This is a genomic window from Variovorax ureilyticus, assembly GCF_037889935.1.
In the GTDB taxonomy this organism is placed as follows: Bacteria; Pseudomonadota; Gammaproteobacteria; order Burkholderiales; family Burkholderiaceae_C; genus Variovorax; species Variovorax ureilyticus.
This window is the reverse complement of sequence record NZ_JBBKZU010000002.1, coordinates 558,033-613,735: the sequence shown is the minus strand read 5'-3', so window position 1 is coordinate 613,735 and position 55,703 is coordinate 558,033. Positions and strand designations below refer to the sequence as shown.

The 55,703-nt window shown below is 65.7% G+C and carries 54 protein-coding genes (1 of these 54 only partly in view); 27 read left to right on the top strand and 27 right to left on the bottom strand.

The features are described 5' to 3' along the window. Positions 1-157 precede the first annotated feature (157 nt). The gene (locus tag WKW77_RS07290) at positions 158-985 is read left to right on the top strand and encodes a DUF3703 domain-containing protein (protein ID WP_340356175.1); all 828 of its coding nucleotides are present in this window, start codon (positions 158-160) and stop codon (positions 983-985) included. 8 nt (positions 986-993) lie between these two features. Beyond that, positions 994-2,280, top strand: a complete 1,287-nt coding sequence (locus WKW77_RS07285; RefSeq protein WP_340356174.1) for a cytochrome-c peroxidase — start codon at positions 994-996, stop codon at positions 2,278-2,280. Here WKW77_RS07285 and WKW77_RS07280 read toward each other — a convergent pair. The 5 genes from WKW77_RS07280 to WKW77_RS07260 form a co-directional block, all read right to left on the bottom strand. Beyond that, positions 2,268-3,080, bottom strand: a complete 813-nt coding sequence (locus WKW77_RS07280; RefSeq protein ID WP_340356173.1) for a helix-turn-helix domain-containing protein — start codon at positions 3,078-3,080, stop codon at positions 2,268-2,270. The genes WKW77_RS07285 and WKW77_RS07280 overlap by 13 nt on opposite strands. A gap of 439 nt (positions 3,081-3,519) precedes the next feature. Next, entirely contained in the window at positions 3,520-4,833 is a 1,314-nt protein-coding gene (locus WKW77_RS07275) for an adenylate/guanylate cyclase domain-containing protein (RefSeq protein ID WP_340356172.1), read from the bottom strand. Between the two features lie 133 nt (positions 4,834-4,966). Beyond that, a complete protein-coding gene (locus WKW77_RS07270) occupies positions 4,967-6,223 on the bottom strand; it encodes a PEP/pyruvate-binding domain-containing protein (protein ID WP_340356171.1) in 1,257 nt (418 codons plus the stop codon). Then, positions 6,220-7,860 carry a PEP-utilizing enzyme gene (locus WKW77_RS07265; RefSeq protein ID WP_340356170.1) on the bottom strand — a complete coding sequence of 547 codons (1,641 nt, stop codon included), beginning with the start codon at positions 7,858-7,860 and terminating at the stop codon, positions 6,220-6,222. Before WKW77_RS07265 ends, WKW77_RS07270 begins: the two co-directional genes overlap by 4 nt. A 96-nt stretch (positions 7,861-7,956) precedes the next feature. Further along, entirely contained in the window at positions 7,957-8,856 is a 900-nt protein-coding gene (locus WKW77_RS07260) for a LysR family transcriptional regulator (RefSeq protein ID WP_340356206.1), read from the bottom strand. Between the two features lie 110 nt (positions 8,857-8,966). Here WKW77_RS07260 and WKW77_RS07255 point away from each other — a divergent pair, with 110 nt between their 5' ends. Beyond that, entirely contained in the window at positions 8,967-9,977 is a 1,011-nt protein-coding gene (locus tag WKW77_RS07255; RefSeq protein ID WP_340356169.1) for a zinc-dependent alcohol dehydrogenase family protein, read from the top strand. A gap of 66 nt (positions 9,978-10,043) precedes the next feature. After that, positions 10,044-10,685 carry a glutathione S-transferase family protein gene (locus WKW77_RS07250; RefSeq protein ID WP_340356168.1) on the top strand — a complete coding sequence of 214 codons (642 nt, stop codon included), beginning with the start codon at positions 10,044-10,046 and terminating at the stop codon, positions 10,683-10,685. Between the two features lie 78 nt (positions 10,686-10,763). Here WKW77_RS07250 and WKW77_RS07245 read toward each other — a convergent pair whose 3' ends face one another. The 6 genes from WKW77_RS07245 to WKW77_RS07220 form a co-directional block, all read right to left on the bottom strand. After that, on the bottom strand, positions 10,764-11,936 hold the full coding sequence (locus WKW77_RS07245) for a flavin reductase (RefSeq protein WP_340356167.1): 1,173 nt from the start codon (positions 11,934-11,936) through the stop codon (positions 10,764-10,766). Positions 11,937-11,964: 28 nt separating this feature from the next. Further along, a complete protein-coding gene (locus WKW77_RS07240; RefSeq protein WP_340356166.1) occupies positions 11,965-13,137 on the bottom strand; it encodes an LLM class flavin-dependent oxidoreductase in 1,173 nt (390 codons plus the stop codon). 46 nt (positions 13,138-13,183) lie between these two features. Then, entirely contained in the window at positions 13,184-13,774 is a 591-nt protein-coding gene (locus WKW77_RS07235) for an NAD(P)H-dependent oxidoreductase (protein ID WP_340356165.1), read from the bottom strand. A 267-nt stretch (positions 13,775-14,041) separates the two neighbouring features. Further along, complete coding sequence (locus WKW77_RS07230; RefSeq protein WP_340356164.1) at positions 14,042-15,019, bottom strand: D-2-hydroxyacid dehydrogenase family protein; 978 nt, start codon at positions 15,017-15,019, stop codon at positions 14,042-14,044. Positions 15,020-15,030: 11 nt separating this feature from the next. Next, positions 15,031-16,032, bottom strand: a complete 1,002-nt coding sequence (locus WKW77_RS07225; protein ID WP_340356163.1) for a Bug family tripartite tricarboxylate transporter substrate binding protein — start codon at positions 16,030-16,032, stop codon at positions 15,031-15,033. Positions 16,033-16,328: 296 nt separating this feature from the next. Next, a complete protein-coding gene (locus WKW77_RS07220) occupies positions 16,329-16,763 on the bottom strand; it encodes an ester cyclase (protein WP_340356162.1) in 435 nt (144 codons plus the stop codon). A gap of 191 nt (positions 16,764-16,954) precedes the next feature. Here WKW77_RS07220 and WKW77_RS07215 point away from each other — a divergent pair, with 191 nt between their 5' ends. After that, positions 16,955-17,395, top strand: a complete 441-nt coding sequence (locus tag WKW77_RS07215) for a hypothetical protein (RefSeq protein ID WP_340356161.1) — start codon at positions 16,955-16,957, stop codon at positions 17,393-17,395. Between the two features lie 281 nt (positions 17,396-17,676). On the opposite strand, the gene WKW77_RS07210 is transcribed toward WKW77_RS07215, so the two are convergent. From WKW77_RS07210 to WKW77_RS07190, 5 genes are all read right to left on the bottom strand, one after another. Further along, positions 17,677-18,117 (bottom strand): CopD family copper resistance protein, encoded by a 441-nt coding sequence (locus WKW77_RS07210; RefSeq protein ID WP_340356160.1) that lies wholly within the window; start codon positions 18,115-18,117, stop codon positions 17,677-17,679. Beyond that, positions 18,114-18,569 (bottom strand): RrF2 family transcriptional regulator, encoded by a 456-nt coding sequence (locus WKW77_RS07205; protein ID WP_340356159.1) that lies wholly within the window; start codon positions 18,567-18,569, stop codon positions 18,114-18,116. The genes WKW77_RS07210 and WKW77_RS07205 overlap by 4 nt, the downstream gene beginning before the upstream one ends. Positions 18,570-18,582: 13 nt before the next feature. Then, positions 18,583-19,824: an NnrS family protein gene (locus tag WKW77_RS07200; RefSeq protein ID WP_340356158.1), complete on the bottom strand. Its 1,242-nt coding sequence runs from the start codon at positions 19,822-19,824 to the stop codon at positions 18,583-18,585. Next, positions 19,817-20,257 carry a group III truncated hemoglobin gene (locus tag WKW77_RS07195; protein ID WP_422823143.1) on the bottom strand — a complete coding sequence of 147 codons (441 nt, stop codon included), beginning with the start codon at positions 20,255-20,257 and terminating at the stop codon, positions 19,817-19,819. The genes WKW77_RS07200 and WKW77_RS07195 overlap by 8 nt, the downstream gene beginning before the upstream one ends. A 343-nt stretch (positions 20,258-20,600) precedes the next feature. Next, complete coding sequence (locus WKW77_RS07190; RefSeq protein ID WP_340356156.1) at positions 20,601-20,999, bottom strand: VOC family protein; 399 nt, start codon at positions 20,997-20,999, stop codon at positions 20,601-20,603. Between the two features lie 234 nt (positions 21,000-21,233). Here WKW77_RS07190 and WKW77_RS07185 point away from each other — a divergent pair, with 234 nt between their 5' ends. The 3 genes from WKW77_RS07185 (at position 21,234) to WKW77_RS07175 (ending at position 24,908) form a co-directional block, all read left to right on the top strand. Beyond that, entirely contained in the window at positions 21,234-22,076 is an 843-nt protein-coding gene (locus WKW77_RS07185) for an ATP adenylyltransferase family protein (RefSeq protein WP_340356155.1), read from the top strand. Between the two features lie 318 nt (positions 22,077-22,394). Next, positions 22,395-23,876: an MDR family MFS transporter gene (locus WKW77_RS07180; RefSeq protein WP_340356205.1), complete on the top strand. Its 1,482-nt coding sequence runs from the start codon at positions 22,395-22,397 to the stop codon at positions 23,874-23,876. A 624-nt stretch (positions 23,877-24,500) separates the two neighbouring features. Next, entirely contained in the window at positions 24,501-24,908 is a 408-nt protein-coding gene (locus WKW77_RS07175) for a VOC family protein (RefSeq protein WP_340356154.1), read from the top strand. A gap of 96 nt (positions 24,909-25,004) precedes the next feature. On the opposite strand, the gene leuB is transcribed toward WKW77_RS07175, so the two are convergent. Genes leuB through WKW77_RS07155 form a run of 4 tightly spaced genes read right to left on the bottom strand, consistent with a single transcriptional unit; the run spans position 25,005 to position 29,149 of the window. After that, complete coding sequence (gene leuB / locus WKW77_RS07170) at positions 25,005-26,075, bottom strand: 3-isopropylmalate dehydrogenase (RefSeq protein WP_340356153.1); 1,071 nt, start codon at positions 26,073-26,075, stop codon at positions 25,005-25,007. A gap of 33 nt (positions 26,076-26,108) precedes the next feature. Beyond that, the gene (gene leuD, locus WKW77_RS07165) at positions 26,109-26,699 is read right to left on the bottom strand and encodes a 3-isopropylmalate dehydratase small subunit (protein ID WP_340356152.1); all 591 of its coding nucleotides are present in this window, start codon (positions 26,697-26,699) and stop codon (positions 26,109-26,111) included. A gap of 13 nt (positions 26,700-26,712) precedes the next feature. Further along, a complete protein-coding gene (gene leuC / locus WKW77_RS07160; protein ID WP_340356151.1) occupies positions 26,713-28,149 on the bottom strand; it encodes a 3-isopropylmalate dehydratase large subunit in 1,437 nt (478 codons plus the stop codon). 22 nt (positions 28,150-28,171) lie between these two features. Further along, entirely contained in the window at positions 28,172-29,149 is a 978-nt protein-coding gene (locus tag WKW77_RS07155) for a Bug family tripartite tricarboxylate transporter substrate binding protein (protein ID WP_340356150.1), read from the bottom strand. Positions 29,150-29,252: 103 nt separating this feature from the next. Here WKW77_RS07155 and gcvA point away from each other — a divergent pair, with 103 nt between their 5' ends. After that, positions 29,253-30,137 (top strand): transcriptional regulator GcvA, encoded by an 885-nt coding sequence (gene gcvA / locus WKW77_RS07150; protein ID WP_340356149.1) that lies wholly within the window; start codon positions 29,253-29,255, stop codon positions 30,135-30,137. A gap of 172 nt (positions 30,138-30,309) precedes the next feature. Here gcvA and WKW77_RS07145 read toward each other — a convergent pair whose 3' ends face one another. Next, a complete protein-coding gene (locus WKW77_RS07145) occupies positions 30,310-31,233 on the bottom strand; it encodes a LysR family transcriptional regulator (protein WP_340356148.1) in 924 nt (307 codons plus the stop codon). A gap of 70 nt (positions 31,234-31,303) precedes the next feature. Here WKW77_RS07145 and WKW77_RS07140 point away from each other — a divergent pair, with 70 nt between their 5' ends. Continuing rightward, positions 31,304-32,302, top strand: a complete 999-nt coding sequence (locus WKW77_RS07140) for a Bug family tripartite tricarboxylate transporter substrate binding protein (RefSeq protein WP_340356147.1) — start codon at positions 31,304-31,306, stop codon at positions 32,300-32,302. A 39-nt stretch (positions 32,303-32,341) separates the two neighbouring features. Continuing rightward, positions 32,342-33,958, top strand: a complete 1,617-nt coding sequence (locus tag WKW77_RS07135) for an FAD-dependent monooxygenase (protein ID WP_340356146.1) — start codon at positions 32,342-32,344, stop codon at positions 33,956-33,958. A 210-nt stretch (positions 33,959-34,168) separates the two neighbouring features. On the opposite strand, the gene WKW77_RS07130 is transcribed toward WKW77_RS07135, so the two are convergent. Next, positions 34,169-34,645, bottom strand: a complete 477-nt coding sequence (locus WKW77_RS07130; protein WP_340356145.1) for a GNAT family N-acetyltransferase — start codon at positions 34,643-34,645, stop codon at positions 34,169-34,171. Positions 34,646-34,981: 336 nt separating this feature from the next. Here WKW77_RS07130 and WKW77_RS07125 point away from each other — a divergent pair, with 336 nt between their 5' ends. Genes WKW77_RS07125 through WKW77_RS07100 form a run of 6 tightly spaced genes read left to right on the top strand, consistent with a single transcriptional unit; the run spans position 34,982 to position 40,099 of the window. Then, entirely contained in the window at positions 34,982-35,434 is a 453-nt protein-coding gene (locus WKW77_RS07125) for a MaoC family dehydratase (protein ID WP_340356144.1), read from the top strand. A 32-nt stretch (positions 35,435-35,466) separates the two neighbouring features. Continuing rightward, entirely contained in the window at positions 35,467-36,177 is a 711-nt protein-coding gene (locus tag WKW77_RS07120) for a flavin reductase family protein (RefSeq protein ID WP_340356143.1), read from the top strand. Between the two features lie 22 nt (positions 36,178-36,199). Continuing rightward, positions 36,200-37,396, top strand: coding sequence for an alpha/beta fold hydrolase (locus tag WKW77_RS07115; RefSeq protein ID WP_340356142.1), 1,197 nt, complete (start codon positions 36,200-36,202; stop codon positions 37,394-37,396). A 29-nt stretch (positions 37,397-37,425) separates the two neighbouring features. Continuing rightward, positions 37,426-38,319 (top strand): alpha/beta hydrolase, encoded by an 894-nt coding sequence (locus WKW77_RS07110; protein ID WP_340356141.1) that lies wholly within the window; start codon positions 37,426-37,428, stop codon positions 38,317-38,319. A 29-nt stretch (positions 38,320-38,348) separates the two neighbouring features. After that, positions 38,349-39,137 carry an enoyl-CoA hydratase/isomerase family protein gene (locus tag WKW77_RS07105; protein WP_340356140.1) on the top strand — a complete coding sequence of 263 codons (789 nt, stop codon included), beginning with the start codon at positions 38,349-38,351 and terminating at the stop codon, positions 39,135-39,137. A gap of 50 nt (positions 39,138-39,187) precedes the next feature. After that, positions 39,188-40,099 (top strand): LysR family transcriptional regulator, encoded by a 912-nt coding sequence (locus WKW77_RS07100; RefSeq protein ID WP_340356139.1) that lies wholly within the window; start codon positions 39,188-39,190, stop codon positions 40,097-40,099. Positions 40,100-40,102: 3 nt separating this feature from the next. Here the strand turns inward: WKW77_RS07100 and WKW77_RS07095 are convergent, their stop codons facing one another. Next, positions 40,103-40,813, bottom strand: coding sequence for a gamma-glutamylcyclotransferase (locus WKW77_RS07095; RefSeq protein WP_340356138.1), 711 nt, complete (start codon positions 40,811-40,813; stop codon positions 40,103-40,105). Between the two features lie 35 nt (positions 40,814-40,848). Beyond that, positions 40,849-41,142 carry an alpha/beta hydrolase gene (locus tag WKW77_RS07090; protein WP_340356137.1) on the bottom strand — a complete coding sequence of 98 codons (294 nt, stop codon included), beginning with the start codon at positions 41,140-41,142 and terminating at the stop codon, positions 40,849-40,851. Positions 41,143-41,479: 337 nt separating this feature from the next. Between WKW77_RS07090 and WKW77_RS07085 the strand changes: the two genes are divergently transcribed. After that, positions 41,480-42,385, top strand: coding sequence for a hypothetical protein (locus tag WKW77_RS07085; RefSeq protein ID WP_340356136.1), 906 nt, complete (start codon positions 41,480-41,482; stop codon positions 42,383-42,385). A gap of 198 nt (positions 42,386-42,583) precedes the next feature. Here the strand turns inward: WKW77_RS07085 and WKW77_RS07080 are convergent, their stop codons facing one another. Further along, on the bottom strand, positions 42,584-43,444 hold the full coding sequence (locus tag WKW77_RS07080; RefSeq protein ID WP_340356135.1) for an ion transporter: 861 nt from the start codon (positions 43,442-43,444) through the stop codon (positions 42,584-42,586). Positions 43,445-43,562: 118 nt separating this feature from the next. On the opposite strand from WKW77_RS07080, the gene WKW77_RS07075 reads away from it, so the two are divergent. Further along, entirely contained in the window at positions 43,563-45,068 is a 1,506-nt protein-coding gene (locus WKW77_RS07075; RefSeq protein ID WP_340356134.1) for a M48 family metalloprotease, read from the top strand. A 509-nt stretch (positions 45,069-45,577) separates the two neighbouring features. Here the strand turns inward: WKW77_RS07075 and WKW77_RS07070 are convergent. Then, positions 45,578-45,754, bottom strand: coding sequence for a DUF3563 family protein (locus tag WKW77_RS07070; RefSeq protein ID WP_340356133.1), 177 nt, complete (start codon positions 45,752-45,754; stop codon positions 45,578-45,580). Positions 45,755-46,129: 375 nt separating this feature from the next. On the opposite strand from WKW77_RS07070, the gene WKW77_RS07065 reads away from it, so the two are divergent. Both WKW77_RS07065 and ppsA read left to right on the top strand, forming a co-directional pair. Further along, positions 46,130-47,803 (top strand): AMP-binding protein, encoded by a 1,674-nt coding sequence (locus tag WKW77_RS07065; RefSeq protein ID WP_340356132.1) that lies wholly within the window; start codon positions 46,130-46,132, stop codon positions 47,801-47,803. Positions 47,804-47,833: 30 nt separating this feature from the next. Then, a complete protein-coding gene (ppsA, locus tag WKW77_RS07060) occupies positions 47,834-50,263 on the top strand; it encodes a phosphoenolpyruvate synthase (protein ID WP_340356131.1) in 2,430 nt (809 codons plus the stop codon). Between the two features lie 48 nt (positions 50,264-50,311). Here the strand turns inward: ppsA and WKW77_RS07055 are convergent, their stop codons facing one another. After that, positions 50,312-53,155 carry an AMP-binding protein gene (locus WKW77_RS07055; RefSeq protein ID WP_340356130.1) on the bottom strand — a complete coding sequence of 948 codons (2,844 nt, stop codon included), beginning with the start codon at positions 53,153-53,155 and terminating at the stop codon, positions 50,312-50,314. A 184-nt stretch (positions 53,156-53,339) separates the two neighbouring features. Between WKW77_RS07055 and WKW77_RS07050 the strand changes: the two genes are divergently transcribed. The 6 genes from WKW77_RS07050 to lon form a co-directional block, all read left to right on the top strand. Next, positions 53,340-53,642 carry a chemotaxis protein CheB gene (locus tag WKW77_RS07050; RefSeq protein ID WP_340356129.1) on the top strand — a complete coding sequence of 101 codons (303 nt, stop codon included), beginning with the start codon at positions 53,340-53,342 and terminating at the stop codon, positions 53,640-53,642. 10 nt (positions 53,643-53,652) lie between these two features. After that, positions 53,653-53,880 carry a hypothetical protein gene (locus tag WKW77_RS07045; protein WP_340356128.1) on the top strand — a complete coding sequence of 76 codons (228 nt, stop codon included), beginning with the start codon at positions 53,653-53,655 and terminating at the stop codon, positions 53,878-53,880. Between the two features lie 177 nt (positions 53,881-54,057). Beyond that, positions 54,058-54,267, top strand: a complete 210-nt coding sequence (locus WKW77_RS07040; RefSeq protein ID WP_340356127.1) for a hypothetical protein — start codon at positions 54,058-54,060, stop codon at positions 54,265-54,267. A 94-nt stretch (positions 54,268-54,361) separates the two neighbouring features. Further along, positions 54,362-54,589: a hypothetical protein gene (locus tag WKW77_RS07035; protein ID WP_340356126.1), complete on the top strand. Its 228-nt coding sequence runs from the start codon at positions 54,362-54,364 to the stop codon at positions 54,587-54,589. Positions 54,590-54,622: 33 nt separating this feature from the next. Then, on the top strand, positions 54,623-55,090 hold the full coding sequence (locus WKW77_RS07030; protein WP_340356125.1) for a host attachment protein: 468 nt from the start codon (positions 54,623-54,625) through the stop codon (positions 55,088-55,090). Between the two features lie 33 nt (positions 55,091-55,123). Continuing rightward, a protein-coding gene (gene lon, locus WKW77_RS07025; protein ID WP_340356124.1) for an endopeptidase La crosses the window boundary here: on the top strand, positions 55,124-55,703 show its beginning. It continues 1,766 nt past the right edge of the window; the window shows 580 of its 2,346 coding nt (coding positions 1-580); it begins with the start codon at positions 55,124-55,126; its stop codon lies off the right edge, out of view.

The window sequence follows — 55,703 nt, the reverse complement described above, 5'->3', positions numbered from 1 at the left end:
AACACGGGCACGGCTCGTCCACCTGCGCCTTGAAGTTGGCCAGCAAGCCGACGAACCGACTTGAACGAAACGGCTGCGAGTTCAGCCGAAATGTTCAAGGCCAAAACTCGTCGGACTACAAGAATTCGTGTGCATCGGAACTCGCTCGAAGCACACCATGACCACCTTCGCCCTTCACATCAGACCCAGCGTGCAAGCAGAGCTCGACGCCGCGGCGTCGAACGAATCGCTCGGACACTTCCACACGGCCTTCCGGCACCTGGAGCGCGCGCATGTGCTTGCCCAGCCCGCTACCGGCGAACACGTTCGGGTGCACTGGCGCATGTTCCGCTTTGCCGTGCGCAATCGCATGACCGGCGAAGCGTTCGGCCAAACCTGGCGCATCGTTACCGCTGCGATCTTCACTGCATTCGGACTCGTCCCGAAAGGCAACACCGGTGGCGCGAACGTCAACGGGTTCCGCAGGATGCCTGTGCCGCAGGACCTGCGAACGATCATCAAGTCCGCCCGTGTGCAGCGGGAGCGAACGACGGCGCGCCGGAGATGGTCGGCGGCCCTGGGCAGCGTCGCCGTCGCCGCGCTCACCACATTGGGGCTGGCCGGCTGCATGACCGCGCCCAAGGACCTCGACGTCTCGCTCGAGAAGCAGTCCGCAGCCGGTGTCTATCAGGTCGCGCTGGTGCCGCCGGCCCAGATGCCTGCCATCAACCAGATGCACAGCTGGAAAGTGAAGCTGGCCACGCCGGACGGCATCCCGGTGCATGGGGCCAGGTTCGCCGTCGATGGCGGCATGCCGCAGCACGGACATGGCCTCCCCACGCAGCCGCGTGTCACGCGCGAGCTTGCGGACGGCACGTATCAGTTGGACGGCATGAAGTTCAGCATGACCGGCTGGTGGGAAGTGAAGCTCGCCATCGACGGCCCGCAGGGCGCGGACAAGGTGACCTTCAACACGGTCGTCGGAAGCCCCAAGGTGCGGCAGTGAGACGGCATGTGTCGACGGCGAGCACATCCTGGTTCGCGGGGGCCGCAACCCTTTTCTCCGGTTGCTTGTTGACGGTAGTCGCGGCTCAGGCCCTGGACAAGGCGCCGTTGCGCGACAGCTGGACGGCGCAAGAGACGGCAACGCTGGCATCCATGCGGCTGAAGGAAGCCGGTCCCCGGCCGGTCGACCTGTCCAACTCGTATGAGCAGCGGGCGGACGCAGCAGCGCTCGGCCGCGCGCTCTTCAACGACACGCGCCTCAGCAGAAATGGTCAGGTGGCCTGCGCCAGTTGCCATTCCGCAGACAAGCAGTTCCAGGACAGTCGCCAGTTCGGCCAGGGCCTCGGTACTGGCGAGCGCCGCACCATGCCGGTCATGGGTGCTGCGCACTCGCCCTTCTTCTTCTGGGACGGTCGCAAGGACAGCGCCTGGTCGCAAGCCCTCGGCCCGTTCGAGGACGCCGCGGAGCATGGCGCAAACCGAGTGCAACTGGTCAAGCTCGTTCAGGCCCACTACAAGGAGCGGTACCAAGCCGTCTTCGGGCCGATGCCCGACCTGGGGAAGCTCCCGGATGACGCTTCGCCCGCCGGTACGCCGTCGGAGCATGCTGCCTGGGCGGCCATGCCGGAAAGCAGCCGGGACGCAGTGAACCGGGTGTTCGCCAACATGGGCAAGTCCATTGCGGCGTTCGAGCGGAACATCTCGTACGGGGAGTCGCGCTTCGACCGCTACGCCGAAGCAACCGTCGCCGGCGACGGGCGGGGGCAGGAAGCGCTGTCGCGACAGGAGGTGCGAGGCCTGCGCCTCTTCCTCACCAAGGGCCAGTGCGTCACGTGCCACAACGGCCCCCTGCTGACAGACCACGCGTTCCACAACACCGGCATCCCGCCCATCGACCCCGCGAGTCCGGACCGCGGTCGCGCCGATGGGTTGCGCCAACTGCTGAAGGACGAATTCAACTGCCTGAGCCGGTACAGCGACGCCAGACCGGACCAGTGCGGTGAGCTGCAGTTCCTTGCCACGAACGACCCTGGGCAGCTGGCAGCATTCCGCACGCCCAGCCTGCGAAACGTCGCGGAAAGAGCGCCGTACATGCATGCCGGGCAGCTCACCAGCCTCGAGGAGGTGGTGGAGCACTATGCGAGGTCGCCCAAGGCAGTCCTGGGCCACAGCGAGCTGGCGCAGCCCGGCGAGAAGCACGCCGACCGGCCGGCCATTCGTCTTTCCGCCGCCGACATCCAGGACCTGGCCGCATTCCTGGGCGCGCTCACTGGCCCCGTCGTTCAGGCCGATTGATGCTTCTCGCGCGCCCGCGAGCTCAAGGGGCCGCGCATCTGCAATACAGAGGGCGGCAGCCCGAACATCGTTCGGGCCGTCCGCGACAGGTGCGCGGAGTCCGCGAAGCCCGCCGCGTGCGCCGCGGCCGAGAGATTTTCTCCGGCCATGAGCAGTGTCCACACGTGCAGGAGTCGCCGCCACAGGACGTACGTCCGCAGGGGCATGCCCGTTTCCTCGACGAACAGGTGCCGGAAGCGCTCCGGCGAGAGATTCGCCGCCTTGGCCACGTCGGGGAGCGAAACGCTCTCGTCGACCCGCTGCCGGATGTACTCGATGGCAGCGAGGACGCGCGGGTCGGACGGCTCCCTCGGCGCCGCTCCGGACAGGTCCCGGACAAGCTGCATGCACACCGCTTGCACCGCTTCATGGCTCTTCTCGACCCGCCAGGCTCTTTCCAGACGCTTTGCACCGTCCGACACCGTGTCGGTGCCGAGGAGCTCGGCCCCATGTTGCAGGCGAGTGGCGAGTGCCTTTCCCTCAGGCGTCTCCGGCTCGATGAACAGAACCACGCTCATGTCGCAGTCGTTCACGTCGATGGTGTGTACCGCCCGGGACGGAACCAGTGCTGCGGCACACGCCTGCCATTCACCGTGACGGCCGAGTTGCACACGCAGGCCCGCGGGCGCGCCCAGGACCAACTGGATGGCGTAGTGCGAGTGCGGCTCGATGGGGGCGCCGCCACCTTCGCCGATGAATCCGCAGACGCCGGTCCAGGCGACGAAGTCGCCTCGGTAGCGGGTGGCGGGCTGTGCACTCATGGTCGAACGGCTCTGCGGCCAGTCTACTGACCACCGGCCTGCCATGAAAGTCCTGACCGATGGCCCCCAGACCGGTCCGGTTCGGCCGTGGCCCCACGGGATTGAATGAAAAGGCTGCCAATCCAGCCTCTACGTTCAAGTCCCAAACAGTCTTCGCGCGAAGAATTCAAGCCTTACCAACCCTTCTGGAGCCTCCAAATGACTTCTTTCGCCACCTGCCCCCAAGCCGCCGCGTCTTGCTCCGCTGCCGCGCAACCGACCTGCTGCGAGTGCGTCACCTGCCACTGCGGCAGCTGCGACTGTGTCACTTGCAACTGCCCAAGTTGCGACTGCGCTCCCACGGCGCTGCTGGGAACCAATGTCATGGCGGGCATCCGTAGCGGGCTGGCGCGTGCGGAGTGACCGCCGGGGCGGCCTTGCCTGGGATCTCACCGAGGCTTCAGGCCACGACAGGCCCTCGCATCGATTCGATGATCATGTCGATGGTGTCCGCCCAGGCTTTCTCGACCTGCGCTGTGTGCCTCTCATCGAGGATCTCACGTGCCGACTCGAGAAACGCCTGCCGAAAGGCCGGGTAGTACCCGGCCGCGACCCCGTAGCCCTCGTGTCGCCGTCCGAGATCTCGCAGGCCGAGTGCCATGATCTCGGGGCGACTCATCGCGTGCACGAGAAATTGCATCATGTGAGCCAGCATCTGGCCCTGGCTGTCCATGTCGCCACGGAAAAGTCCTTCCGCCGCAGGGGCCAGCTCAAACAGACGTCGATAGAGATCCTGCGTAAAGCGCTTCTGATGTTGCAGGAGAACGCCGATCGTCGACTGGACCAGCAAGACGGAGTCCGGCGCGGCGAAGCCGATGACTTCGACGAGTTGGAACGCGCTGCGCCTGCCCTTCAGTACGGCCTGTGCCTTGCGCACCGTCACGGGCGCCTGCGGAACCTGATTGAACAGCACCTCCGACATCAGGAACCTCGTACCCAGCGTCTTGTTCGCATCCTGGATGCGGCTGGCGATGTTGATCGCATCACCGACGACCGCGAACTGCCTGTGATCCGGATGCCCCATCATGCCGACGATGAGCGGGCCAAAATGCGCCCCGACGCCGATCTGGAGCGTCGTTCCGAATTCGGCGGACAGCTGCGCATTGAGATCGTCCAGCGCAGCGAGCATGCCCAGGCCGGCTCGAATCGTGTCGAGACAACTCTTCTCGGGCGGATCGCCGCCAACACCGAACAGCCCGACGATCTGGTCGCCGACGTACTGATAGATGACCCCGTTGTTGATCAGAATCGCGTCGCCGACCGCCTTGAAGAAGCGATTGAGGATATGCACCACGTCGAAGGCGAGGTGCGCTTCGACCAAAGGCGTGAAGTCGCGGATGTCGCTGAACAGGATGGCGAGCGTTCGCTCCTGCGACGGCGCGACCGACGCTTCTTCCACCTGCAGGCACGACACGTCCGCGTGGCTCCTGATCAGCCGTTCGAGGCTCACGTCCCCGCTGATGCGCGTCTGACACGCCAGGCGCGTGAACCCATCCCAGCGAAGCGCGCTGGCCACCTCGATCTCGCGCGGTGTGCGCGCCGAGACGTTCTGAATCCCGTCACGGATGCGGACGCGGCAAGTCGTGCAGCGCCCGTGCCCCCCGCACGCCCGCACGTGCGGGATCTTGTGCGCGATCGACACGTCGAGGATGGTCATGGCGGAATCGGCGACCGGTATCGCCTTGTCTTCGCCCACGTACACGATGGTCGTCATATGAGGCTGGGCACTCCAACCAAGCCAGGGCGATCACGAGGCCCCTGGGGTCATGATGCTGATCGAGGGCGCGCAGAGCGCCCGACGCGAGTCTAGGCTCGACAGCACGGAAGCGGAAGATGCCTGCCTGGGCTCAGCCCTGTTCGGCCACGCGCAGCCTCTTTGCCAGCGCCTGCAACAGCTTCCAGGCGATGGCTCCGTTGCGTTCGATCAGCGGGCGGAACTCCCAGAAGGTCAGGCCGTAGCACACCAGTTCGGTGGTGGCGACGACGGTGGCCGAGCGCGGCCCGCCGTCGATCAGCGCGATCTCTCCGAAATGATCGCCCGGGCCCAGCGTGTTGATCGCCACGCCCTTGCTCGACACCGCGGCCTCGCCCGAGTCGATGATGAAGAACGCAGCCGCGCCCGAGCCCTCGCGGATGACGGTCTCGCCCTGGGCGAAATGGCGCTGCTTCAGAAGCCGCGCGATCTGCTCGGTCTGGCGCCGGTCCAGGTCGGCGAAGAAGCGCACGCGCTGCAGAGCGGCCACCGGGTCGCGCGGCGGTGGGCCGGGCAATGGAGCCTCGCTGCGCGACTGGCCGGTGGTCACGGCGCGGCATTGCAGCAGGTACAACGTGCCGTCCTGCATTGCCCATTCGATGTCGCGGCGCGGGCCGTAGGCCTTCTCGCACTGCAGCGCGAGGCTGGCGAGCGACGCCAGCCGCGCATCGTCCAGGCACAACTGCGTCACCTGCGCCGCCGGCACCTGTTCTTCGAAGGTCCCGCCGTTGGGGAGCGAACGCACGGCGATGCGCTTGCGTCCGGGCTTGCGTTCCAGCACCTGGCCGGCGCGATCGAGGCGGAAGTGGTCGGGCACCACGAGGCCGGCAACCACCGCTTCGCCCAGGCCCCAGCTGGCCTCGATCAGACGCTCGTCAGCGCCGGTGACCGGGTGCTCGGTGAACATGACCCCGGCCACGTCGGGATTGAGCAGCGTCTGCACCACCACGCCGACACTCGGCTTGGTGAACAGCCCCACCTTCTGGCGGTAGGTGATGGCCGAATCCGAATTGGCCGACCACCACACCTCGCGCACTGCGCCGGGCACGTCGGCGGGCGTGTGCACATTGAGCACCGACAGGTGCTGGCCGGCAAAGCTGGCTGCAGCGCCGTCTTCATCGACGGCCGAGGAGCGCACGGCGAACGGCGCCGGCAGGTCGGCAATTGCCGCTGCAAGCCTCTCGATGGCCTTCTCGTCGCCGCCGGCGACGGCCTCGACCAGGTCGCCCGACAGCGCCACGCCTGCCGGCACCGCCAGGCCGTGATGCACGGCATTGCCGAGGCCCACCGCCTTGGAGCCGAAGAGCGCAGCGTCGCGCGCCTTCGCAAAAGGGACGACGTGCTGCTTCACCCGAGTACCGTGACCTCGCCGGCATCCCCGTCGACGCGCAGGCGCATGCCGTCGCTGATGCGTTCGGTGGCCTCGCGTGTGCCGACCACGCCGGGTATGCCGTATTCGCGCGCGACGATCGCCGCATGCGACAGCAAGCCACCGTTGTCCGTGACGATGCCACCCAGCAGCGGCAGCAGGATGTTGAAGGCCTCGGTCGTCGATTCGGTGACGAGCACGTCGCCCTGCTGGATGCGGCCGAATTCCGACGGGCCCGAGACGCGCCGCGCCGGGCCCTCATAGACCCCCTTGCTGGCGGCCAGACCGTAGAGCATCTTGTCTTCGTTGGTGGCCTGGGAGCTGCCGAACAAATGGTCCAGCGCAATGAAGGTCGCGCGCATCAGGCGAGCCATAGGCGGCGGCAGCGCCGCCAGGTCCGGCGGGGGCGGAGGCGGCGGGCCCAGGAACGGCGGCACGTCCTTGGCGGTGTGCGCCGCGCGGTAGGCGGCGCGCTGTGCCAGCTCCTCGGCCATGGGGCCGCCACTGGCGGCAACCAGCGCGCACATCTCGTCCGTGCCGGCGTCCAGCATGTGCAGAGGGGTGGCGATGCGGCCGCGCGCCGATACTCGCCGGCCGGCCGCCAGCGCCGCGCGCCGCATCAGGCCAGAGGCCCAGATGTCGCTGTAGACACCGCGCTCGTCGCGCAGCCGGTACATCAAGCGGGCCTCGCCCAGCAGTTCATCGAACTGCGCCTGGTGCGCGACGGGCATGCGGGCACGTGCCTCGGCGACGCGCACGTCCAGGTCCGACGCGACCGCGGCTTCGCCCAGCAACGCGATGCGAAGCGAGCGGAGCAGCGCGTCGGGCAGTTCCAATGCCGTGGGCTCGGCGATGTCGAAGCCGTCGATCAGCCGGTGACCGACCAGGTCGAGATAGCCGCGCACCGCCGCGCCGGCTTCGCCGCCGAGCGTGCGCAGACGTTCGAGCAGCTGCACCGGGTCGCCGTCGCTGGCAAGTAGCGTGCGTGCCGCCGTGTCCGTGGCGAAGGCGCCCTTCAGGCGCGCCATCTCGTCGGATCCGCCGGACGAGACCTCGGCCGAACCGCGCATCAGGCCCAGCAACTCCGACGGGGGCAACTCGGTCCAGGCGCCCGCATGGGCGAGGAAGTCGCCCACCGGCAGCACCGCGGCACCGGTGAAGCGCATGTGCTGCGTGATCATCGCCGCGTGATGGTCGCGGCAGCGCCGCAGATAGTCCACCAGTTCGGCGTCGGAGAGCGCGTCCGCGTCGACGAGTTGCAGCTCGCGGTGCATCGCGATTGCCGCGGGCTTGCACTGGTCGTCCCATTCACGCAGCTGCTCGCGCCAGAGCTTCTGCGCATAGACCTGCTCGGCGCGCTGGAAGCGTTCGGGCATCTCGGATTCCGGTGCCGGCACCACCTGGTTGTAGCCGAAGCCCTGCACGTAGGCCATCTGCAGGCCGTCGATGAGCATGCCGTAGTAGCGCGCAAAGGCTTGCGTGCCGGCGCGGAAAGGGCCTGGGTGCATCTCCTGGAAGTAGCGCGTCAGAGGCCGCGGGAAGTGCACGCCGTCCTGTTTCCACGGCCCGGGCCCGGGCGGCTCGATCGGCAGTTTGATGCTCAGGTCGTGCGCTGTCATGGTGCTATCTCCTCGTGAGGATCGGCCCGTGCCTGCGACCAGGCCGCAGACTCGGAAAGGATACTCCCGCAGCGTCGCTTGCGCGCTGCGCGCCGGTCATCCTTCGTGTCCGGCCGGTAGGGGGCCGCTCGACGTTGGACTGGTGCCCTCGCCGAGGCAGTCGATGACCAGGTCCAAGAATGCGCGTAGCCGTGCCAGTCCACGCAGGTCCTGGTGATAGGCGAACCAAACGTCCCTTCCCGGGGGGCGCGGGTGGACGTCGTGTCTCTCGATACCGGGAAATTGGTCTCCCAGCAAAGTTGGCAACACGGCAAAACCTGCCCCCAAGGCACACGTGCGAGCCTGCACGTCGCGATTGTTGCTGCCAATCGCGAAGGTCGCTGCAGGAAACATGTTTTGCAACCAGTGCACATCCGGAAGATCCTCGAATGTCGCATCCAGCGTGATGAGCCTGCTGCCTGCGCCGTCGCCTACCTTCGGCGCGGGCATCCCGGCCGGACCGTACAGCGCATAGGTCATGTGCATCAGCTGACGCTGCACGACCTCAGGGCTCTCCGAGGGCCGAATGCGAAACACCAGGTCCGCCTCCCGTCGGGCAAGGTCGAGAAAGCGCGAATCCGTGATGAGGTCGACGCGCACTGCCGGGTGGAGCGCAACGAATCGGGCGACTACCGGCGACAGGACATGCAGTCCAAACCAGTCGGAAGACGACACCCGAAGAAGGCCCTGGAGCTCGGCGCCTCGTCCGGCAAGTTGTCGCTCGATGGCAAGCGCCTCTTCTTCCATTCGCTCGGCGTGCAATAGCACCGACGCGCCCTCATCGGTGAGTTGAAAGCCCTCGCGCCCGCGTTGGAACAGCCTCTGACCGGTCGAGTCTTCCAGGGCTCGTATGCGACGTCCCATCGTTGGCTGTGACATCCCCAAACGCTGCGCCGCGCCACTCAGCGAGCCCGAGCGGGCTATCGCCAGAAAGATGCGGACATCGCTCCAGTCCATAAATGTATTCAATGTTGAATGGAGGAAGTTCAATTTTGTGAATTTACATGCAATGGTGAATACCACAAACTGAAGTCCTGAGTTCACATTCATCTCCAAAGGACGTTCCCATGCTCACCTCCCGTGTGCCCGCCACGATGCAAGCCGCCGTTGTTCGCGAGATCGACGGTCCGTTCGAAGTCCTCGACCGTCCGATTCCGGCAGTTGCTCCGGGGCATGTTCTTGTGCGTATCGCCGCCAGCGGCGTCAACCCGCTCGACACCAAGATTCGCGCCGGAGTCGCGGCGCATGCACAGCACCCCCTGCCGGCGGTTCTTGGAATGGACATGGCAGGGGTTGTTGTCCAGGTGGGCGAGGGCGCCACTCGTTTCCAGGTCGGCGATGAGGTTTACGGTCTGGTCGGCGGCGTGGGCGGCCTGCAAGGAACCTTGGCCGAGTACGCTGCGGTAGACGCGGACCTCCTCGCGCACAAGCCGAAGAGCTTGTCCATGCGGGAGTCCGCCGCACTCCCGCTGGTCTCCATCACCGCCTGGGAAGGCTTGATCGACCGCGCACGCGCCGGTACGGGTCACAAGGTCCTCGTCCATGGCGGAGCGGGTGGAGTCGGGCACGTGGCGATACAAATTGCTCGCGCATCTGGCGCCGACGTCTACGCGACTGCAAAGCCCTCGCAGTTCGACGTCGTCCGTTCGTATGGCGCGACGCCCATCGATTACGCGGCCTCGACCCCTGCGGACTATGTTCTCGAGCACACTGCGGACGAGGGATTCGATGTCGTGTACGACACCGTGGGCGGCGCCACGCTCGATGCGTCATTCGTTTCTGTACGCCGGTACACCGGCCACGTTGTGAGCGCTCTGGGTTGGGGCACCCACTCGCTGGCGCCGCTGTCTTTCCGCGGGGCCACCTATTCCGGCGTCTTCACGTTGATGCCGATGCTCAGTGGCAAGGGCCGCGCCCACCACGGAGAAATCCTGGCCCAGGTCGCCAAACTGGTCGATGCGGGTCAGCTTCGCCCCCTCATGGACACTCAGAGATTCACGCTCGGTCAGGCCGGTGACGCGCACGCCCGCGTGACCGGCGGTCAGGCATTTGGTAGGGTCGTTGTCGACGTCGCCTGAGTGGCGTGCGCAGGCGCCGCGCCGTCCGAGAAGCTTTGCCTGCCGTACGTGAACAGGACGCTCAAGATGACCATCACCATCACCGCCTTTGAACGGTCGCCCGACGGTGGCCAGGGTCTGGCACGGGACACGCGCGTCCGCTGGGCGCTGGAGGAAGCCGGCCTGCCCTACGAGGTGCGCCTGGTGTCCTTTCAAGCGATGAAGGAGGCCGCACATCTGGCGCTGCATCCCTTCGGCCAGATACCCACCTACGAGGAAGGTGACCTCGTGCTGTTCGAGACCGGCGCCATCGTGCTGCACATCGCCGAGCACCATCCGAGCCTGTTGCCCGCCGATGCCAACGCAAGGGCGCGCGCCGTGACGTGGATGTTCGCAGCGCTCAATACCGTCGAGCCTCCAATCCTCGAACTCGTCACCGCCAGGCTGTTCGAAGGTGACAGGCCGTGGACCGCCGAGCGGCTGCCCCTCGTGGCGGACCGGCTGCGCGCCCGTCTGAACCAACTGGCGGTACGCCTGGGAGATGGTGACTGGCTGGACGGCGGTTTCAGCGCGGGCGACCTGCTGATGGTTTCCGTGCTGCTTCGGCTGAGACCGTCGGGCTTGCTGAACGAGTTTCCCGGGCTGGCCGCCTATGTCGCTCGCGGCGAAGCGCGGCCCGCCTACCAGCGGGCATTCGCCGCGCAACTGGCGATCAACACTGCCCCCTGACGGGCAGGCTGCCGGGGCGCCGCCGCCATCGCAGAGGGCGACTCACGGCGCTGACGCTGCGTTGAGCGACACGTCGCCTCAAGCACGTACCTCGTCGTGCGCATGCACTTCCGCTTGCCCGTCGGCAGTTTGCGAAGCGCGCTTGAGGTGATCGATCAGGCGCTTGCCGGCCGTCTGCAATGACTCATAGGACCGGATCACGATCGCGTGGCGGCGGCGGGCCCATGGCTCGTCGAGGTCGACGATCCTGAGATCCATTGCCGTCGCATAGAGGTTCGCCATCTTCAGCGGCAGCATGCCGATGCCCAGGCCCGCCTGCACCATCGCCGCGAGCGCATCGTAGGTGTGCACCTGCATCCGGCAGCGCCATGCTTTGTCGAGCTCGGCCGCAGCGCGCTGGATCTGCAGGTTGATCTGACTGCCGGTGTGCAGTCCGACATAGTCGTACTCCAGCGTGTCGGCGAACTTCACGGAGGCCTTTGTCGCGAGCGGATGATCCGCCGGCACCGTCAGCACGAGGCGATCCTCGCGGTATGGAATCACTTCCAGTCCGCTGACCTTGGGGCCTTCGACGATCAGCCCGATGTCGCAGGCGTTCTCCTGAACGGCGGTCAGCACCGCAGTGCTCACCTTCTCTTCGAGATGCACATCGATCAGCGGATTCTTCTTCAGGAAGCTTTGCAGGTCGCTCGGCAGGAACTGCGTCAGCGTCGACAGGTTGGACGCAATCCGCACATGGCCGGTGAGCGATTGCGTCGCGCCCAGCTTGCCATCGGCAAAGATGAGCGGGCGAATGCCTTCTTCGACGCGCACGGCGCTCACGCGGCCGATCACGACAGAGTGGGTTCCGAACGGGATGACGCTGTCGATGTCGCAAAAGAGGTTGCTCTGCGCATCCTCCAGGTACGGCATCCCGCCGTCTTCGTTGCGCCATTCGCCGACCTCGAAGCGTGCATCCCCCTTGAGTCGGCCGCTGAAGGCGGACACCAGATCCTCATGCTCCGTGGTGAGCACATTGACGCAGAATCGGCCCCGGCCCAACAAGGCCGGATGGATGCTCGCGCTGTGATTGACGCAAATCAGGAGCGACGGCGGATCCATCGTGAGCGAGTTCACTGCGGTAGCTGTCATGCCGTAGCGGTTGCCGTTGACATCGGCGGTACTGATGATCGTCACGGTGGACGCAAGCCGGCGCATCGCGCGCTTGAACTCCGTCGTCACCTGAGCGCTGTCGGCCAAAGAAGTGGTCATGTCGAACTCCTGATCCCGCAGGACGCTCTCAGGCGAGTGCCGGCTCGCGGGTGGCCGTGGCGGGCGATGCCGCGGGCGCCTTGCGCAGCCCGGCCTGCACCAGCAGCGGCATCACCTTCTCGTTCCAGTAGGGCAGTTCCTGGTTGTAGTCGACCATGGTGATCAGCGAGCCATCGACACCGGTCTTCGACATCTCCAGCATGCGATCGACGATCTGTTCCGGCGTGCCCACCAGCGGGTAGCCGCCCCAGCCGGCAATGAAGTTGCGGCGGAACTTGTCCATGTAGTCGGGCGAGTACGAACCGCTCTCGACGCCGAATACCTTGCAGATGTTGTCCGCGGCTTCCCAGTCCCCCTTCTGGTTGACGTAGTAGTCGTAGTACTCCTTCGCTTCCTTCTCCGTGTCGCGCGCCACCGCGTAGCTGTAGGTGAAGGTGCCGATCTCGCGCTTGTACCGGTCCCAGGCCAGCTTCTTCATTTCCTTGACCCACCCGGTCGCCTTGTCGAGGCCTTCTTCCTCGATGACCGAGAAGTTGATGTCGCAGAACTTGGCGGCGAACTCGCGGCCCTTGCCTGACGATCCGGCACTGATGAGCACCGGGCGCGGGTTCTGGAAGGGCTTGGGGTCCGCGAAGCCCTGCTTCACCGACAGGAACTGCCCTTCGTAGTCGAACCATTGCTCGGTCCAGAGCTTCTCGACGATCTCGACCCACTCGGTGGCGTACTCGTAGCGGGTGTCGTGCTCCATCATCTTGCGGCCGAACATTTCCATCTCGGGCGTGAACCAGCCGCACACCATGTTGATGCCGAAGCGGCCCCTGGAGATGCGGTCGATGGTGGTGCCCATCTTGGCTGCGACGATGGGATAGATGGTGGGCACATGCGATGTGGCAAACAGGAAGATCTTCTTCGTCACCGCGGCCAGCGATGCGGCCCAGGTGTAGGTTTCCATGCAATTGCCGTTGAAGTTGCTCGGCCCGCCGAAGCCGCGCCAACGCGCGATCGGCACCATGCACTCCCATCCTGCCGCTTCGAGGATCCCGGCGATCTCCTTGTTCTTCTCGAAGGTCGGCTCGAAGCTGGTCTCCGCCAGCGTCATCGCGCACGCGTTCGAACAGTTCGAGCCGAAGATGCCCAGCTTGAACTTGTTGTCGTTGAACATCGGGTTGCCGGCTTCGCGGAAGGCGTCGAGGTTGGTCATGGCGTGTCTCCTTGAATGAAAGGTGGAATGAACGAGAGGCTAGAGATCAGCAAGAAGCAGCAATGCGGGCGGGTTGCAGCAGTTGCGCGAGTTCGTCGACCGTGCGGTCGATCCGGGACTGGAAAGCCGGGAGCAGCCGGTCGGGCGATTCGAAGTCGGGCTGCAGCGCGTAGAGGCCGCGCGTTCCCACACAGCAGTCGAAAAACAGGAAGAGGGGCCGCAGGTGATAGTCGATCACCGAGGCGTGGTGAGGGGCGGCACCCGTCGCCGTGACGATCACCGGCTTGCGGGTCAGCGCCGTCATGTCGAACAGATCGAAGAGGTGCTTGAAGAGCCCGGTGTAAGCGCCCTTGTAGACCGCCGTTCCGACCACCAGGGCGTCGGCGTTCTGGATGGCGCCGAGGACGGCTTCGACTTCGGGATGTGCCTTCGCGCGCTCTGTTGTCTGGCCGAACGACGGGCCCGCGTCGATCAGGTCGAAGGTCGTTGTCTGTCCCAGGCCGCGCGCGCTCGCCGTATCGAGCACGGCCTGCACAAGGGTGCGGGTGCGCGACGGCCGCGTGAGATTGCCGCTGAAACCGACGATCCGCAGCGCACGCTGCGCGAAGGGTGCGTTCGCAGACCTGTCGAATTCCATTCGCGTCTCCTGTGAGTGCATCGCAGGGAACGATTCCCCGATGCGGCATGGAGGCGAATGCTATGGACGGTGGCGCGAAGGTTGAAGCTGATTCTGATCAACACGGCCTTGACGAAATTTGTAGGCCGCTGCGCCACCGCCTTTGCCAGGTTCTGCGAGAGCCACCGCTCGCCGCGAGCACTTCGCAGGCGGCGGCCAGGTCCGTGGCTGAATAGTTGGGCTTATTGGGCCGTTGCTCGCCTCCCGCGCGCTTCGCCCGGCCCGCCCTCAGCGGCGCATGGCTGCGATGGCCTGCGGGTTGACGGCCTCGGTCAGCGTGCCTTCGGCAAAGCGGTTGATGTTGTCGAAGGCAATGCCGAAGTAGCGCTCGTAGTTGTCGCGCTCGACATAGCCGATATGCGGGGTGCACAGCGCATTGGGCAAGGCCAGGAGCGGATGCTCGCCGCGCCGCAGGGGCTCTTCCTCGAACACGTCGATGGCCGCGAAGCCCGGACGGCCTCGTTGCAGCGCACGCTCGAGCGCACCGGCCTCGACCAGCTCGGCTCGGCTGGTGTTCACCAGCAGGGCGGTGGGCTTCATGCGAGCGAGGTCCGATTCACGCACGATGCCGGTGGTGTGTTCGTCAAGCCGCACATGCAGGCTGAGCACGTCGCTATCGGCAAAGAAGGCCTCGCGCGTGGGTGCGACCTCGAAGCCGTCGGCGCGCGCGGCCTGCGTCGAGGCCTCTCGGCCCCAGACCCAGACCTGCATGCCGAACACCCGCCCGTAGGCCGCCACCTGCCGGCCGATGCGCCCATAGCTCCACACGCCCAGGCGCTGCCCGCCGAGCTGTTGACCCAGGTGGCCTTGCCAACTGCCTTGCCGCAGGCGGTTGGCTTCCTGCACGAGATGGCGGCGGCTTGCCAGCGTCAGTGCCCAGGTGAGTTCCGCGGTCGACGAGCCTGCGCCGCGGCCTTCGGTCACTACCACGCCGCGAGCGGTACAGGCCTCCAGGTCCACATGCCCTGCGAGCTTGCCGGTCTGGCTGATGAGGCGAAGCCTCGGCAGGCGATCGAGCAGCGCCGCATCGATGCGCGTGCGCTCGCGCGTCAGCACGATCGCCTCGGCATCGGCGAAGCGCGCGGCGAGCGCGTCGGTGCCTTTTACCGTGTCGTTGAAGATGCGGACTTCATGACCTGCGAGGCGGGCGAAGCAGTCCAGCGTTCGCACGCAGTCCTGGTAGTCGTCGGGAATGGCTATGCGCATCGACGGGCTCCTCACTGCATCGGGATGTTCAATTGCTCGACGGTGCGCTTCCACAACGCCAGGTCGTCACGCATCAGTGCCGTGAACTCGGCCGGCGGCATGCCGCCCGGCTCGATGCCCTGGGCCCGGAAGATCTCGCGCACCTCCTGCGTCTCGAGCGCGCGCTTCACTTCTGCATACAGCCGCTGCATCACGGGCGCCGGCGTGCCCGCGCGCAAAAGCAGGCCGTACCAGCCGTGCACGTCGAAGCCCGGGTAGCCCTGTTCGGCCACGGTCGGCACCTCCGGCAAGCCCTCGAAGCGCGCTTTGGGTGCCACAGCGAGCGCGCGCAGCTTGCCGGCCTTGATCTGCCCCAGCGCCGAGCTCATGTCGAGGAACATGAACTGGATCTGGCCGCCCAGTAGGTCCTGCACTGCCGGGCCGGCGCCGCGGTAGGGGACGTGGACAGCGCGGATGCCGGCGCGCTGCACGAACAGCGCGGCGCCCAGGTGCGCCGAGGTGCCGTTGCCTGAGGAGCCATAGGACAGGCTTTCGGGCTTGGCCTTGCCCATCGCCACCAACTCCTGCAGGGTCTTCGCTGGAAAGTCCGGCCGCACCACCACCGCATGCGGGATAAAGCCCACGACGGTGAGCGGCGCGAAGTCGCGCAACGTGTCGAAAGGGTAGTTGGCCATGAGCGCGGGATTGGTGACCGCAAGGATCGACGGGAACACCATCGTGTAGCCGTCGGCAGGACCGCGCGCCACCTCGCTCATGCCGATCACGCCGCCGCCGCCGGGCTTGTTGTCCACGATCACCGGCTGGCCAAGGCTCGCCGCCATGCTCTTGCTGATCGAGCGCGCCATCAGGTCGGTCGGGCCGCCCGGGGCGAAGGGCACGATGATTCGCAGCGGCTTGTCGGGGAAGGCAGCGCGTGCGAAGGGGCTGGCCAGGGCCAACGCCGCGAGAGTGGCGGACGCGGCGAGCCGATGGAAGCCGCGTCGGTCGATGGAAAGACGAGGGGATGCAGGCATGGATGTCTCTTTCTCTTGACTCGGGTTGGAGGCGCAGTCAAAGCTTAGCCCCAAACTCCGGCGGCGCAGTTCTTCAATTCCACTGCTTGGAATTGACGCTTTGCGCTCGAAAGAAGATGTCCGCAGACGGCCAGTCCGTCGAACCGTTCCTGGGACGTGGCATGGAAATCGCCGCGCGCAGGGTGCTCGAGGAGACGCTCGCCGAGCCCCAGTGAATCACCGTCACCAGGCAGGCCATGCCAGGCGCGACATGGATCACTTCGAGCTGGATCGGCAGCCCTCCGCCCCAGTCGGGTTCAGTGGCCAGAGAGTAGCGGGAGCATTCCAACCTGCTGGTACAAGGTCATGAAGTCGAAGCAGTTCCAGCCTTCCTGGATCTGCCCACCTTCGATGGCTCCGATCACCACCCCCTCGATCTCGATTCTCGAACCACTGGCCGGTACGCCCAGATCCGGCCCCTGATGCGTGCCCGTCACGTTGCAGTGATAGACGACAAGGTTTCCTTCGCAAACGATGTGAAATGCGCGGATCTTCAAATCGGGGAACGCCTGGCGGAACTGTCGAACAAATGGCTTGAACGCAGCGGGTCCGACGATGGATCCTCCATCGGGGGAGGGCAGCCCGTGAATCTTCGCAGTCGGTGCCATGAGGCGATCGATCGCCGCTTCCTCCCCGGCACCCCAAACCTTGTCAAAGAACGACACCACGATCTCTCGATTCGAGCTGCTCATGTCTTCCACCGTTCTCGTTCATGAAAGGTACGCCATCTTGTTGACCGGACCAACGGCCATCATCCTCCCATGGGGGGATATTTCCTGGCGGGGAGTTCCCCGCAAGGGCGCAGCCTTTGGATGCGCAGCCTTGGCGTGCGAGCGCAGATGCTTTGCCGATCAGCAAGGCGAGAATGCTGGACGTCCGTCCTATGACTACTTCCCCAATCGCGTCCCGTTGGCTGTTCCTGCCGCTCATACTTGCTGCAGTCTCGTTCCTGGTGGCCGCAGTCGAGATCTTTGATTTCGTGGCGTCATTCGCCCGCGCCAATCGCCGAACGCTCGATATTGCGCTACCAAGCATCACGCTGCTCCTGAGTGCCTTGACCCTCCGCCTCGGGATGCCATGTGTCTGGCCTCTGGGAAAGCTGGGCGTGTTGCCGAAGTGGATGTGCTGGCTGGCCTTGCTCTTTGGTGCAGCCATTGCTCTTCTGGCCGGAGCCGAACTCACTTATGCGCTCATGGACGCAGGAATTGTTGTCCTTCTTGACCTTCCGGTCGTCATGACGTTATTGCTGAGCTTGTCGTGCATCTTGTTGGCGTATCTCAGCCTGCGTGGTCAAGCGCAAGGGACGTCGCGAGATGGGACATGACCGCAACGTCAAGAGGCTCGAAGTTGAATGACAGGTTTCGGGTCCGCTAGACGGCCAAAGCCGAGTCCGATCGCAACGGGCAGACCTGTCGCTGGAGGGGAGGGCGGGGGGCAGTTGACGCCAAGGGATGCGCCGAACTAGGCCGGCCCAGCGGCGACGCGGCCAACGGCCAGGTACGACGATCCTCTGCCGCGCATCGCGCATGACTTATGCGGCTCGCGTGACCAAACGGACAACACCCAAGCGGCATTGTTCACGGCGCGGTGGAGTGGCGCGGACCCTCACCAGTGAAGATAGAACATGGCCTTTGCCAGCAGCACGATGACGAGGACATGGCAGAACACGCTCAGGTGCAGGCGGCGGGAACGTCTTCCGCCCAGCACCCCGCGCCGCCGCCACACCATGGCCGTGATGAAATGCCCGAAAACGCTCAGCGCCAACCCGATCTTGAGCGCCAGCAGCAGCCCGAAACCGCTGGCCAGCGGCTGGGCCAGTGCGGCGCGATGGTGCCAGGCCATGCCGATGCCGGCGGCGTAGAGCGTCATCAGCACCCAGGGCATCACGGCCGTCGCCCGGTTGCCGATCGCGCGCTCGACCTCGCGCATCATCTCCTGTGGCAGGCGTCGGCGCACGCCTTCGAGCATGACCACCTCGAAGAACACGGTGCCGACGAAGGCGATCGCCGCCAGAAGATGGATCGCCAACAGAAGGCCGTAGCTCATGCGCGTATCCGACGTTCGACCTTCATGCGCCGGCCCGCGGCGAGGGATTGATCGGTGCCGGGAAGCAGGTCCGCCAGGGTGAAGCCGTCCAGGTACGCCAGGAAACCCCGCATCGCGCCGTCGAGCACGCCCGCCAGGCGACAGCGGCCTGTCAACGTGCATTGACTGTTCGTGGCGAAGCACTCGACCAGGTCGAAGTCCGGCTCGATGCCACGCACCACCGCGCCCAGGTTGATCTGGGCCGGCGCGTGGGCCAGGCGCATGCCACCGCCCTTGCCGCGCACGGTCTCGATCCATCCCTGCAGCCCGAGCTGGTGCGTCACCTTCATCAGGTGCGCCTCGGAGATCTCGTGGGCTTGCGCGATCTCGGCGATCGTGCACAGCCGATCTTGCCGGCTCGCCACGTACATCAGCAGGCGCAACGCGTAGTCGGTCATCATGGTCAGGCGCATGGGTGGACTCCGGTCATTTCGGCGTGCGCGTCCGCGAGGTCGGCCTGAGAGTGATCTTCGAAGCGGGCTCGTCGATGCGCGGCCGGATCATCATCGGGAAGAAGCGCCACAGGTACAGCGCGAAAGCCAGCACCCAGGCACCGGCCGAGGCATGCAGCGCACTGGCTGCGAGGCTCGTCGGCAGCAGGGCCAGCAAGCGCAGCGCGGCCGCGGCAATCACCAGCAGGTAGGCGGCCACCATGCTGCGGTCCGCGCGCAGGGGCCGGCCCAGGTGACCCAGCGCCGTGCGCGTGACCATGCCGATGATCAGCACCGAAAACCCCGCCACGCCGATCACATGAGCCGGCCATGCGGCGCGCAGCAGCAGGCCGGTCGCGTGAGCCGCCGCGACCAGCAAGCCCGCGCCCAGCCCGGCGTAGCCAAGGTAGAGGATCCACAGCAGCGGGACCCGGCGCACGGCCCACGGCTTCCAGGCCAGCACCTGCACCAGGGCGATGGCTCCGGCCAATGCGAGGAAAGCGGCCACGCCCGGCATCCAGTTCAGAAGGCTGAAGCCGATGGCCAGTGCGCCCGCGCCAAGTTGCCATCGTCCGCTGCCCGTGTGCATCGGGATCGACAGACCGGGCACCGCGCGCATCGCGAAGAATGGGACCACCCGCCGCGCCACAAGGAGCGCGATCACCGCCATGCACAACAATCCGGTGTTGAAGCGCTGCATCAGCAGGCCGTGGTCGCCCTGCCAGACGGCCCGCAGGTAAAGCGCATCGGCCGCGCCGAGTGCAAGCACGAGCAGTGGTACGCCGTAGTTGCGCCGACTGCGTGCTGCATAGATCGCGCGGCCGAGTGCCACGGCGGCCCAGCCGAAGAACAGCAGCTCGCAGGCAGCCGCCATCCAGAAGAACACGGGACGGGGTGTGAGAAAGCCGATCCGTGCCAGCACCCACAGGACGCTCAAGCCTCCCAGGGAGGGGCCGCGCAGAGGGTTGATGCCTGTCCAGTTGCTGCCGGCCGTGAGTAGGAAGCCGACAGCAATGGTTGCGATGAAGCCCCAGAGCATTTCGTGGGCATGCCAGACCACACCGGCCATTTGGCTCGTCAACCATTGCGGTGCGAACACCCACAGCGCCACCGAGACTGCGGCCCAAAGGCAGCCCGCGAGATAGAGCGGGCGGAACCCCATCTCGAGGAAGGCACGCCACTGCGGCGCCGCGGCCGCTGCGCGCCCCGGCTCGTCGATATGAAGCAGCTCAGCCACAGGCGAGCGCCGCGGGGGCGGCGTCCGGGTCGCGGCCGATCTGGTAGCCCATCCACAGGCTTTGCGCGATGCGCTCGGCGGCTGCCTGGGCCTGCTCGCCCATGGTCCTGTTCGGCTGCGCGGCGGTGGTCTCGCGAAACAGGGCAAGCCAACGCCGGAACAGTTCGGCGTTCAGGCCCGGTAACCTCGCGTGCTTGGGCATCGGAGCACCGGTGAAGCGTCCCGTGCGGCGCAAGATGGTCGACCAGAAGTCGACCAACTTGTGCTGATGTTGGTCCCAATCCTCGATGTGCGCGTCGAAGATGGGACCCAGCAGCTCGTCCTGGCGCACGCGTGCGTAGAAAGCACGAACCAGGTTCGAAATCTCTTCCTCGGTGCACAACTCTTTGTCGCTCAATTCACGCTCCTTGACTTGCCTGGGGCAAGTTCTCATAAGATGTAGTGAAAATATATCTTAAAGGGCTTGGCCCGACGCGCGACGGATTTCTTCGCCTTGACCTGCGTCAACAACTTCGAACTGCATGCCAGCGGTAGAGAGGGGCACAGCGGTCGGCAGCAGCACGCTGAAGACGGCCTACCCGCAGTTGATCCGCATGGTTTTTCTGGCGGGCCGGGCGCTGCCCGAGCAAATCTGGGGCAGGACCCGCCGGCGCGTGTCGACAACTGCTTTCAGGTGAACGCGACTACATCGCGCTACCTCGCTCACCCGAAGCTCGATGCCGCAGGCTCGCGCGCACGCCGACTTCACCGAGGGCCAAGTAAAGGGTTAGGCCGGGTTAGGCCGAGCCCTCGACTGCGTGGCCCAGTTCTTGACCATAGGCAACCTCGAGCGTGTGACCGTCCGGATCCCGCATCAGCGCCCAGTAGCCAACCGGAGGGCCCGATTCTTCCGGCTCTCGAGCCAGACATTGATCCTGTCGTGCCAGTTGGCAGAGGCGATCAACTTCTTCCCGAGACCGCACGCCGACGCCAAGGTGCGCCATCGGCAAGAGCGGTTTGATTTCGTTCGAAGTTTCAATGAGAACGACTGCGAACGGCCGCGTGCGGTCACTGATCCAGACCACCCCCGGTCGCGAATGCACAACTTGCATGGCCGCGTACTTCGCATAGAACGCCACGCTGGCTGCGAGCGAGTGCACGGGAAGCGCGATATGTGTCAGGCCGATGTCCGACATGGTGAGCCCTGCGATCGACATGAGCGGCCCAGGCCGGGATGAGCCAGCTGGCTGAAAGGGTGGTCGGGTTTCATCGCGCTGCGGAGATTGCCAATGATGCTCCATCCTACTGCTCCTGGCTCCGTCCAGAGCAGGCGGAACCGCAGGAGCTGCGTTGCGAGCTTTCGTCGACGCCTGAGTCCTTGGCTCCGCGTGGTCGTTCCCAATTGCGCGGAAGGGGTCGAGAATGAGGGCGTGTATTCGCTGTCCATCGTCCAGAATGCAATACGGCGCGCCCTGGCAGACGGTGCACTGCAGCCGATCGAGACTCGAACCGTTCTCCTCGACAGCGGCGGCGTCCGGTTCGTCCTGCGCACCGTGTCGAGCCTTGCGCGGAAGGACGAGGCGCGCCCTGTCGTGGCGGCCAGCGACCCACTCGGCGCCTACGAGCGGTCGCTGTTCGTCGGCGACGTCGCGCCTTCGCACTACATTCTGCTGAACAAGTTCCAGCTGCTCGCCGGCCATATGCTGCTCGTCACGCGCTGCTTCGAGCGCCAGGAGCGCCTCCTTACCGTTGAGGATTTCGCGGCGCTCATCACTTGCCTGAGCGAAGTCGATGGGCTCGCCTTCTACAACGGGGGCGTCGAAGCCGGCGCCAGCCAGCGGCACAAGCACCTGCAGCTTGTGCCGCTCCCGCTCGCACGCGAGAGCGCGGACGAAGTACCCATGGAACGTGTGCTCGGCAACGACTCGCGGCTGCCGTTCAGCCATGCGTTCGCACGTCTGGCGCCCCACACGACGGCTCCCGAGTGGCATGCCCTCTATCGCGAGTTGCTTCATCGATGTGGCATTTCCGCTGTCGCCGCCGCAGACGGCGAAGTTCAGTCGACTCCTTACAACCTGCTGGTTCGCCGAGGCTGGATGCTCGTCGTGCCGCGTTCGCGCGCATGCTTCGAATCCATCTCGGTGAATGCGCTTGGCTTCGCAGGCTCATTGTTCTTGCGTTCGCAAGAGGAGTTGGACCGCGTCCATGCAATCGGGCCAATGCAGGTGCTGCGCACGGTTGCGATGCCGCAGGACGTGCCCCACGACGCATGACCGATATTTCGCGGGGTGGCGGGTCTCTGCCATCAAGCAGTCGGTCGTGCGACTTTGCGCTTGCGCCCGCTATCGCCGCAGTCCCGCGGCATATCCCGTTGCACAGAGGCAGTTTCACCTGTCATTTCTCGTCCGACTGCCCTTTCCCCCGGCCACGTGCGCCTCGCGGAGGCAGCCTTGGAGCCTTTGGGGGCCAAGGGCAGGGGGCGATTAGCCCGCGCCCGACAGGAATGCGCCGGGATCGCTAGCATCGGATGTTTTTCGCGAGTCCTTGCGTCTTCCCTCGGCGCGTGGCCCCAAGTCCTGCGCTTTGCACCGATGTCTGCCATCCCCAGCACTCCCAAAACAACCAATCGGCCGATGGTCATCCTGGCCGTCATGGCCTCGATGGCCATGGTCGCGATCGAGGCGACGATCGTCGCCACCGTGATGCCGCAGATCGCCTCGCAGCTCGGCGGTCTGAGCCTCTATAGCTGGGTCTTCGCTTCGTTCCTGCTAGCGCAGACAGCGATGACGGTCGTCTTCGGCAAGCTGTCGGACATCTACGGCCGCAGGCCCGTGATCCTTGTCGGCATCGCAATTTTTCTGATCGGTTCCCTTGCGGCCGGGTTCGCTTGGTCGATGCCGGCGATGATCGCCTTCCGGCTCATCCAGGGCATCGGCGCCGGCGCGATCCAGCCGGTCTCGTTGACCATCGTCGGCGATCTCTATCCAGTGCAGGAGCGCGGCAAAGTGCAGGGCTACCTGGCGAGCGTGTGGGCAGTGTCGGCGGTGCTCGGCCCGATGCTCGGAGCGCTCATCGTCACCCGCCTGTCGTGGAGCTGGATCTTCTGGATGAACGTACCGATCGGGCTCGCCGCCGCCGGCGGCTTCTGGTTTCATCTGCGCGAGGCGCCAGTGACGCGACGAGCCTCCATTGACCTGCCCGGCGCCCTGCTGTTCACCGCCGGCATCGCCTCGCTGATGATCTGCCTGACGGAAAGCGGCCTCGGCCACACCACGGAAGCTTGGAGCTGGGCTGGCGTCTTCGTCGTTGTCGCGGTGTTGTTCACCTTTCAAGAGCGTCGCGTAGCCGATCCGATGGTTTCGTTCGAGCTCTGGAGCCGACGCATCATCGCCACCGTCAACGGCTCGGCGCTGCTGACCGGCATGGCGCTGATCGGCGTCACAAGTTTCCTGCCGATGTACGTCCAGGTGGTGCTGGGGCACTCGCCGGTGGTCGCTGGCCTGGCGCTCACGATGGTGATGCTCGGTTGGCCGATCGGCGCCACCATCGCGTCGCGCAGTTTCATGCGCGCAGGCCTCAGGCGACTCATGTTGATTGGATCGGTGCTGGTGCCGGCCGGCGCCGCAGTATTCGCGTTTCTGCATTCGGACGGCTCGCCGACTTCTGCCGGCATCGGCTCTTTCCTCATGGGCCTCGGGATGGGCTTGCTGAGCCTGTGCTCGCTGATCCTGATTCAGGAGTCGGTCGCCATGGCGCAGCGCGGTAGCGCCACCGCCTCCAACATCTTCTCCCGCAACCTCGGCAGCGCGCTCGGTGCCACCTTTTTCGGCGCCGTCTTCAACTTCGGACTGGTCCGCCACAACGGCGGTATCTCGGTGCCGGAGGAACAGTTGCGCGACCTGCTGCAGGGCACTGCCGTTTCCGGCGCCGGCGAAGCGGGCTTGCGTCTGGCTGTCGGCTCGTCGCTGCACCTGACCTTCGTGGTCATGCTGGCAATGAGCGGGGTGATTCTGGCGCTGGCACTGCTACTGCCGCGCCAGGGCATGAGCGTGAGGACCATCGAGGCGCGTTGAACCAACGCAGGTTGCGCAGGACTGCGGCGCGCATGGTGCATCTGGAGATACGAGGTGTGTGGCCGGCTCTTGAAAGGTGGTTCGGAAGTGAATCGACTGGTCGTCTTTGTTGCCCTCGTACTGGCCCTCTCCGACGCGACGTCCCAGGCTCCGATGGGGGTGACGGGCGGCGGGTCTCCGATCGCAGTCCCTCCGATCCAAATTGGTCCTCCCTACGACGGCAGCGGCGCAGCCTTTGGCCGGCGCGCACAAGAGCAGGAACAGGCTCGGCAACCTGTCCTGCCAGGACCATCCCCATCCCCAGTGCCGTTGAGCAACTGCAATGGAGGTGGCTGCTGGGACAGCCAGGGCAAGCTATACAACAGCACGGGTGACGGGTCCCGCTTTGTCAGCCCGGAAGGAAAGCTGTGCCAGACCAACGGAAAGTTCATCTACTGCAACTGACTTGTCGGTTCGTCCTATCGAAGGTCCCACGGAGCTCCGAATAGGTCTGGCGAAGCCAATGATCGATGGACGAAATGTTGCGATAGGAGCCGGCGGACCGCGTTGCAGGTCGATCAAAGCGATGCAGCACGCGCTAGGATGGCTCCGAGACAAGACATCCATCCGCTCCAGGGGGTCTCCATGATCCAGATCCGCGACATCGACCACCTCGTCCTGCGCGTCACCGACCTGCCGGGCATGCTGCGCTTCTATTGCGACGGCCTCGGCTGCCAGGTCGAGCGGCAGCGCGACGACATCGGCCTTACGCAGCTGCGGGCGGGACGCGCGATGCTCGATCTCGTTCCGATCGATGGCACTCTGGGGCGCGCCGGCGGTGCGCCGCCGGGCGAAGAGGGCCGCAATCTCGACCATTTCTGCTTCCGCGTCGAGCCCTTCGACGAACATGCGATCCGCGGCCATCTGTCGGCGCTTGGCATCGATGCCGGCCCCGTGGAGTCGCGTTTCGGTGCCGAGGGCGAGGGGCCATCGATCTACCTGCGCGACCCTGAGGGCAACGTCGTCGAGCTCAAGGGCCCGCCCTATCGATGATCTGTTTGGAGGCAGCCGCGACCGTCTCCAGCCTGCCCGCGGAATCGCGGAAAGGGGACTGACGCTGTTGACGGCGTTGTCGAGCCCCGCCGGCTCCTACCGGAGAACTGTCGCGGCGACCGCGTCACCCATCTCTTCCGTGCCCACACGCGTGCAGCCCGGTTGGAAGATGTCGCCGGTGCGAAGGCCATCGGCCAGCACGCGCCGGACGGCATCTTCCACGCGCTGAGCATTCGCAGTCTGTCCGAACGAGTGCCGCAGCATCATCGCCATCGACAGTATCGATGCGAGCGGGTTCGCGAGATTCTTGCCCGCGATGTCCGGCGCAGTGCCGTGCACCGGTTCGTACAGCCCGAAAGTGCCCGCCGCCATCGAGGCTGAAGGCAGCATGCCGATCGAGCCGGTAAGCATCGCTGCGGCATCGGAGAGGATGTCGCCGAAGATGTTGCCGGTCACGATCACGTCGAACTGCCTGGGCGCGCGCATCAGTTGCATCGCGGCCGCGTCGACGAAGAGATGCGTGACCTCCACGTCCGGATACTCCGCGCTCACGCGCGCCACCACTTCGCGCCACAGCTGCATCACTTCCAACACGTTGGCCTTGTCCACCGAGCAGAGCTTGCGGCGGCGTTCACGCGCAGTGCGGAAGGCCACGTGCGCGATGCGTTCGATCTCGGGCTCGCTGTAGCGCATGGTGTTGAAAGCCTCGCGCTGGCCGGCCGCGTTGACGCCGCTTCCGCGTGGCTCGCCGAAGTAGACGTCGCCGGTGAGCTCGCGCAGGATCATGATGTCCAGCCCCTCGATCACCTCCGGCTTGAGCGTCGATGCGCCGATCAGTTCGGGAAAGAGGAAGGCCGGCCGGAAATTCGCGAAGAGTCCGAGCTCCTTGCGCAAGCGCAGCAGACTCGCGCCGGGCCGCATCATGAATGGAATGGCTTCGTCGCCGGGCATGCCGGCAGAGCCGAACAGAATCGCGTCGGCCTTGCGCGCGATGTCCGTGGTGGCGGAGGGAAGGGGGTCGCCCGCCGCATCGATGCCGGCCTGGCCGATCGCGGCTTCGGCCAGCTCCAGCGGCTGCGTCCTTCCGATCACTGCCTTGAGCACCTTGACGGCTTGCGCGGTCACTTCGCGACCAATGCCGTCGCCCGGCATCACTGCAATCTTCATGTTCGTGGACCTCTCTCTTGAACGGTTGAAAAGCTAGCCGCCGTGCGTGCGCTCGAAAGCCTCGATGCGCGCGTGCTGGGCCAGCGTGTAGTCGATCTCGTCGATGCCGTGCAGCAGGCAGTGGCGGGGGAACGGGTCGATGTCGAACGCATGCGTGCGACCTTGCAAATCGGTGACCTGCTGCGTTTCGAGATCGATGCGCAGATGCGTGCCGGGGGCTTCGCTCAACGCGGCGAGCAGTGCGTGCACGGCTTCTTCGGGCAGGCGCACGGGCAGCAATCCGTTCTTCAGCGCATTGGAGAAGAAGATGTCGCCGAAGCTCGGTGCGATCACAGCGCGGAAGCCGCCGTCGTGCAGCGCCCAGACCGCATGCTCGCGCGACGAGCCGCAGCCGAAGTTGCGCCCCGCCACGAGGATGTGCGCTTCCGCGAATGCAGGCTGGTTGAGCACGAAGTCGTCGCGCCGACGCCCCTGTGCGTCGTGCCGCACATCGCGGAACAGATAGTCGCCGAAGTTGTCGGCGCGCGGCTTCTGCAGGTACAGCGCGGGCACGATCTGGTCGGTGTCGACGTTGTTCCTCGCCAGCGGCGCAGCCACCGCATCGAGTTGGGTAAAGACTTCCATGGCTTCGATCTCTTCAATGCGCCGGGAGTAGCCTGCGCACATCGGCGAGGCGCCCGTTGATTGCGGCGGCGGCCGCCATCGCAGGGCTCATCAGATGCGTGCGCGAGCCCGGTCCCTGCCGGCCCACGAAGTTGCGGTTGGAGGTGGATGCGCAGCGCTGCCCCCCGGGCACCTGGTCGCCATTGGTTCCGAGGCACATCGAGCAGCCCGCGTGCCTCCACTGGAAGCCGGCGTCGCGGAACACCGCGTCGAGCCCCTCGGCCTCCGCCTGCAGCTTCACGAGGCCCGAACCCGGGACCACCCAGGCTTCGACGCCCTTGGCCACGCGCCGGCCCCGCGCCACGGCGGCGGCGCTGCGCAGGTCCTCGATGCGCCCGTTGGTGCATGAACCGATGAAGACGCGGTCCACCGCGAGGTCGGTCAGCAACTGGCCCGGCCGCAGCCCCATGTAGGCCAGCGTGCGCTGCATCGCGTCGCGCCGCTCGATGCTGGCCGCGGTCGACGGGTCGGGCACTCGGGCGTCGATCGGCAGCGCATCCTCGGGACTGTTGCCCCAGGTGACCATCGGGGTGATCTCGCTCGCATGCAGATGCACCTCCCGGTCGAAGGACGCGCCTTCGTCGCTGGGCAGCCGCTGCCAGCGCGACAGCGCTTCCTGCCATGCCGCGCCCTTGGGGGCATTCGGGCGCCCCGCGAGCCACTGCCAGGTGGTGTCGTCAGGGGCCACCATGCCGGCGCGCGCACCCGCTTCGATGGACATGTTGCACACCGTCATGCGGCCTTCCATCGACAGCGCGCGAATGGCCTCGCCGGCGTACTCGATCACATGGCCTGTGCCGCCGGCCGCTCCGATCTTCGCGATGACCGCGAGGATGACGTCCTTGGCCGACACGCCCTGCGAAAGCCGCCCTTCGATGTTCACGCGCAGTGTCCGAGGCTTGCGCTGCCAGAGCGTCTGCGTCGCAAGCACATGCGCCACTTCGGATGCGCCGACGCCGAACGCGAGTGCACCAACCGCTCCGTGCGTGGCCGTGTGGCTGTCTCCGCACACGATCAGGCTGCCGGGCAGGCTCAACCCCTGCTCCGGACCGACGACGTGGACGATGCCCTGGCGCGCGTCATCGATGCCGAAGAAGCGGATGCCCGCAGCCCTGCTGTCGTCCTCCAGTGCCTGCGCCATTGCGCGTTTTTCCGGATCGGCGATGTCCCCGAGCGCGCGGCTCGCGGTAGGCACGTAGTGGTCCGGGGTGGCGAAGGCGCGATCGGGCCGGCGCACCGCCAGGCCGCGCTGGCGCAGCATCTCGAAAGCGGGCGCAGAGCCGTCCTGCACCAGGTGGCGATCGACATAAAGAAGGGTCTGTCCGTCGTCGCGCTGCATGACGACGTGCGCCTCCCAGAGCTTGTCGAAGAGTGTGCGGGGCTTGGTCATGGGATCGGAAAGCAGTGGCATGGACATGGACTCGATCGGAGCGTCAGTCGAGCTTCGCTCCGGCGATGCGCACGATCTCCGCATAGCGTTTGGTTTCGCTGGCCATGAATCGACCGTAGTCTTCGGGCGTGCCGCCGCCGATCTCGGCGCCGAGCGTCTGCATGCGCTTCTGGAACTCGGGCGACTTGAGCACCGCGTTGGCCTCGGCGTTGAGCTTGTCGATGATGGCGCGCGGCGTACCGGCTGGCGCCGAGAGGCCGTACCACGACGACGCGTAAACGCCCGGCAACCCTGCCTCGTCGAAGGTCGGCACGTCCGGCAGCGCGGGATTGCGCGCCTTCGACGCGACCGCGAGCGCACGCATCTTCCCCCCCGCGATGAAGGGCAGGCAGGTGGTCGTGTCGAGCATCAACGAGATATGGCCTGCGGCGAGGTCGGCCTCGGCCGGCGCGGTGCCTTTGTAGGGCACGTGCACGATGTCGAGCTTGGCCGCCAACGCGAACTGCACGGCCGCCAGATGCTGCGACGAGCCGACGCCGCCGGAACCGTAGTTGAGCTTGCCCGGATTGGCGCGGGCCGCGTCCATCACGTCCTTCACCGTCCTGAAGGGCGAGCTTGCCGGCACCACGAGGATATTGGGCACTGCCGAGACGTAGATGATCGGCTCGAAGTCTTTGACAGGATCGAAGCCGAGCTTGCCGTACAGGCTGACGTTGACCGCATTGGGGCTGATCGACGACATCAGCAGGTTGTATCCGTCCGGCTTCTGGCGCGCGGCGATCTCGGTGCCGATGTTGCCGCCGGCGCCGCCGCGGTTGTCGATGACGAAGGGTTGTCCGAGTCGATGGCCCAGCAGCTCGGAGACCATTCGCGCAGTCGTGTCCACGCCACCGCCCGCAGGCCACGGAACCATGAGCTTGATGGGCTGGCTCGGGTAGTTGGCCAGGTCTTCGGCCGGTGCCGTCGCGTGCCACCCGAGCAGCACGGCCGCTGCGAGGCAGGCATGTATTTTCTTCATCATCGCGCGTCTCCTTCTTTATTGAATGGATGCAATGCTATGTGCTTGCCACGCGCAGCCGCAATCACAATTAAGGCATGCGCCTCATGAGTAAAATTCATGCCTGATGACTCGCCGACTACCGCCGCTCAACGCCCTGCGGGCTTTCGAAGCCGCCGCCCGCTGCGGCAATTTCACTCGCGCCGCGCAGGAACTGTTCGTCACGCAGGGCGCGGTGAGCCGGCACATCGCGACGCTGGAGGGATGGCTTGGGGTGCAGCTCTTCGAGCGAGGCCGGCACGGCATTCGGCTCACCACCGCGGGTCAGGGCTATTTCGCGAGCATGCGCGCGGCCTTCGACCAGATCGAGCACGGCACGCGGCAATTGCAGGAGAGCAGTGACGAATGGCTGCTGAGAGTCAAGCTGCCGCCGACCTTCGCGATCCGGTGGCTCATTCCGAGGCTCGGGCGCTTTCATGCACTTCATCCGCGCATCGATGTGCAGATCACGACATCGCACAAGCGGACCGATTTCGATCGGGACGACGTGGACGTCAGCATCCATTCGGAGCCGCAGCCGCCGACCGGGGCGGGGTACCGCCTGCTGTTCAACGAGACGCTGCTCCCGGTCTGCGCGCCCGGGCTGCTCAAGCGCAAGCCGCCACTGAAGGTGCCGGCGGACCTCGCGAAGCATTCGCTGCTGTCGTCACTGAACCGTCCGCAGGACTGGCCGACCTGGCTCGCCGCGGCAGGCATCGCGCGCAGTGCAGGTCATCGCAGCCTGGAGTTCGAGAATGCCGCGATGGCCTATCAGGCCGCAGCGGAAGAACTCGGCGTGATGGTGGCGGTGCTGCCTTTCGTGCAAGACGACCTCGCGGCGGGTCGCCTCGTCGCGCCCTTCGATCTGCGCGTGCCGACCCCCGGCGGCTACTTCATGGCCTGGCGCGCAGACCGCCCCGTGCCGCAGCGTGTTCGGGATTTCGAGGACTGGATCGCTTCGGAAGTCGCGTGATCCCGTGCCCAAGGTGTTCGGCGATGTTCCCGCCCTCACTCGCGTCAGCGCAAGGTAGAGCTGGTCGATGGTCGGGAGCGGCGGATTCGAACAGTCGATGCGTTTCGACACCTCCGTGACTGCTGGTGGCGGTTTGGCCTGCGCAGCCGCAAGCCCCCGGCCCGAGCCGTTGTCATGCGACCAAGCGCGAAGCTGCGTGCTTCAACTCTTCCGTGAAGTCCGTCGCGGCTGGCTTTACTGGTGCGCCTCGGCGGGCCACCACGAAAAGGTCGAGATGAACGGCGGGCTCCACCAGCATGGAGACATTCAGTCCATGCCGCAGGCATTCGGCCAGGACGATGGACGGTACGACCGCATGCCCCACACCCGCCTCGACCATCGCGATCAAGGTCCCAAGGAAGTTCATGGCGAGCCGGTCTTGACTCTTTGCCGATCTGCGAGGCAGGTTCGCTTCGACAAGAGCCTGAATGGGATTGTCCGGCGGAAGGCTGAGCAACCTCAGGTTCGACAAGCTGCTCCATGGGCGGCTGGCGCCCACGCCTCCCCGTCCTGAGCCTGGGGGGCTGATCCGCATCAGGCGAAACCTGCACAGTGGCTCTCTGACCAGACCCGCCGCTGGCTTCACGAAGAAACCGAGGCCCATATCGGCGTCCCCATCGATCACCGACTTCCCGACCGTACCGACGTCCCTGTCTGCTACCTGAACCCTGACCTGTGGATGGCTGTGGGCAAATGCACTCACGACATGTGGCAAGAGAGCCGCGGCAACGATCGGCGTCGCTGCGATGTCGAGCCGTGACCGCATGGCTGCTTCCGTCCCCCGGACGATTGCGCCCAAGCCGTGCAGTTCTTCGACGATCCGCTCGGCAACGGGCACCAGTCGGCGACCCGCGTCGGTCAAGGTGACGGAACGGGTGGTGCGCTCAAACAACTGCGCTCCGACTTGGCGCTCCAGTTCCTTGACCATCATGCTCACCCCCGATGGGGACAGGTGAATGACTTCCGCGGCCTTGGCGAAGCTCTGCTGCCGGCCAATCTCAAGAAATGCCAGTAGCTGGCGGCTGTCGACATTGATCAATTTGGCTGAGGAGTTCACCAGAATATTCCGTTTGATTCATGTCAAAGAACCGGTTGAAATTGTCGCTTAACAAAAGGAGACGCTCCCCATGACATCAAATGGCTCCGGCCGAGGTGGCCTTGTGCGCCGCCGATCTGTGCTCATTGGCGGAGCGGCCCTGTCGATTGGCTCCCTCGGATGGGCTGCCGACCAAGACAGCCAAACCCCCATCCGCCTCGTCGTCCCATTCACTCCGGGAACGGGCATCGACCTGATTGCGCGGCTTGTGGCCCCGCCACTCTCGGAGCGCCTGAAGCGCCCCGTCTTCACCGAGAACAAGCCGGGGGCCTCCGGGAACATCGGCACCCAGGAAGTTATTCGTGCGACGCCGGATGGCACCACTCTGCTGGTGACGGTCAACACCCTGGTCATGAACCCGGCGCTGTACCCGAAGCTCGCATTCAACCCCGTTCACGACCTCGCGCCGATCACCCTGACGAGCCGAGGGCAGCTTCTCCTTGTTGCTGGGGCACAGAAGAAGATCGACTCGCTGAACGGGCTGGTCTCTTATGCGAAGAGCCATCCGGGCGAACTCAACTACGGCTCGCCGGGCGCCGGCACCCCCCATCACCTGGCGATGGAGCTCCTCAAGAGCCGCGCCAAGATTTCCTTGACGCACGTGAGCTACCGCGGCACTGCGCCCGCCGTGACCGACCTTTTGGGTGGCCAGATCGACGTGATGTTCCTTCCGATCCATGTGGCGCTTCAGCACGTCAAGGCCGGCAAGCTCCGGGCGCTGGCGATCAGCTCGGACAAGCCTTCGAATCTTCTGCCGGATGTTCCGCCACTGCGGACCCTGAACCTCGGCGACTTGAACGTCGACATGTGGTACGGCTTGCTGGCACCGGCGGGGACTCCCCCTGCGTTCATCAATCGCGTGAACGAAGAGTTGAAGGCCATCCTCGCTCAACCCAGCGTTGCGTCCGCCTTCGAGACACAGGGGATGACGCCCGAGCACAGCACGCCGCAAGCGTTCCAGAAGATCATGGAGGCGGATGCGAAGCGCTGGGGCGACCTCATCAGGGAGCAGGGGATCACTGCGGAGTGAGCTGCCCGGATCAAGGGCATTGGACTAGTAAACCGACGTATGCAAGAGGTGAACGAGGTGGACGCAGAAGTGATCATCGTAGGCGGTGGGCCCGTTGGAATGGGATTGGCGATCGAACTTGGCCAGCGAGGAGTTCAATGCATCGTCGTTGAGAGATACCCGCAGCCGCAACCCATTCCAAAGGGCCAGAACCTGACTCAACGGACGATGGAACATTTCCATTCCTGGGGGGCCGAAAAGCAGTTGCGCGCCGCGCGCACCATTCCACCGGAGTACGGAATCGGCGGCCTGACGGCCTATGGAACGCTCCTCGGCCCGTACTCCTACGACTGGCTCCAGCGCGATCTGGTCAAACCCTATTACTTCACCGCGAACGAACGCCTGCCGCAGTACGCCACGGAGGACGTATTGCGCCGCAGAGCTGCGGAGCTTCCCGCCATCAAGACAATGTATGGATGGGATGCCGAGACCGTGGAGCAGGACGCCAATGGCGTGTCGGTCACGGTGGTAGAGCGTGGAGGAAGCCAAAGACGTACCCTGCGCGCGGCATATGCGGCAGGCTGCGACGGTAGCCGGTCGCGCGTGCGCGAACAGGTCGGACTCACCCAGACCCGGTCGGACCACGATCGCCTGATGGTCCTGCTGGTCTTCCGTTCGACCGGACTGCACAAGCTCCTCGAACGTTTTCCTGGAAAGTCCTACTACAACGTGCTTCAGCCCGAGCTCAAGGGGTATTGGAAATTCTTCGGTCGAGTGGATCTTGGGAGCACCTGGTTTTTCCATGCGCCAGTGCCGCCTGGCACCACGGCGGACAACTTCGACTTCAGCACCTACCTCCAGGAAGCTGTCGGGGCTCCGTTCGACGTCGAGTTCGAGCACATCGGCTTCTGGGATCTGCGCTTCATGCTTGCAGATTCCTATCGCAAGGGACGTGTCTTCATCGCAGGCGACGCTGCACACAGCCATCCCCCCTATGGTGGGTATGGCGTGAACTCTGGCCTCGAGGACGCGCGCAACCTCGGATGGAAGCTCGCCGCCACCCTCCAGGGATGGGGCAGCGAAGAACTGCTGGATTCATACGACGCCGAGCGACGTCCAGTCTTCCGCTCCACGATGAATGACTTCATCGCCAAGTCCATCGAGACCGACCGCGCTTTCCTGGACGCATATTCGCCGGAGCGAGATCGGGCGGCATTCGAGAGAACCTGGCAGGACCGCGCCAAGGGAGCCGTTGGCGAGGTTCACGCTTTCGAGCCAAACTACGAGGGCTCGCCGGTCGTCTGGCAAGACGGGCGCGATAACAAGAGTTGCAGCGCAAAGGGGTCGCATCGATTCGACGCCCGGCCCGGACACCACATTGCACCCGCTACCTTGCCGAAGGGCACGAATGTCTTCGAGGAGTTCGGTTCCGGCTACACGCTTTTCGCCCTGGATGCTGCGCCAGAGGCCGTTCAACAGTTCCGCGAAGCGGCGGATTCACTCAGCGTCCCATTGACTGTGGTCGCTGCACCGTTGAACGACGAACTGGCTCGCTACCAGGCAAATCTCATTCTCGTGCGTCCCGACGCGTTCGTTGCCTGGGCCGGCAGCAGCGCCGAGGCCGTCGAGGCAGCAGGAGATGTGATGAAGACCGTTCGAGGCATCGTCACTGACTGACGCCAGTCAACGCCGACTTCAAACTGACCCACTTTCCCGACTAGTCGCCGAAGTAGATCTGACCCACCCGGGCACTCTCGATTGCGCTGCTCGGGCGACCGGACTCCCGGACCATCGAGGCCGATTGCCGATCCTCGAGTGATTGCATGGATGCGGAGGCGCCCCCCGCGCGCTTCAGGTGGGGCGGAGACTGGTTCGCGGGATTCGCTTCTACTGCAGGTTCAGCTTCAACAGCGTCACGATCGCGCCGCCCGGATCCTTGGACCGCCTGAAGCCGAAGCGGCCGGCAAGCTCGAGCATCCCGCGGTTCTCCGACAAGGTGCTCCCGACCAGACGCCGCACGCCGGCCTGCCTTGCGAGATCGATCAGTGCGGCCAGGAGTCGCTTGCCAAGGCCTTGCCCCTGCCAGCTGTCGCCGACGACGATCGCGAAATCGGCCTCGCCGTCCGGACCTTCCATCACGTAGCGCGCAACGCCGACCTGCCGCTCGCGTCCTTCGACCGTGACCGTGGCGACCACCGCGCCTTCGCGCGATCGATCGATGGCGGTCCAGCGCTGCAGTTCCTCGTCGGATGGCTTCCTCGGGGACATCAGGCGCTGGTAGGCGGTACGAGGCGACAAGCCTTCGACGAACTCGCGCTCGCGTTCGAGATCGGCGGCGTCGATGGTGCGTACAAGCGGCTCCATGGCAGTCTCCCGATGCTCAGGCCATGTCGATGCTGGGCGCCGCCTCGAAGCGGGACCGGATTCGAACTGACTCAGCTGGGACATGGTGGCTATCTCCGATGAGTTGGCATGGTTCTCAATCTAGCCCTGCCTGTGACCCTGAAACAGCCGTCGCGGCTCAACACGGCGTTCCATTCAACGCAATAGTCCAGGAGCTGGCGGCTTTGTTGACAAAGCCGCAACAGCGTTTTGTGGCGCGCCGCCTTACCGGATGGCAACTGTTTTCATAGAGTTGCCACACCGTTCGACAGGCATCCGGCTCATCGATCGGCCCCATCCCAGTTGCAAAGGAAAAGCATGAGCCAGGAACCCCTCTTCTTCGACGATCTCGCGGTGGGCGATCGATTCGAAACCGGCACGCACGAACTGAGCGCCGATGACATCAAGCGATTCGCCGGCGAGTTCGATCCGCAGCCCTTTCATCTCGACGATGAAGCTGCGCGCGAGACGATATTCGGTGGACTGGCCGCCAGCGGCTGGCATACCGCCGCGATCACCATGCGCCTGCTGGTGACGGGCGGCCCGAAGCTGGCGAACGGCATCGTGGGTGCCGGCGGTGGAATCGAATGGAAGACGCCCGCCCGCCCCGGCGACATCCTGCATGTGGATAGCGAAGTGATCGAACTGATCCCTTCGCGCTCGCGTCCGGACCGCGGAATCGTGGTGATGCGATCGACCACCTTCAACCAGCGCGGCGAGGTCGTCCAGGTCCTCACGCCCAAGCTCATGTTGGCCCGCCGGGCAGCCTGAGGCTTCGCACCCCATAGCCCACGGAGACGCCCATGATCATCGATTCCTCGAACCTCGATCCGACCTCGGCCTACAAGCTGTTGATCGGCTCCATCCTTCCGCGCGCGATCGGCTGGGTCAGCACGCAGTCGCGCAGCGGCGTGGCCAACCTCGCGCCGATCTCGTTCTTCACGGCCGTCGGGCGCAAGCCGCCGATGGTCTCGCTGTCGCTGCAGCCGCGCTCCGATGGCGTGACGCTGAAGGACACCTACCTCAACATCCGCGACACCGGCGAATTCGTGGTCAACATGGTCACGCTGGAGCAGGCCCATCACATGCACCGGTCGGCCTTCGAGTTCGATTCCGATATCGACGAGTTCGACGCGGTCGGGCTGGAAAAGGAAGCCTCGGTCGCGGTACTGCCGCCGCGGGTCAAGGGTGCGCCCATTGCGCTGGAGTGCAAGGTCGAACGGATCATTCCGATGGGCGACCTGGGAGATCACGTCGTGTTCGGCGAGGTGGTCCGCTTCCACATCCGCGACGACGTCTATCTGCAGGGCGGACGCATCGACACCGGCGCGCTCCAGGCGGTCGGGCGACTCGCGGCCGAGTACACGCTCGTGCACAACGCATTCACCACGCCGCTGGACGAGCAGCTCCTGGCCTCGATGCGTGGACGCCGGGCCGGCCGCCTCGACGGCCACGCCGACGGCTACTCGCCTATCGACACCAAGGAATGGTCCGCCTCGGGCGCGACACGCTGAACCCACCATCCAGGAGATTCGAATGACTTCGACCCAAACATCGACAGAGCAGGGCGATGCCTGCGCGCACACGCCGCAGCCGACCCTGGTCTTTGTCCACGGATTCCTCGACGGCGCTGCCGCTTGGGACGACGTTGTTGCCGAGCTCGGCGAGCGCGCAGCGGACGCCGTGTGCCTCGACCTCCAGGGAATGGGCGCTCGTGTGGCCGCGCCGGGCCCATACAGCCTCGACGGCTTCGCCGAAGACGTTGCCGGGCAGGTCCGCCGGCTCGATCGGCCGGTGGTTCTCGTCGGCCACAGCATGGGTGCGCAGATCGCGGAACTGGCTGCCGGCCTCCTCGAAGAGCGGGTGCGGGCCCTGGTGCTGCTGACTCCGGTTCCGCTGGCCGGCACGGGGCTGCCCGACGAGGCCATGCAGCCTTTCCACGCGCTCGGCGGCCATCCCGAGGCGCAGCGCGCGCTGCGGCGCCAACTCGCGGCGCACCTGAGCGACGCAGGCCTCGAAAAGCTCGGGCGGATCGGCGACCCCGTCGAAGCGGCATCCGTCGGCGTGTTCGCCGACCTGTGGAACCGTGGGCATGCGCTCGGAGCGAAGGAGAGCCACTTTCGCGGTCCGACCTTGATCCTTCGAGGCGAGGTCGACCCCTTCGTGACGGCCGAGGTCGTTGCGAATGCCGTGCTGCCTCGCTTCTCGAGCCCGGCAGAAGCAAGCATCGCCCACGCGGGCCACTGGCCGCAGGTCGAACAGCCGAAAGCGGTTGCCGGCATCCTCGATGAATTCCTTCTGGCCGCAGAGGCGACGCTTCGTGCGAATACCGACGCAAAGGGCTGGACCCACGCCTTCGCACAGAAGTCTTCAGCGGCGTTCGCCGAAGCCTTTGCGAACGAGATCGTGCTGGAGGCGAGCGTGTTGACCCATCCGGTCGTCGGTGTCGAGCAGGTCAAGGCGGTCATGGGCACGGCCAGCACGATCTACGAAGCACTGGCCTTCACTCGGCAGGCGGCCGAGGGCCCGCGGACCTACCTCGAATGGGAGGCGCAGGCTTTCGGGGGCGAGAAGCTCTTCGGCATCACGATCCTCACGCGCAACGACGCGGGAAAGATCGTTCGCGCCGCCATCCATCACAGGCCGCTCGGCGTCGCCCTGAAGTTCTCGGTCGAACTCGGCCAGCGCCTGAAGGGCAGGGTGGACGCCAGCCATTTCCTCGGCGGCGCGTGACGCGTTGAAGACATCCCTGGAGAAAAGAAATGGTGAAACGAACCGATGTGGAATTCGAAGTCGATGGCGGCGTCAAGCTGCGCGGCTGGCTCTTCGTGCCGGAGGGGGAGGGCCGCCGGCCCGCGATCACGATGGCGCACGGCTATGCCGGCGTGAAAGAACACGGCATCGAGCCTTTCGCGAAGACCTTCGCCGAAGCCGGCTTCGTGGTGCTGCTGCACGACCATCGCGGCTTCGGTGCCAGCGAAGGAACGCCGCGGCAGGATGTCGATCCGTGGCGGCAGATCGCGGACTGGCGACGGGCCATCAGTTTTCTCGAAAGCCTCGATGTGGTGGACCCGAAGCGCATCGGCCTCTGGGGCACCAGCTATGCAGGGGGCCATGCCATCGTGCTCGGCGCAACCGAGCGCCGGCTGCGTGCCGTCGTGGCGCAGGTGCCGACCATCAGCGGCTTCGAGCAGGGGCTGCGCCGCATTCCGCCGGAGGGCGCCCATCTCATCGAGGAGATGTTCGCGGACGACGACCGTGCGCAATTGGGCGGCGAGCTTCCGCGCCGCCAGGCCATCGTGAGCGCCGATCCGGCGGTGGCCGCCTCCTACCGCGCAAAGGACGCGATCGACTTCTATCTGCAGCCGGTGCCCGAAGGCGCGTGGGAAAACAACGTGACGGTTCGATCCACCCGCGCGGCGCGGATGTACGAGCCCGGCCACTGGATTGCGCGTGTTTCTCCGACACCGCTTCTGATGGTCGTGGCAACGCGGGACACCATCACGCTCACCGACCTGGAACTCGCCGCCTACGAGCGCGCCCTGCAACCCAAGCGTCTCGTGACCATCGAAGGCGGCCATTTCGATCCGTACCTCGGCGGCTTCAGGACATCCAGCACGGCCGCCGTGGAGTGGTTCAGGCAGCACCTGAGCTGAATCCATCCCTTCATACGACAGGAAAGAGCATGTCCCATCTCACAGTCCACTTCGACGAAACCCTGGCCACCATCGTGCTGGACCGGCCGCCCCAGAACCGCATCGACGACCAGATGGTCGATGAACTGGCTGCAGCCGTTGCCGCGATCGAACGCAGCAGTGCCCGCGCCGTTCTCGTGCGCAGCGAGGGCGAGAACTTCTCGTTCGGCGGCGACATCATGAACTGGCCAGGTGCCGACGTCCGCGAGTTGCGCGGACGCTTCGAGCACTACATGTCGGTCTTCAACCGCTTCGAACGGCTGCCCATGCCGGTCATCGTGGCGGTGCAGGGGCTTTGCTTCGGCGGAGGGCTCGAACTGGCCCTCCGCGGGGACATGATTTTCGCGGGCGAGTCGGCCACCTTCGGGCATCCGGAGCAATCGCTCGGCATCGTCACCGTGCTCGGCGGGATCTACCGCGTGGCGGAACGCGCGGGACGCTCGCGCGCTGCCGAATGGGCGATGACCTCCGAGCGCGTTCCCGCGGCAACGATGGAGCGCTTCGGCGTGGTCAATCGCGTGATCGCGGATGCCGATCTCCTGAAGGAGGCACTCGCGTTCGCGCGAAAGGTGTCTCAAGGGCCGACGCGCGCCTACGCCGCGCACAAGGCATTGCTTCGCACCTGGGCGGTCGGCGGGGTGGCCTCTGCGGACGACGCCATGTTCGACGTGGCGATGCCGCTGTTCGAGACGGATGACGTCCGGCGCGGCCTCAAGTCGGCAGTCGATGCTCTGAAGGCCGGCAAGGCGCGGCCGGTCCTCGACTTCAAGGGAGCCTGAGAGCAGCGAGGTCTATCATGGCCCTCCGCTTCATCGGAGGAGTCATCGACATGGACCGCATCGCAGCGATGAACGCCTTCGTCCGCGTGGTCGAGGCCGGCACCTTTACCAAGGCCGCGGACACGCTGGACGTGCCGAACGCCACGGTGACCCGGCTGATCCAGAGTCTCGAGGAGGACCTGAAGGTGCGACTGCTGCACCGGACAACGCGATCCGTCACAGTCACGCCCGAGGGCGCGAGCTACTACGAGCGTGTCGTGCGCCTGCTGGCCGATCTCTCCGACATCGAGTCCTCCACGCGACTGTCCCAGGGCAAGCCTTCGGGCAAGGTCCGCGTGGAGGCGGCGGCGGCCATCGGCGCGGCCGTCATCGTGCCGGCGCTCGCCGATTTCTATCGCCTCTACCCGGATGTCGAAGTGGAACTCGGCGTCGGCAACCGTCGCACCGACGTAGTGGCCGAAGGGATCGACTGCGCGATCCGTGCCGGCGAAGTCAGCGAGCAGTTCATGGTGGCCCGTCGGATCGGCAGCTTCAAGTTCACCACGTGTGCCTCGCCGGCCTTCCTCGAAGCCCACGGCACGCCATCGAGCCCGGACGAACTCGCAGCGCGCCCGACCGTGGGGATGCTGTCCGCCCGAAGCGCCCGTGCGATGACGTTCCGCTTTTTCGACGACAAGAATGAGACGGAGCTGGCGCTGCAGCACAGGCTGGTGGTGAACGACACCAATTCGTATGTCGCCGCCGGGGTCGCAGGGCTCGGAGTCATCCAGGCGCCCGACTACGCCGTGCGAGAGGCCATCCGGGCGGGGCAGCTCGTGCCGCTGCTCGCAGACTGGTGCACGCCCACCATTCCGGTCCATGTCCTCTATGCGCCGAACCGCTACCTCAGCGCCAAGGTGCGCGTCTTCATCGACTGGACGATTGCGCTGTTCGACAGGCACGAGAGCCTGCGGCTTGCTTGAGGTTCACGCGAGCGGGGCTGCGCGGTCGCTTGCGAGGACGGCGGCCCGCAGACGCTCCATGCCGGCATCGCGGATGCCGAGCGTTTCGAGCATCCCCAGCGTCGAATCGAAATAGGCGCGCGAGCTCCCGAGCGTTCCATGTCCTGTGCGGATCAGGTGGGCGACATCCGGGGCCGGATGCCTCCCGATGTAGCGCTCATGCCTGCGGTTGACCACGAACGCGAGTGCCCGGAACGCACCGGCTTCCGTGCTTGCCGGTATCCACCGCGCATCGTAGGCGCCGGGGAACATCTCCCGTCGCCAGAGCAGTCGCAACTCGGCTTGCACCTTGGCCGCATCGATGCGGAAAAGCAGGCCGCGGCACGCTCCGCCCCGGTCGAGCCCGAGCATCGCGCCGGGAGCCTGCGGCGATCCGCGGCCGATGAGGCTGCGAAGGCAGAAGCTCCGGTGCCAACCGCGCACGTGGGCCACGCTTGCATGCGAAGCATCCATCGCCGGGTTCCACATCAGCGAGCCGTAGCCGAAGACGTGCAGATCCGAGGCAGGATCGTGGCCGCGAAGAATGGCCTCGAGCGTCTCTTCCATCTCGGCGTCCGTGCGGAACCGAACGCCGGCAGGCGGGTTCGCGCGCAGCGACTCGACCAGTGAGCCGGTCGCGAGGCGCTCCCGAGTGTGTGCGTATTCGATGCCGGGCTGGATCGAAACACTCGTCATGGCGGAGCGAGATCGCGTCGGCTGTGGCAACGGCTTCACAGGGGAAGTTGCTGGCCGTGTGCAGCGGCGTGCGCCTGCACGCGCACCGCCGCGGCATCGTTGCGGACCGTGCCGCGTGCGACGAGACCCACAGGCGTTGCGATGACGCGAGAGGGAACCGATTCGGCGTACGGAGCATCGGAGTGCGCCACAACCACGGCCTTGGCGCGTACTTCGCTGCGGGAGTTGGCGGACACGGGCGCTTGCACGCCCTCGTAGGTTTCGGCTTGCGCGCCGATCGCGGCCAGGAGGGAAACGGCGGCTGCAGCGATGATCTTCGAGGTCTTCATTCCGGTTCCTTCAATCTCTGGATGGATGAGGTTTCAGACCGGCCAACGACGGGTGGCTGATCCGTACGACGAAGTTTGAGACGCGACGCGAGAAAGAAAAACCGGCTTCTCGGCATCGGTGCATTGCCCAGGTCGCAACAATCACGGCACATCGCGATTGTTGTCGTCGCCGGTGCGCTGGCGCTTTATCGCTCGTCGCCCATTTTGGGTCCGGGCCTCCCGTTCAGCCTCGCCTAAGGATCGGCGCGGAGACTGCGTCGGACCATCCAAGGCTCCGCTCCGACCGAATGATGTCGTGCGAGCAGGTGGTGCATCTTTTTGGAGAGAGGACTTCCTGATGTCAAAGCCCCTTGCCGCCGCACTCGCGCTGACGTTCGCGTTGGCCGCCCCGACGCTTGCGTTCGCAGATGCCGAGTCCGGCGCCCCCTATAGCCAGAAGGGCGATCCTTCCATTCACCAGATCTACGAAGCCGCGAGCGCGGGCAGGCTATCCGACGCTGACGCAATGATTGCGAAGGTGCTGAAGGATTACCCATCCAGCGCCAAGGCGCACTTCGTCCATGCCGAGCTACTGGCCAAAGAAGGAAGGTCGGCCGCTGCCAGGAGCGAGCTCAGCAGGGCCCGGGAATTGGCACCCGACCTCCCGTTCGCAAAGCCCGAAGCGATTGCGGGCCTCGTGCGTGCATTGGAGCAGCCTGCCGCACAAAGGTCTTCCGCCGCGCCGGCCGCTTACGGCCACGTCGCGCCCGCTTCGACGGCACCGAGCCTTCTCCCGAAGGTGATGCTTCTCTTGGCCTTGATGGGCGCGGGCGCCTTGCTGTTGCGACATCTGATGCGTCGCAACATGCCGGCGGCTCCGGCTTGGAACAGTGGCGGGTCCGTTGCACCAAGCTATGGCGGTGGGTATGTGCCGGGATACGGCAATGGTCAACCCATGCCGCCGCAGCCGGCGCCGGCCGGCGGTATGGGCCTCGGCGGCGCCTTGGCGACGGGCGCCGCGATGGGACTCGGCGCGATGGCCGTGGAAGAAGCGGTGCGCCACTTTTCTCGGCGCGACGATCGCAGCGACCGCTTCCAGAGCTTCGGTCGGGACGACAGCAGTGACAGCCGCGGCCATGCACCCGCATTTGCCAACGACCTGGGACCCGAGTTGGACCCGAATATGGGCGGCAATGACTTCGGGATCTCGGACGCGTCTTCCTGGGACAGCGGCGACAGCGGTTCAGGCGGCGACGATTGGTAGCAGGCCGAACAGCGTGACCGGCAGTGACCGTATGCGGAAGCTGCTTCATGAGGCACACCCCGACGCACCGGTCGGTCGTGCACGAGATCATCTCCGTGGGTCAGCTGAACGCACGCGGCAGCGACGCCGAGGTAGTGGTGCTCGCCGGCGGCAATGCGGCGTGTTCGCGGCCGGTCAGCCGGGCGAGTCCGGCTGCCCTCAAGCTCGCGGATCGGCGGGCAACGCCTTGCCGCAGTGCTTGCAGAAGAGGGCGTCCGTGTCATGGTCCTGGGCGAGGCAGCCGGGGCACGTGCGAGTGGCGAATGAGCGCGTCATTCGCTGGGCGGTCATCTCGGAGGTCACGATGCCAGTGGGAACCGCCAGGATGCCCCACCCCATCAGCATGATGCACGACGCGATGAAACGGCCCAGGTCGGTCTTCGGCGTGATGTCGCCGAAGCCGACCGTGGTGATCGTGGTGATGGCCCAGTAGATCGACACCGGAATGCTGGTGAAGCCGTTCCTGGGGCCTTCGATGACGTACATGAGGCTTCCCAGGATCGCCACGGTAATGAGCACGAAGCTGATGAAGACGGTGATCTTGCGGCGGCTCGCCTTCAGGGCAGAACCGAGGAACCGGAACTCGGACACATATTCGATTAGTTTGAGAATCCGAAAGATTCGCAGCGAGCGCAGCAGGCGCAGGTTGATCAGGACCTGGGCTTGAGGCAGGAAGAACGCGAAGTAGGTCGGCACGACAGCCAACAGATCCACGATGCCGTAGAAGCTCGTCGCATAGCGCCACGGGTGGCGAATGCAAACGAGCCGAAGCACATACTCGATGGTGAAGATCAGCGTGAATCCCCATTCGAGCACGTCGAACAGCGTCTTGTGCGACGCGGTGAGTGCATCTACGCTGTCGAGGATCACGACGAGGACACTGGCAACGATGGCCGCGATCAGCAGCAAATCGAAGTTGCGGCCGGCCCGCGTGTCGGACTCGAAGATGATCGTGAAGGCCCGCAGGCGCCAGCCGCTCTGCGGCCGCCCGAAGTGCACGGCCGTTTTCGACTCGGTCATCGTCGACTCCTTGAATGGGCCCGGAAAGTCTATCTGACCCAGCCGAGGTGTGCGAGGCGCGACCGTCGACGGCGCGCAGGGCTGGATGCATCATGCGGACCAGCAAAGGAGGTTCGCGATGAGGATGCTGCCCGTTCGTCCGCTGTTGATGGCTGCTTCGTTGATGCTGTTGGCCTGCGGCTCCCAGGTGGTCAATCCCGTCACGGGCCGTACGGAGTACTCGGTGATGGACGAGGCCGCCGAGGTCCAGGAGGGCGTCAAGGCCCACGAGGGCGTGCTGCAGGAATACGGCGTCTACGCGGACCCCAAGTTGCAGGCCTACGTCAACGACCTGGGCCAGAGACTTGCCAGTCAATCGCATCGAGCCAACCTGAAGTGGACCTTCACGGTGCTCGACAGCCCGGAGATCAATGCCTTTGCGTTGCCAGGCGGCTATGTTTACGTCACGCGCGGCATCATGGCCTACCTGGACAGCGAGGCCGAACTGGCGGGGGTGATGGGCCACGAGATCGGTCATGTCGCCGCGCGCCACGGCGCGCAGCGCGCGACTCGCGAACAGACGGCGGGCATCGGCGTGATTGCCGCCACCGTCCTCGGCGCCGTGCTCGAGGTCGGCGGGGTGGGCGGCGCCACCGACCTGGCGAGCCAGTTGTCCCAGACTGCCGCGTCCGGCTATGTCGCGTCATACAGCCGGGATCAGGAATCTCAAGCGGACGAATTGGGAGCCGAGTACCTCTCGCGCAACCGCTACAACCCGCAGAACATGGTGGACGTGATCCAGGCGCTGAAGAGCCAGGAGCTGTTCGCCGCCGATATGGCCAAGGCTGCGGGAAAGCCGGTGGCGTCGGCCTCGAGCTGGCTCTCCTCGCATCCCGCCAACGACAAGCGGCTCGCCGACATCAAGGTCTTCGCCGCCAGATACAAGGGCCGGGAAGGGTATGTTGATGATGGACGCGCGCGCTACCTGCAGGCCATCTCCGGCATGAGCTTCGGCGACAGTGCTGCGCAAGGCCTCGTTCGGGGGCGCAACTTCTATCACGAGGCCCTGGGCATCGCCATCACGGCGCCGCAAGGCTGGCAGGTCCAGAACACCGACGAGGCCATCGCAATCGTCAATGACGCCGGCGATGCAGGACTGGTGGTGCGGCTGATACCCCCGAAGGCCGGCGGCACGCACGACGAGGTGATCCGCAATGTGCTCAAGCCGACGGACGGACGCATCGAGCAGCGCTCGCTCCATGGCCTGGCCGCGACGCATTTCGCCGGGACGGTTCGCAACCAGCAAGGTGAATCCCGCACGGTTGCGCTCACGCTCGTCACCGGCCCGGGCGATCGCAACTACTGGTTGCAGTACGTGGCCAAGGACGACAACGCGCGTCAGCGCGCGCAGGCGGGGTTAAGGGAGGCCGAGGCCTCGTTTCGCCCGATGTCGCCGACGGACCGCGCAGCAGCCAAACCTTGGAGCATCCAGACGGTGCCTTACCCACGTGGTGGGTTCGGCGAACTGGCGAAGTCATCGCCGCTGCCGGCATCGAGGGCGCAGGCGCAGCTGAAGCTGATGAACAGCGCCTACAGTGGTGGAGCCGATCCCAAGCCGGGGCAACTGGTGAAGGTGGTGAGGTAAGCCGACCGGCGGGCATTGCCGCACCCAAGGCGAACGATGCAGGAACTTCGCTCACGCGAATTCGACGGACTTACTGTTGCGCAACATGCGCTTGCGAAACGGAGGAGGCCGGCGAAGGCCTTGCTCAAGGTAGAGCTGGTCGCGAGCGCGTGCGGCACGCATATCGGGCCCGCGCGAACCAGTACACCTACGCCCAAAGGCTCCTAAATTTCCTTCTTAATGAAGGGTTTGGAAAAATAGATACAATATGCCTTATGTCAAATTTAGGCGTATGTACGATCGCTGCGATTGGCAGTAGCCGTCCGAAAACCCGCGAGACAGCAAGATTCGTCGAACCTAGAAGCGTAGCCGCCAACATACCCGGCACCCTTTCGCCTCCTTGCGAGGCGTAGTCGTAGGATAGTTCGGCCACCGAGAGCGCCGATAGCCCCGGAAACCTGCCAAGAAGAAACCCCCGTCGGCAAGCACCGCGAGGCTTTCTGTTCACTACGGCCCATCGGCCGACGCACTCATATGGAGTGCTGCAGATGGAACGGACGTTGAGTTGTTCGCTGGTCGAGATGCCTCATGCGGCGTTCGAGGTCATAGATGTCGACCGCGCCGCCAAGGTAAGTCTCTTCGAAGCTGGGCTGGGCGTTGAACTGGCTCTTAAGCGCGGCCATGGCGCTTTGCAAAATCTTCTTCATGGTGGGATCGATTATAAGGGTTTACCCTAGGCGGCGCAGGATAGGCGCGGTTTCTCCAGTACGCGCAACGCCGAAGGCGGATCTTCTATAGCGAGGGCCCATCCCCTGCCTTGACTATCTCCTTGGATGTCCCTGGGTTCGGCAACACCGTGCCCGGAAAGTCCTTGCGGGCCGGTTCTCGCGCAGGTGCTTGGCAGCCTGCAACTTGCGAGCCCGGATCTAACTAGGCCCAGCGCACCAAAAAACGAAGCGCTGCTTCTACTGTTTCCGGTCTTTGCCTCTGAGGCGCAGCAACCGCGCCGGGCTTGCGCTGGCGCAAAGAACGGCGAGTAGTCAAGGTCTGAAATAGGCGGACCGTGGCGATCGAGCCTTTCCATGAAGCAACTTGAGTACGCAGCGCCTCCGCCTGCCAACGTCGACGTGAATGCGTACCGCTCGCTCGCCGCGTTGTTGGAGGATAGTTGCCGACGCTTCGCCGACAAGCCAGCTTTCGCCTCCATGGGCGTGACCATCAGCTTCCACCAGTTCGAGCAGTTGACCGCGGCCTTCGCCGGCTATCTGCAGAACGTGCTGAGGCTCAACAAGGGCGATCGCGTCGCGGTAATGCTGCCCAACATCCTGCAGACGCCAGTGGCCATCCTGGGCGCGCTGCGGGCCGGCATGACGGTGGTCAACGTCAGCCCGCTGTACACCGCGCCGGAGCTCGAGTTCCAGCTGGCCGATGCGGGGGCGGACACCATCGTCGTGCTGGAAAACTTCATGCACACGCTGCTGCAGGCGCTCCCGGGAACGCCGGTGCGCAACGTGATCGTGACCCAGGTCGGCGACCTGTTCCCTCATCCGCGCAGGGAGCTGGTGAACTTCGCCGTGAGGCGCCTCGGGCGCAAGGTGCCGGCCTGGAATCTGCCCAGCGCCAGGCGCTTCGAGCGGGCGATCGAGGAAGGCGCCCTGTACTTGCCGGCGGACGCGGCGCTGACGGGCCGCGATCTCGCGTTCATCCAGTACACCGGCGGTACCACCGGACGCCCCAAGGGTGCGATGCTGACCCACGCAAACATGGTGGCCAACGTCCAACAGACCGCGGCCTGGATTGGCAGCCGGCTTGAAGAAGGCGAAGAAACAGTTGTCACTGCCCTGCCCCTCGATCATTTGTTCGCGCTGACGGCCAACCTCCTGGTGTTCCTCAAGTTGGGCGGCAAGAACCTTCTCATCCCCGATCCGCGTGACCTCGCCAGCTTCGTCGCGCAACTGCGCAAGAACCGGTTCACTGCGATCACCGGGGTCAACACGCTGTTCCGGGCGCTGCTGGACGCGCCTGGCTTCGACGCCGCCTGCGCTGCCAACCGTGGCAACCTGAAGCTGGCCGTGGCCGGCGGCATGGCCATGCAGCGTGAGGTGGCGGAGCGTTGGCAGGCTGCCACCGGTGTGCCGATCGTCGAAGGCTACGGCTTGACCGAAGCCGCGCCCATCGTCAGCGCCAACCCGGCGGACAGCGCAGGATTCAGCGGCACGCTCGGCTGGCCGCTCCCAAGGACCGAGGTGGCGATCCTCGACGACGCCCAGCGGCCAGTGGCCCCTGGGATCCTTGGCGAGATCTGCGTGCGCGGACCCCAGGTCATGCCCGGCTATTGGCGCGCGCCCGAGGAAACGGCCGGTGCATTCACTGCCGACGGCTGGCTGCGGACCGGCGACATGGGACGAATGGACGAGCATGGCGAACTGAGCTTCGTCGACCGCCGAAAAGACATCATCGTGATTTCCGGCCTCAAGGCCTACCCGGCTGAAATCGAGGAGGTGGTTCGCCGGCATCCCGGGGTCAAGGAGGTGGGCGCGGTCGGTGTTCCCGATCCCAGGTCCGGCGAAGCGGTTGCCTTGTTCGTCGTGAAGCGCGACCCGGGACTCGAAGCCGATGCGCTACGCCGGCATTGCCGCGCGTACCTGGCCCCCTACATGCAGCCGCGTCACATCGAGTTCCGCGAGCAGTTGCCGATGTCCCCGGTCGGCAAGGTACTGAGGCGCATGCTGCGGGACCAGCTCCGGACCCCATGAATTCGCTTGCCCGCACCAGGAGAATCGATCATGGAATTCATTCGATGGTTTGCCGATGTCGGGACGGCCGACATCGCCCAGGTCGGCGGCAAGAATGCCTCGCTCGGGGAGATGTATCGCGAGCTCTCGCGCCAGGGCGTGCGGGTGCCCAACGGATTCGCGGTCACCGCAGACGCTTTTCGCCGAACGCTCGATGAAGCCGGGGCCTGGGCGCGTCTGCGCGAGCTATTCCAAGGGCTGGACACCCGAGACGTCGACGAGCTGGCGCGTCGCGCCGCAAGGGCGCGGGACATCGTCTACGGCGCCACGCTACCTGTCGAAGTGGCGGACCAGATCACCTCTGCGCATGGGCGATTGCTGGAGCAGTACGGGGCGGACGCGAGTTTCGCCGTCCGCAGTTCCGCAACGGCCGAGGACCTGCCCACCGCGAGTTTCGCGGGCCAGCACGAGAGCTTCCTGAACATCTCGGGAGAGGCCAGGCTGCTCGACACCGTGAGGCGCTGCTTTGCCAGCCTGTTCAAGGATCGCGCCATGAGCTATCGGGTCGAGCACGGGCTCGATCATCTCAAGGTGTTCCAGTCCGTGGGCGTGATGAAGATGGTGCGTTCCGATCGCGCGGCCGCCGGCGTGGCGTTCACGCTCGACACTGAAAGCGGATTTCGCGACGTTGTCCTCGTCACCGGCGCCTGGGGCTTGGGCGAAAACGTCGTCCAGGGAACGGTCGATCCGGATGAGTTCTACGTCTTCAAGCCGACTTTCGTTCAAGGGCATCGGACGGTGCTTCGACGCAGGATCGGTTCGAAGGACCTGCGCATGGTCTACGCCACCGGCGCCGCCGGTCGGGAGACCGTGCGCAATGTGCCGACCTCGCCACGTGACCGAGAGCGCTTCTGCATCGGTGACGAGCAGGTGCTGGAACTGGCCGACGCGGCGATGCGGATCGAGGAGCACTACAGCCGCAAAGCCGGCAGGCCCATGCCGATGGACATCGAGTGGGCCCAGGACGGCATGGACGGCCAGATCTACATCGTGCAGGCCCGGCCGGAGACCGTCGCTTCGCAGCGGCCGGTGGGCCTGGTCGAGCAGCATCGCCTGCAGACCCGTGGCGAGAAGTTGGCGAACGGCCGAGCCGTGGGCAGTGGCATCGCCTCGGGCAAGGTGCGGGTGATCGACGATGTCTCGCAACTCGCCGACTTCCGCCCGGGCGAGGTGCTGGTGGCCGACAGCACCATGCCCGACTGGGGCACCGTGATGAAGTCCGCGGCCGCCGTGGTCACGAACCGCGGTGGGCGCACCTGCCACGCCGCCATCGTCGCTCGCGAACTGGGCATCCCGGCCGTGGTCGGCAGCGAGAACGCCACCGCCCGCCTGCGCACCGGCGACGAGGTTACGGTCTCCTGCGCCGAGGGCGCCGTGGGGCATGTCTATGCCGGCTCGCTGTCGTGGTCTACCACCACCACCGACGTTGCGCGGCTCCCCCGGCCGCAAACCCGCGTCATGGTGAATGTCGGCAATCCCGACCTCGCGTTTCAGACAGGCCTGCTGCCTGCCGACGGCGTGGGGCTGGCACGCATGGAATTCATCGTCGCGGAACACATCCAGGCCCACCCCATGGCGCTGCTGCACCCCGAGAAGATCGACGATGTGGCGATACGCGAGCGCATCGTCCATCTGACGCGGGGTTACGAGCGGCCAGCGGACTATTTCGTGCACCAGCTCGCCGAAGGTGTGGGCACCATCGCAGCGGCCTTCTATCCGCGGCCGGTGATCGTGCGCATGTCCGACTTCAAGACCAATGAATACGCGAGCCTTCTGGGCGGGCGCTGGTTCGAACCGCACGAGGAGAACCCGATGATCGGCTTTCGCGGCGCGTCGCGGTACACGCATCCGGCCTACGCAGGGGGATTCGCGCTCGAGTGCGCGGCCATGCGTCGCGTGCGCGAGGACATGGGGCTCGTCAACGTGCAACTGATGATTCCCTTCTGCCGGCGCGTGCAGGAAGCGGAGCGCGTGCTGCAAGCGATGGCTGCGCAGGGGCTGGAGCGCGGCGTCGGCGGGCTGCAGATCCTGGTGATGTGCGAGATCCCGAACAACGTGCTTCAGATCGATGCGTTCTCCCGGCTCTTCGACGGCTTCTCGATCGGCTCCAACGACCTGACGCAGCTCGTCCTGGGCGTCGATCGCGATTCGGAGCTGGTGGCCTTCGACTTCGACGAGCGTGACGAGGGTGTCAAGGCCATGATCGAACAGGCCGTCGTCGGCGGCCGGCGCAACGGACGGCACGTCGGGATCTGCGGCCAGGCGCCCTCGGACTATCCCGAGGTGGCCCGTTGGCTCGTCGAGCTGGGAATCGATTCGATCAGCGTCACGCCCGACACGTTGCTGCAGGTGTTGCGCGAGGTGCTGGAGGTCGAGCAGCGGCTCGGGCGGTCGCCGCGCGGCACGCCGGAGCGGACGTGAGTGGGATGAAGCGGTCGGCCACGCGCACCGCAAGTCGCGCGCGCCGGGTCACTGCATCGCTGCAGTCGCCGCTGCGCCCTCCCCTGCCCTGAGCACCGGCTCCGCGCAGTCCGCCGCGATCGCGCTGCGCGCCGCATCGCGCAGTTGCAGGGCCGCCTGCCAGTCGTGCCCCTGCGGCGAGAGTGCCTCGTGGATGACGAGGCCGACGGCCTCGCGGCGCGGCCACCAGGAGCCTTCGCGCAGCACGTTGCGCGTGCCGCGCAGGCTTACCGGCAGCAGCGGCAGGCCGCTCTCGGCGCTCACCATGAAGGCGCCCATATGAAAGGGCATCAGCCCAGGCTCGCGGGTGAGCGTTCCTTCGGGAAAGAACATCAGCGATTCGCCGTTTCGGGCCGCCTGCACGAGCACGCGCGTGTCCTCCACCCCGCGGCGCGGATCGCCGCGGGCCACGAAGCGGGTGCCGACGCGCTCGAGCACCCAGCGCAGCAACGCATGGCTGGCAAGTTCCTGCTTGGCGACAATGCGAACCGTCGCCGGCAGCTGCGCCGTCAGCACCAGCCAGTCGAGGTAGCTCGCATGGTTGGCCACCACCACCATCGGACCGGCAGGCACGCGCGGGCCGCCCTCGACGCGAAGGGGCAGGCCCGAGGCCCAGAGCATGCCCCGGGCGATGGCACGCGCCGCACGCTTGCGCCAAGGCAGCGATGGCAGCGCCGCCACGGCTACGCCGCACATCGCGCCCAGGCCGAACAGCGTCCACCACCAGATCGCCACCACGGCCTGCGCGACCCGCTCCAGCGGCGCGCGCACGCGCCTTGCCGCTGCGCCCAGCGAGAGCCGCGCGAGCTGCAGGGTCATCGAGCGCGCCGGCGCATCGAGCAGGCCGTGCTCGTACAGCTCTCGGCACGCCACGCGCCGAATCTTGCCGCTGGAGGTCTTGGGCACCACGTGCGGGCCGGCCAGCACGATGTCGTCGGCCGGCACGCCGAGCAAGGCGACCGCCAGCTCGCCGATACGCTCGCGCAACGCCGCCTTGGCGGCGGGCTCGGTCTCGCGCGTTTCGGCCAGCACGACCACGCGCTCGGACGCGCTGGCCGGGTCGGCCGCCGCAAACACCGCGACGCAGCCGCGCCGCACGCCCGCGAGCGCACCGATCGCCTCTTCCAGCTCGTAGGGATGAAGGTTGTGGCCGCCGCGGATGATCAGGTCCTTGGCACGGCTGGTGAGGTGAATCTCGCCCTGCACCACATAGCCGACATCGCCTGTGTCCAGCCACGGGCCGTCGAAGAGCGCCCGAGTGGCCTCGGGGTTGCGGAAGTAGCCGCCGGTGGCCGACGGACCGCGAAACTCGATGCGCCCCTCGACGCGCTCCGGAACTTCTGCGCCCGCCTCGTCGACGACGCGGATTTCATGCCCGGGCAGCGGCAGACCGCAAGCCACCACACGCGTCGCCTGCGGCGCGTCGCACGGCACCACTTCGGCTCTGCCGGCGCGGTGCAGCAGGTGCCGGTCAATGCAATCGATGCGCGGGGCTTGCAGCAACGGCCGGAATGCCAGGCCCACCGCACTTTCGGCCAGGCCGTAGACAGGCATCATGGCGCGCTCGTCGAAGCCGTGCGCGGCGAAGCGCCGGGCGAAGCGCTGCAGCGTCTGCGCATGGACCGGCTCGGCGCCGTTGATCGCGAGGCGCCACCGGTGCAAGTCCAATCCTTGCAGTTCGTCGTCCGGCACCTTGGTGGCGAGGATCTCGTAAGCGAAGTTCGGCGCCGCCGAAAGCGTGCCCCCATGTTCGTGCAGTGCCCGCAGCCACCGCGAGGGCCGGGAAAGGAAGTCCTGCGGAGGCATCACGACCAGCGGTATGCCGTGATAGAGGCTGCCCATCCAGGCGCCGATCAGGCCCATGTCGTGGTACAGCGGCAGCCAGCTCACGAACACGTCCTGCGCGTCGACCTCGAGCACCGTCCCCATCGCGCGGATGTTGGCCAACAGGTTCGCATGCGTGAGCACGACACCTTTGGGCTGCCCCGTGCTGCCCGAGGTGTACTGCAGCAGCGCGGTATCCAAGGGCCCGCGCGGCGCCGGCTGCGGCGCGCCGGCCCCGGTCGTCAGCGTCTCCACCGCCAGCACGCGGCGCACGCCGGGCGCCGCCAAGCGCAGCATGCTGGCGGCCGCCCGGGTTCGATCGTCGCCGATGAGCAGCACGGCTTGCGCGTTGTCCAGGATGCGGGCCTGGCGCAGCAAATGGTCCTCGAAGGCCGAGGCGCGGAAGGGCGGATAGATCGGCACCGGCACGCCGCCAGCGATGAGGATGCCGGCGAAGGCCTCGAAGAAGGCCAGCCCTGTCGGCAGCATCAGCGCAACGCTCTGGCCGGGCCTCAACCCCTCTGCCTGCAACGCCGCAGCGACCGCGCTTGCGCGCTGCAGCAGTTCGCCATGCGTGCGGGTGGTCGGCGCGCCCTCGCCGAGCAATGTGATGTGCGGGCGTTCGGGCGCGTCGCGGGCATGCGCTTCGAGTACCTCGACCAGCGTTTGCGCATGGGCCGCAACGCGACCCGAGCCCGAATGCGGCGCAGGTGCACGCGGTGACGGCGTTGCAAGCGTCATGCCCTCGCGCGGCGTGGCGGCTGCCAACGCCCGCCACAGGTCGCGCGGCGTACGTGCCTGCTGAACCTCGTGCTCGGGCATGCGCACGTCGTAGGCCTGTTCCAGGCGCAGCATCAACTCCATCCTCGCGAGGCTGTCGATGCCGAGCCGTCGCTCCAACTCGTCGTCCAGCTCCACGGGCACGGCTGCTCCGGCGCGCAGCTCGCCGAGCATCCGGCCGATCAGGTCCAACAGACCCTGCGGCCCGTTCGACAGCTGCTGCGATGCGGCCGGACCTGAGCGTTCCATGCGGGTCAATATAGGAGCCGCGCCTCAGCTGTCACTTGACAGAGCGCAATGGATGCCCCGCCGCACGGCCGGCGACGATGCGATGAGCAGGCGCCCCAATTGATCGATCGCAAGCGCGTTGCCGGCACCCACGTATATGGTGCCTTCGTGGGCGCTATCGCAGTGCTTTATCGGAGTGCTCTATATGCAGGGTCGCATCATTGTCATCGGCGCGTCGTTCAACGGCATTTCCGCTTTGACCGAATTGATGAGGGCGTTGCCGTCCAGAGTACCTGCAGCGATCCTGGTGGTTCAACATACGGCGCCGAGCGGTCCTTGGTTCCTGCCTGAGATTCTCTCCAGGGCCGGCACCTTGCGCGCGGTGCACCCGCTCGACTTCGAACTCATCGAGCCAGGTTTTGTTTACGCGGCACCCCCCGCGACCGAGGAACATAGCTGTACCGTCCGCCACCGCGAAGCGGCGAGATTGATCCCAACGGTTTGGTAGGAGCAACACGATGCGACTCACGATTCATTCGGCATCCCTGCCGCCACTCGAACTGCAGGTGGGCACTTCCCACCATCCATACCTTGGTCCTCTGCCTGAAATCGGGCAGACGGTCGTGGTTCCGCAAGACGCCAACCTTGACGATGCCTTCAAGGGCAGGGCCAAGGTCAAGAAGATCATCTGGCACTACAGCCCGGATGGAGGCGTTCTTTGGCCCGAGATCATCTGCAAACGCTGAACGGGGAATGCGCTCGCGGCGCTTCGAACACCATCGTCGAGATCCGGACCGGCCAGCCACCTCCTCGGCAGATACCGTCCGTTCACTCAGTGTTGCTTTCGGTTTCGCACCATTGATGGCCTCGCAACGAGCCAGGGCCAGAGTGATTTCACAGGATCACTCAATGAGGAGATTCAAATGGCCAACTCGATTGCTGCCGGTGCATATGAACTCCGCTTCGACGCCCTCCTTGCAGACCGCCGCTCCTACAGCTTTCCATGCGATGACTTGGGCCATGTCGATCTCGACTCGCTCACGGAGCGCGGACGCCTCAACTACTTCTATGCCCGGGCCATGATCGGCGTGGAAGTCGCATGGCCCGACGTCCGCGCCCAGATGCCTCATTGAAGCGGTCTGCGAATATTTGACGCGCATCAATCCGCGCGCGAGGCCGTTGCCTAACATGGACTGATCCCTTGACTGCCAAGAAAGGACAGCAACCATGAGCGACGAAACAACCCACGGCGCCGATGCAAGCGTGACATGCGCCAAGGGAAGATGGGGCCGTGTGCTCGACGATCTCGGCGGCCTGCGACGCGCCAAAGCCGCGAGCACGGCGCGGGACGTGATGCGCACGGCAGACGAAGGCATGCGTCAGCACCCCTATACCGCCATGGCCGCGATGGCCTTCGCAGGTCTGATCGCCGGAATCCTGATCGCACGGCGCTGAGCGCCACTCCCTTTTCATTTGCAGGAGGCATCCATGAAGAACCAATGGGTCGTGGTGGCCAACGCGTCGCTCGCCCGCATCTTTCGGCGCGACGGCGCCAATGGCGGCTTGGAGCCGGTCGAGGACATGGCACATACACAGAGCCGCATGCACGCCAAGGAACTGGCAGAGACCGCCGGTCCCGAACCCGGAGTGCGAGACCACCATGACGATCGCTTCGCGGCGCGTTCCGATCCTCGCCGCAAGGAGCACCAGATCTTCGCCCGCGCGCTCGCCGATCGACTGGACAAAGCGCTTGCCAACCATGAATTCGACTCGCTGGTCCTTCTGGCCGCGAAGCCCTTTCTTGGCGAGATCAGGCATTTCCTGAGCGAAGGCGTCAACGACCGGGTTGCCGTGGCGCTCAACAACGATTTCACCGGCCTGAGCGCAGCCGAGATCGCACAACGCCTCGAACTCGCCGGTGCCGCTGGCCATTCGAGCTCGCGCGGAGCCGCCTGAAAACGCCCTCATCCATTCAGCAGCGAGTGGATCATGACAGGCTCCGAGTCCCGTCTGCCGTCCGGCGTCGTGGCGCTGATTCCGATGCGGAACTTCGTACTCTTTCCGCATGCGCTGACCGCGATCAGTGTCGGCCGGGATTCTTCGATCGCCGCGCTGCGGCATGCGCTGGAAGGCGAAATCCCGGTGGGCGTCGTGCTGCAGAAGGATCCGCTCGAGGAGACCCCCTCCTTCGATTCGCTGCACGCCGTCGGCACCCTCGCGCGAATCGTTCACCACGTCGAACCCGAACAGGGACAGCACCATGCGGTGTGCCGGGGCATCCAGCGCTTTCGGCTGATCGAACCGGTTGGCGAGTACCCTTTTCTCGCGGCGAAGATCGTCCCGATCGAGCTGGACGCCGATACCTCCCCGCAGAGCGAAGCGCTTGAAATCCAGTTGCGCGATCGCGCCATCGAGTTGCTGTCCCTGCTGCCCAGCGTGCCGTCGGAACTCGTGCAGGCGCTGCAAACGACCCGCGGGCCCTCGGCCCTCTCCGACATCGTGGCTGGCGTGATCGACGTCGATGTGAACGAGAAGCAGGAACTGCTGGAGATGGTGGCGACGGTGCCTC

Excerpts from the sequence above, each read along its gene's own strand:
- WKW77_RS07125 (WP_340356144.1), top strand. The coding sequence starts at position 34,982 with ATGAGCCAGGAACCCCTCTTCTTCGACGATCTCGCGGTGGGCGATCGA.
- WKW77_RS07115 (WP_340356142.1), top strand. The coding sequence starts at position 36,200 with ATGACTTCGACCCAAACATCGACAGAGCAGGGCGATGCCTGCGCGCAC.
- WKW77_RS07180 (WP_340356205.1), top strand. The coding sequence starts at position 22,395 with ATGTCTGCCATCCCCAGCACTCCCAAAACAACCAATCGGCCGATGGTC.
- WKW77_RS07140 (WP_340356147.1), top strand. The coding sequence starts at position 31,304 with ATGACATCAAATGGCTCCGGCCGAGGTGGCCTTGTGCGCCGCCGATCT.
- WKW77_RS07235 (WP_340356165.1), bottom strand. The coding sequence starts at position 13,774 with ATGGAATTCGACAGGTCTGCGAACGCACCCTTCGCGCAGCGTGCGCTG.
- WKW77_RS07040 (WP_340356127.1), top strand. The coding sequence starts at position 54,058 with ATGGCCAACTCGATTGCTGCCGGTGCATATGAACTCCGCTTCGACGCC.
- WKW77_RS07265 (WP_340356170.1), bottom strand. The coding sequence starts at position 7,860 with ATGACAGCGCACGACCTGAGCATCAAACTGCCGATCGAGCCGCCCGGG.
- WKW77_RS07250 (WP_340356168.1), top strand. The coding sequence starts at position 10,044 with ATGACCATCACCATCACCGCCTTTGAACGGTCGCCCGACGGTGGCCAG.
- WKW77_RS07155 (WP_340356150.1), bottom strand. The coding sequence starts at position 29,149 with ATGATGAAGAAAATACATGCCTGCCTCGCAGCGGCCGTGCTGCTCGGG.
- WKW77_RS07190 (WP_340356156.1), bottom strand. The coding sequence starts at position 20,999 with ATGTCGGACATCGGCCTGACACATATCGCGCTTCCCGTGCACTCGCTC.
- WKW77_RS07240 (WP_340356166.1), bottom strand. The coding sequence starts at position 13,137 with ATGACCAACCTCGACGCCTTCCGCGAAGCCGGCAACCCGATGTTCAAC.
- WKW77_RS07135 (WP_340356146.1), top strand. The coding sequence starts at position 32,342 with ATGCAAGAGGTGAACGAGGTGGACGCAGAAGTGATCATCGTAGGCGGT.
- WKW77_RS07045 (WP_340356128.1), top strand. The coding sequence starts at position 53,653 with ATGCGACTCACGATTCATTCGGCATCCCTGCCGCCACTCGAACTGCAG.
- WKW77_RS07110 (WP_340356141.1), top strand. The coding sequence starts at position 37,426 with ATGGTGAAACGAACCGATGTGGAATTCGAAGTCGATGGCGGCGTCAAG.
- WKW77_RS07030 (WP_340356125.1), top strand. The coding sequence starts at position 54,623 with ATGAAGAACCAATGGGTCGTGGTGGCCAACGCGTCGCTCGCCCGCATC.
- ppsA (WP_340356131.1), top strand. The coding sequence starts at position 47,834 with ATGGAATTCATTCGATGGTTTGCCGATGTCGGGACGGCCGACATCGCC.
- gcvA (WP_340356149.1), top strand. The coding sequence starts at position 29,253 with ATGACTCGCCGACTACCGCCGCTCAACGCCCTGCGGGCTTTCGAAGCC.
- WKW77_RS07260 (WP_340356206.1), bottom strand. The coding sequence starts at position 8,856 with ATGGACTGGAGCGATGTCCGCATCTTTCTGGCGATAGCCCGCTCGGGC.
- WKW77_RS07230 (WP_340356164.1), bottom strand. The coding sequence starts at position 15,019 with ATGCGCATAGCCATTCCCGACGACTACCAGGACTGCGTGCGAACGCTG.
- WKW77_RS07065 (WP_340356132.1), top strand. The coding sequence starts at position 46,130 with ATGAAGCAACTTGAGTACGCAGCGCCTCCGCCTGCCAACGTCGACGTG.
- WKW77_RS07070 (WP_340356133.1), bottom strand. The coding sequence starts at position 45,754 with ATGAAGAAGATTTTGCAAAGCGCCATGGCCGCGCTTAAGAGCCAGTTC.
- WKW77_RS07175 (WP_340356154.1), top strand. The coding sequence starts at position 24,501 with ATGATCCAGATCCGCGACATCGACCACCTCGTCCTGCGCGTCACCGAC.
- leuD (WP_340356152.1), bottom strand. The coding sequence starts at position 26,699 with ATGGAAGTCTTTACCCAACTCGATGCGGTGGCTGCGCCGCTGGCGAGG.
- WKW77_RS07105 (WP_340356140.1), top strand. The coding sequence starts at position 38,349 with ATGTCCCATCTCACAGTCCACTTCGACGAAACCCTGGCCACCATCGTG.
- leuB (WP_340356153.1), bottom strand. The coding sequence starts at position 26,075 with ATGAAGATTGCAGTGATGCCGGGCGACGGCATTGGTCGCGAAGTGACC.
- WKW77_RS07100 (WP_340356139.1), top strand. The coding sequence starts at position 39,188 with ATGGACCGCATCGCAGCGATGAACGCCTTCGTCCGCGTGGTCGAGGCC.
- WKW77_RS07255 (WP_340356169.1), top strand. The coding sequence starts at position 8,967 with ATGCTCACCTCCCGTGTGCCCGCCACGATGCAAGCCGCCGTTGTTCGC.
- WKW77_RS07095 (WP_340356138.1), bottom strand. The coding sequence starts at position 40,813 with ATGACGAGTGTTTCGATCCAGCCCGGCATCGAATACGCACACACTCGG.
- WKW77_RS07080 (WP_340356135.1), bottom strand. The coding sequence starts at position 43,444 with ATGACCGAGTCGAAAACGGCCGTGCACTTCGGGCGGCCGCAGAGCGGC.
- WKW77_RS07280 (WP_340356173.1), bottom strand. The coding sequence starts at position 3,080 with ATGAGTGCACAGCCCGCCACCCGCTACCGAGGCGACTTCGTCGCCTGG.
- leuC (WP_340356151.1), bottom strand. The coding sequence starts at position 28,149 with ATGCCACTGCTTTCCGATCCCATGACCAAGCCCCGCACACTCTTCGAC.
- WKW77_RS07075 (WP_340356134.1), top strand. The coding sequence starts at position 43,563 with ATGAGGATGCTGCCCGTTCGTCCGCTGTTGATGGCTGCTTCGTTGATG.
- WKW77_RS07205 (WP_340356159.1), bottom strand. The coding sequence starts at position 18,569 with ATGCGCCTGACCATGATGACCGACTACGCGTTGCGCCTGCTGATGTAC.
- WKW77_RS07275 (WP_340356172.1), bottom strand. The coding sequence starts at position 4,833 with ATGACGACCATCGTGTACGTGGGCGAAGACAAGGCGATACCGGTCGCC.
- WKW77_RS07055 (WP_340356130.1), bottom strand. The coding sequence starts at position 53,155 with ATGGAACGCTCAGGTCCGGCCGCATCGCAGCAGCTGTCGAACGGGCCG.
- WKW77_RS07035 (WP_340356126.1), top strand. The coding sequence starts at position 54,362 with ATGAGCGACGAAACAACCCACGGCGCCGATGCAAGCGTGACATGCGCC.
- WKW77_RS07090 (WP_340356137.1), bottom strand. The coding sequence starts at position 41,142 with ATGAAGACCTCGAAGATCATCGCTGCAGCCGCCGTTTCCCTCCTGGCC.
- WKW77_RS07050 (WP_340356129.1), top strand. The coding sequence starts at position 53,340 with ATGCAGGGTCGCATCATTGTCATCGGCGCGTCGTTCAACGGCATTTCC.
- WKW77_RS07225 (WP_340356163.1), bottom strand. The coding sequence starts at position 16,032 with ATGCCTGCATCCCCTCGTCTTTCCATCGACCGACGCGGCTTCCATCGG.
- WKW77_RS07210 (WP_340356160.1), bottom strand. The coding sequence starts at position 18,117 with ATGAGCTACGGCCTTCTGTTGGCGATCCATCTTCTGGCGGCGATCGCC.
- WKW77_RS07120 (WP_340356143.1), top strand. The coding sequence starts at position 35,467 with ATGATCATCGATTCCTCGAACCTCGATCCGACCTCGGCCTACAAGCTG.
- WKW77_RS07245 (WP_340356167.1), bottom strand. The coding sequence starts at position 11,936 with ATGACCACTTCTTTGGCCGACAGCGCTCAGGTGACGACGGAGTTCAAG.
- WKW77_RS07085 (WP_340356136.1), top strand. The coding sequence starts at position 41,480 with ATGTCAAAGCCCCTTGCCGCCGCACTCGCGCTGACGTTCGCGTTGGCC.
- WKW77_RS07220 (WP_340356162.1), bottom strand. The coding sequence starts at position 16,763 with ATGAGCAGCTCGAATCGAGAGATCGTGGTGTCGTTCTTTGACAAGGTT.
- WKW77_RS07290 (WP_340356175.1), top strand. The coding sequence starts at position 158 with ATGACCACCTTCGCCCTTCACATCAGACCCAGCGTGCAAGCAGAGCTC.
- WKW77_RS07215 (WP_340356161.1), top strand. The coding sequence starts at position 16,955 with ATGACTACTTCCCCAATCGCGTCCCGTTGGCTGTTCCTGCCGCTCATA.
- WKW77_RS07195 (WP_422823143.1), bottom strand. The coding sequence starts at position 20,257 with ATGAGAACTTGCCCCAGGCAAGTCAAGGAGCGTGAATTGAGCGACAAA.
- WKW77_RS07130 (WP_340356145.1), bottom strand. The coding sequence starts at position 34,645 with ATGGAGCCGCTTGTACGCACCATCGACGCCGCCGATCTCGAACGCGAG.